The organism is Streptomyces desertarenae (assembly GCF_042681365.1).
In the GTDB taxonomy this organism is placed as follows: domain Bacteria; phylum Actinomycetota; class Actinomycetes; order Streptomycetales; family Streptomycetaceae; genus Streptomyces; species Streptomyces desertarenae.
Genome location: NZ_JBHUFU010000001.1, coordinates 861,087 through 915,381 on the forward strand (window position 1 = coordinate 861,087; position 54,295 = coordinate 915,381).

At 73.8% G+C, this 54,295-nt stretch carries 52 protein-coding genes, 1 rRNA gene and 5 pseudogenes (1 of these 58 running past the window's edge); 29 read left to right on the forward strand and 29 right to left on the reverse strand.

Features of this window, described 5'->3' with window-relative positions:
* The 4 genes from ACFSJS_RS03840 to ACFSJS_RS03855 all read right to left on the reverse strand — a co-directional run.
* Positions 1 to 94 carry the 5' end (the start) of an MMPL family transporter gene (locus ACFSJS_RS03840; RefSeq protein ID WP_380896617.1) on the reverse strand. 2,120 nt of this gene lie to the left of the window's left edge, so 94 of the gene's 2,214 nt are visible here — the first part of the coding sequence; the start codon lies at positions 92 to 94; its stop codon lies off the left edge, out of view.
* 211 nt (positions 95 to 305) lie between these two features.
* Positions 306 to 1,082 (reverse strand): cytochrome d ubiquinol oxidase subunit II, encoded by a 777-nt coding sequence (locus ACFSJS_RS03845; protein ID WP_380896619.1) that lies wholly within the window; start codon positions 1,080 to 1,082, stop codon positions 306 to 308.
* Between the two features lie 13 nt (positions 1,083 to 1,095).
* Positions 1,096 to 2,460 carry a cytochrome ubiquinol oxidase subunit I gene (locus ACFSJS_RS03850; protein ID WP_380896621.1) on the reverse strand — a complete coding sequence of 455 codons (1,365 nt, stop codon included), beginning with the start codon at positions 2,458 to 2,460 and terminating at the stop codon, positions 1,096 to 1,098.
* Between the two features lie 163 nt (positions 2,461 to 2,623).
* A complete protein-coding gene (locus ACFSJS_RS03855; RefSeq protein WP_380896623.1) occupies positions 2,624 to 3,340 on the reverse strand; it encodes a response regulator in 717 nt (238 codons plus the stop codon).
* Between the two features lie 346 nt (positions 3,341 to 3,686).
* Here ACFSJS_RS03855 and ACFSJS_RS03860 point away from each other — a divergent pair, with 346 nt between their 5' ends.
* On the forward strand, positions 3,687 to 4,952 hold the full coding sequence (locus ACFSJS_RS03860; RefSeq protein ID WP_380896625.1) for a PP2C family protein-serine/threonine phosphatase: 1,266 nt from the start codon (positions 3,687 to 3,689) through the stop codon (positions 4,950 to 4,952).
* A gap of 18 nt (positions 4,953 to 4,970) precedes the next feature.
* Here the strand turns inward: ACFSJS_RS03860 and ACFSJS_RS03865 are convergent, their stop codons facing one another.
* A complete protein-coding gene (locus ACFSJS_RS03865; protein WP_380896627.1) occupies positions 4,971 to 6,188 on the reverse strand; it encodes a sensor histidine kinase in 1,218 nt (405 codons plus the stop codon).
* Positions 6,189 to 6,362: 174 nt separating this feature from the next.
* On the opposite strand from ACFSJS_RS03865, the gene ACFSJS_RS03870 reads away from it, so the two are divergent.
* Positions 6,363 to 6,782 (forward strand): ankyrin repeat domain-containing protein, encoded by a 420-nt coding sequence (locus tag ACFSJS_RS03870; RefSeq protein WP_380896629.1) that lies wholly within the window; start codon positions 6,363 to 6,365, stop codon positions 6,780 to 6,782.
* A gap of 97 nt (positions 6,783 to 6,879) precedes the next feature.
* Here ACFSJS_RS03870 and ACFSJS_RS03875 read toward each other — a convergent pair whose 3' ends face one another.
* Complete coding sequence (locus ACFSJS_RS03875) at positions 6,880 to 7,458, reverse strand: NADPH-dependent FMN reductase (RefSeq protein ID WP_380896631.1); 579 nt, start codon at positions 7,456 to 7,458, stop codon at positions 6,880 to 6,882.
* 192 nt (positions 7,459 to 7,650) lie between these two features.
* Between ACFSJS_RS03875 and ACFSJS_RS03880 the strand changes: the two genes are divergently transcribed.
* Both ACFSJS_RS03880 and ACFSJS_RS03885 read left to right on the forward strand, forming a co-directional pair.
* Complete coding sequence (locus ACFSJS_RS03880; protein WP_380896632.1) at positions 7,651 to 8,343, forward strand: ABC transporter ATP-binding protein; 693 nt, start codon at positions 7,651 to 7,653, stop codon at positions 8,341 to 8,343.
* Complete coding sequence (locus ACFSJS_RS03885) at positions 8,333 to 10,024, forward strand: hypothetical protein (protein WP_380896633.1); 1,692 nt, start codon at positions 8,333 to 8,335, stop codon at positions 10,022 to 10,024. Before ACFSJS_RS03880 ends, ACFSJS_RS03885 begins: the two co-directional genes overlap by 11 nt.
* Positions 10,025 to 10,078: 54 nt before the next feature.
* Here the strand turns inward: ACFSJS_RS03885 and ACFSJS_RS03890 are convergent, their stop codons facing one another.
* The 4 genes from ACFSJS_RS03890 to hemC form a co-directional block, all read right to left on the reverse strand.
* The gene (locus tag ACFSJS_RS03890; RefSeq protein ID WP_380896635.1) at positions 10,079 to 10,489 is read right to left on the reverse strand and encodes a VOC family protein; all 411 of its coding nucleotides are present in this window, start codon (positions 10,487 to 10,489) and stop codon (positions 10,079 to 10,081) included.
* A 78-nt stretch (positions 10,490 to 10,567) separates the two neighbouring features.
* Positions 10,568 to 10,960, reverse strand: a complete 393-nt coding sequence (locus ACFSJS_RS03895; RefSeq protein ID WP_380896637.1) for a helix-turn-helix domain-containing protein — start codon at positions 10,958 to 10,960, stop codon at positions 10,568 to 10,570.
* Between the two features lie 91 nt (positions 10,961 to 11,051).
* Complete coding sequence (locus ACFSJS_RS03900; RefSeq protein ID WP_380896639.1) at positions 11,052 to 11,918, reverse strand: phosphotransferase enzyme family protein; 867 nt, start codon at positions 11,916 to 11,918, stop codon at positions 11,052 to 11,054.
* Positions 11,919 to 12,074: 156 nt separating this feature from the next.
* Positions 12,075 to 13,037 carry a hydroxymethylbilane synthase gene (hemC, locus tag ACFSJS_RS03905; protein ID WP_380896641.1) on the reverse strand — a complete coding sequence of 321 codons (963 nt, stop codon included), beginning with the start codon at positions 13,035 to 13,037 and terminating at the stop codon, positions 12,075 to 12,077.
* A 225-nt stretch (positions 13,038 to 13,262) separates the two neighbouring features.
* Between hemC and ACFSJS_RS03910 the strand changes: the two genes are divergently transcribed.
* From ACFSJS_RS03910 to ACFSJS_RS03920, 3 genes are all read left to right on the forward strand, one after another.
* Positions 13,263 to 13,505 carry a hypothetical protein gene (locus tag ACFSJS_RS03910; protein ID WP_380896643.1) on the forward strand — a complete coding sequence of 81 codons (243 nt, stop codon included), beginning with the start codon at positions 13,263 to 13,265 and terminating at the stop codon, positions 13,503 to 13,505.
* An 80-nt stretch (positions 13,506 to 13,585) separates the two neighbouring features.
* Entirely contained in the window at positions 13,586 to 13,780 is a 195-nt protein-coding gene (locus ACFSJS_RS03915) for a hypothetical protein (protein ID WP_380896645.1), read from the forward strand.
* 100 nt (positions 13,781 to 13,880) lie between these two features.
* A complete protein-coding gene (locus ACFSJS_RS03920; RefSeq protein ID WP_380896647.1) occupies positions 13,881 to 14,495 on the forward strand; it encodes a GNAT family N-acetyltransferase in 615 nt (204 codons plus the stop codon).
* A gap of 94 nt (positions 14,496 to 14,589) precedes the next feature.
* Here the strand turns inward: ACFSJS_RS03920 and ACFSJS_RS03925 are convergent, their stop codons facing one another.
* Positions 14,590 to 15,579 carry a CU044_5270 family protein gene (locus tag ACFSJS_RS03925; RefSeq protein ID WP_380896650.1) on the reverse strand — a complete coding sequence of 330 codons (990 nt, stop codon included), beginning with the start codon at positions 15,577 to 15,579 and terminating at the stop codon, positions 14,590 to 14,592.
* Positions 15,576 to 16,214 (reverse strand): RNA polymerase sigma factor, encoded by a 639-nt coding sequence (locus tag ACFSJS_RS03930; RefSeq protein ID WP_380896652.1) that lies wholly within the window; start codon positions 16,212 to 16,214, stop codon positions 15,576 to 15,578. The genes ACFSJS_RS03925 and ACFSJS_RS03930 overlap by 4 nt, the downstream gene beginning before the upstream one ends.
* A gap of 185 nt (positions 16,215 to 16,399) precedes the next feature.
* On the opposite strand from ACFSJS_RS03930, the gene ACFSJS_RS03935 reads away from it, so the two are divergent.
* Positions 16,400 to 17,278 carry an LLM class F420-dependent oxidoreductase gene (locus ACFSJS_RS03935; RefSeq protein WP_380896654.1) on the forward strand — a complete coding sequence of 293 codons (879 nt, stop codon included), beginning with the start codon at positions 16,400 to 16,402 and terminating at the stop codon, positions 17,276 to 17,278.
* A gap of 58 nt (positions 17,279 to 17,336) precedes the next feature.
* Here the strand turns inward: ACFSJS_RS03935 and ACFSJS_RS03940 are convergent, their stop codons facing one another.
* Entirely contained in the window at positions 17,337 to 18,254 is a 918-nt protein-coding gene (locus tag ACFSJS_RS03940) for a LysR family transcriptional regulator (RefSeq protein ID WP_380896656.1), read from the reverse strand.
* Between the two features lie 71 nt (positions 18,255 to 18,325).
* Between ACFSJS_RS03940 and ACFSJS_RS03945 the strand changes: the two genes are divergently transcribed.
* Positions 18,326 to 19,726: an FAD-binding oxidoreductase gene (locus ACFSJS_RS03945; RefSeq protein ID WP_380896658.1), complete on the forward strand. Its 1,401-nt coding sequence runs from the start codon at positions 18,326 to 18,328 to the stop codon at positions 19,724 to 19,726.
* Here the strand turns inward: ACFSJS_RS03945 and ACFSJS_RS03950 are convergent.
* Complete coding sequence (locus ACFSJS_RS03950; protein ID WP_380896661.1) at positions 19,680 to 20,237, reverse strand: GNAT family N-acetyltransferase; 558 nt, start codon at positions 20,235 to 20,237, stop codon at positions 19,680 to 19,682. The genes ACFSJS_RS03945 and ACFSJS_RS03950 overlap by 47 nt on opposite strands.
* Before the next feature lie 136 nt (positions 20,238 to 20,373).
* Here ACFSJS_RS03950 and ACFSJS_RS03955 point away from each other — a divergent pair, with 136 nt between their 5' ends.
* A complete protein-coding gene (locus tag ACFSJS_RS03955; RefSeq protein WP_380896662.1) occupies positions 20,374 to 22,407 on the forward strand; it encodes a flavin monoamine oxidase family protein in 2,034 nt (677 codons plus the stop codon).
* Between the two features lie 89 nt (positions 22,408 to 22,496).
* Here the strand turns inward: ACFSJS_RS03955 and wrbA are convergent, their stop codons facing one another.
* The 3 genes from wrbA to ACFSJS_RS03970 all read right to left on the reverse strand — a co-directional run bounded on the left by wrbA (position 22,497) and on the right by ACFSJS_RS03970 (position 25,029).
* Entirely contained in the window at positions 22,497 to 23,108 is a 612-nt protein-coding gene (wrbA, locus tag ACFSJS_RS03960) for an NAD(P)H:quinone oxidoreductase (RefSeq protein ID WP_380896664.1), read from the reverse strand.
* Positions 23,109 to 23,292: 184 nt separating this feature from the next.
* The gene (locus tag ACFSJS_RS03965) at positions 23,293 to 23,970 is read right to left on the reverse strand and encodes an HAD family hydrolase (RefSeq protein ID WP_380896804.1); all 678 of its coding nucleotides are present in this window, start codon (positions 23,968 to 23,970) and stop codon (positions 23,293 to 23,295) included.
* Positions 23,971 to 24,054: 84 nt separating this feature from the next.
* Positions 24,055 to 25,029 (reverse strand): helix-turn-helix transcriptional regulator, encoded by a 975-nt coding sequence (locus ACFSJS_RS03970; RefSeq protein ID WP_380896666.1) that lies wholly within the window; start codon positions 25,027 to 25,029, stop codon positions 24,055 to 24,057.
* 140 nt (positions 25,030 to 25,169) lie between these two features.
* Between ACFSJS_RS03970 and ACFSJS_RS03975 the strand changes: the two genes are divergently transcribed.
* Positions 25,170 to 25,565, forward strand: coding sequence for a RidA family protein (locus tag ACFSJS_RS03975; protein WP_380896668.1), 396 nt, complete (start codon positions 25,170 to 25,172; stop codon positions 25,563 to 25,565).
* A gap of 1,227 nt (positions 25,566 to 26,792) precedes the next feature.
* Here ACFSJS_RS03975 and ACFSJS_RS03980 read toward each other — a convergent pair.
* Both ACFSJS_RS03980 and ACFSJS_RS03985 read right to left on the reverse strand, forming a co-directional pair.
* Positions 26,793 to 26,981, reverse strand: a pseudogene (locus tag ACFSJS_RS03980) (TnsA-like heteromeric transposase endonuclease subunit); the annotation flags it as partial.
* 257 nt (positions 26,982 to 27,238) lie between these two features.
* Positions 27,239 to 27,892 (reverse strand): M15 family metallopeptidase, encoded by a 654-nt coding sequence (locus tag ACFSJS_RS03985; protein WP_380896670.1) that lies wholly within the window; start codon positions 27,890 to 27,892, stop codon positions 27,239 to 27,241.
* Positions 27,893 to 28,250: 358 nt separating this feature from the next.
* Between ACFSJS_RS03985 and ACFSJS_RS03990 the strand changes: the two are divergent.
* The 3 pseudogenes from ACFSJS_RS03990 to ACFSJS_RS27990 all read left to right on the forward strand — a co-directional run.
* Positions 28,251 to 28,712 (forward strand): annotated as a pseudogene (locus ACFSJS_RS03990) (helix-turn-helix domain-containing protein); the annotation flags it as partial.
* A 233-nt stretch (positions 28,713 to 28,945) separates the two neighbouring features.
* Positions 28,946 to 29,248 (forward strand): annotated as a pseudogene (locus ACFSJS_RS27985) (IS110 family transposase); the annotation flags it as partial.
* A 24-nt stretch (positions 29,249 to 29,272) separates the two neighbouring features.
* Positions 29,273 to 29,380, forward strand: a pseudogene (locus ACFSJS_RS27990) (IS5/IS1182 family transposase); the annotation flags it as partial.
* Positions 29,381 to 30,280: 900 nt separating this feature from the next.
* Here ACFSJS_RS27990 and ACFSJS_RS04000 read toward each other — a convergent pair.
* Positions 30,281 to 30,637: pseudogene (locus ACFSJS_RS04000) on the reverse strand (VOC family protein); the annotation flags it as partial.
* Positions 30,638 to 30,803: 166 nt separating this feature from the next.
* Between ACFSJS_RS04000 and ACFSJS_RS04005 the strand changes: the two are divergent.
* The 3 genes from ACFSJS_RS04005 (at position 30,804) to ACFSJS_RS04015 (ending at position 32,471) form a co-directional block, all read left to right on the forward strand.
* Positions 30,804 to 31,217, forward strand: coding sequence for a helix-turn-helix domain-containing protein (locus ACFSJS_RS04005; RefSeq protein ID WP_380896674.1), 414 nt, complete (start codon positions 30,804 to 30,806; stop codon positions 31,215 to 31,217).
* 15 nt (positions 31,218 to 31,232) lie between these two features.
* Positions 31,233 to 32,039, forward strand: a complete 807-nt coding sequence (locus tag ACFSJS_RS04010; RefSeq protein ID WP_380896676.1) for a hypothetical protein — start codon at positions 31,233 to 31,235, stop codon at positions 32,037 to 32,039.
* A 90-nt stretch (positions 32,040 to 32,129) separates the two neighbouring features.
* Entirely contained in the window at positions 32,130 to 32,471 is a 342-nt protein-coding gene (locus ACFSJS_RS04015) for a DUF2516 family protein (protein WP_380896678.1), read from the forward strand.
* Between the two features lie 72 nt (positions 32,472 to 32,543).
* Here ACFSJS_RS04015 and ACFSJS_RS04020 read toward each other — a convergent pair whose 3' ends face one another.
* Positions 32,544 to 33,959 (reverse strand): PP2C family protein-serine/threonine phosphatase, encoded by a 1,416-nt coding sequence (locus ACFSJS_RS04020; RefSeq protein ID WP_380896680.1) that lies wholly within the window; start codon positions 33,957 to 33,959, stop codon positions 32,544 to 32,546.
* 64 nt (positions 33,960 to 34,023) lie between these two features.
* Entirely contained in the window at positions 34,024 to 35,169 is a 1,146-nt protein-coding gene (locus ACFSJS_RS04025; protein WP_380896682.1) for a C40 family peptidase, read from the reverse strand.
* Between the two features lie 704 nt (positions 35,170 to 35,873).
* On the opposite strand from ACFSJS_RS04025, the gene pstS reads away from it, so the two are divergent.
* The 4 genes from pstS to pstB all read left to right on the forward strand — a co-directional run bounded on the left by pstS (position 35,874) and on the right by pstB (position 40,044).
* Complete coding sequence (pstS, locus tag ACFSJS_RS04030; RefSeq protein ID WP_380896684.1) at positions 35,874 to 37,001, forward strand: phosphate ABC transporter substrate-binding protein PstS; 1,128 nt, start codon at positions 35,874 to 35,876, stop codon at positions 36,999 to 37,001.
* A 153-nt stretch (positions 37,002 to 37,154) separates the two neighbouring features.
* Positions 37,155 to 38,156: a phosphate ABC transporter permease subunit PstC gene (gene pstC / locus ACFSJS_RS04035; protein WP_380896686.1), complete on the forward strand. Its 1,002-nt coding sequence runs from the start codon at positions 37,155 to 37,157 to the stop codon at positions 38,154 to 38,156.
* The gene (pstA, locus tag ACFSJS_RS04040) at positions 38,156 to 39,235 is read left to right on the forward strand and encodes a phosphate ABC transporter permease PstA (RefSeq protein ID WP_380896688.1); all 1,080 of its coding nucleotides are present in this window, start codon (positions 38,156 to 38,158) and stop codon (positions 39,233 to 39,235) included. The genes pstC and pstA overlap by 1 nt, the downstream gene beginning before the upstream one ends.
* A 32-nt stretch (positions 39,236 to 39,267) precedes the next feature.
* Positions 39,268 to 40,044, forward strand: a complete 777-nt coding sequence (pstB, locus tag ACFSJS_RS04045; protein WP_380896690.1) for a phosphate ABC transporter ATP-binding protein PstB — start codon at positions 39,268 to 39,270, stop codon at positions 40,042 to 40,044.
* Positions 40,045 to 40,199: 155 nt separating this feature from the next.
* Here pstB and ACFSJS_RS04050 read toward each other — a convergent pair whose 3' ends face one another.
* Together ACFSJS_RS04050 and ACFSJS_RS04055 are read right to left on the reverse strand one after the other, a co-directional pair.
* On the reverse strand, positions 40,200 to 41,195 hold the full coding sequence (locus tag ACFSJS_RS04050) for an inorganic phosphate transporter (protein ID WP_380896692.1): 996 nt from the start codon (positions 41,193 to 41,195) through the stop codon (positions 40,200 to 40,202).
* A 5-nt stretch (positions 41,196 to 41,200) separates the two neighbouring features.
* Positions 41,201 to 41,821, reverse strand: a complete 621-nt coding sequence (locus tag ACFSJS_RS04055) for a DUF47 family protein (protein ID WP_162466081.1) — start codon at positions 41,819 to 41,821, stop codon at positions 41,201 to 41,203.
* Positions 41,822 to 42,026: 205 nt separating this feature from the next.
* On the opposite strand from ACFSJS_RS04055, the gene ACFSJS_RS04060 reads away from it, so the two are divergent.
* Positions 42,027 to 42,359, forward strand: a complete 333-nt coding sequence (locus tag ACFSJS_RS04060) for a metal-sensitive transcriptional regulator (RefSeq protein ID WP_380896694.1) — start codon at positions 42,027 to 42,029, stop codon at positions 42,357 to 42,359.
* A gap of 68 nt (positions 42,360 to 42,427) precedes the next feature.
* Here the strand turns inward: ACFSJS_RS04060 and ACFSJS_RS04065 are convergent, their stop codons facing one another.
* Both ACFSJS_RS04065 and ACFSJS_RS04070 read right to left on the reverse strand, forming a co-directional pair.
* A complete protein-coding gene (locus tag ACFSJS_RS04065) occupies positions 42,428 to 42,613 on the reverse strand; it encodes a hypothetical protein (protein ID WP_380896806.1) in 186 nt (61 codons plus the stop codon).
* A 159-nt stretch (positions 42,614 to 42,772) separates the two neighbouring features.
* Entirely contained in the window at positions 42,773 to 43,663 is an 891-nt protein-coding gene (locus ACFSJS_RS04070) for an SCO4651 family lipoprotein (protein ID WP_465269789.1), read from the reverse strand.
* Positions 43,664 to 43,757: 94 nt separating this feature from the next.
* Here ACFSJS_RS04070 and ACFSJS_RS04075 point away from each other — a divergent pair, with 94 nt between their 5' ends.
* The gene (locus ACFSJS_RS04075) at positions 43,758 to 43,940 is read left to right on the forward strand and encodes a hypothetical protein (RefSeq protein WP_380896699.1); all 183 of its coding nucleotides are present in this window, start codon (positions 43,758 to 43,760) and stop codon (positions 43,938 to 43,940) included.
* 138 nt (positions 43,941 to 44,078) lie between these two features.
* Here the strand turns inward: ACFSJS_RS04075 and ACFSJS_RS04080 are convergent, their stop codons facing one another.
* Complete coding sequence (locus tag ACFSJS_RS04080; RefSeq protein WP_380896701.1) at positions 44,079 to 44,753, reverse strand: phosphatase PAP2 family protein; 675 nt, start codon at positions 44,751 to 44,753, stop codon at positions 44,079 to 44,081.
* A gap of 196 nt (positions 44,754 to 44,949) precedes the next feature.
* On the reverse strand, positions 44,950 to 45,915 hold the full coding sequence (locus tag ACFSJS_RS04085; RefSeq protein ID WP_380896703.1) for a C40 family peptidase: 966 nt from the start codon (positions 45,913 to 45,915) through the stop codon (positions 44,950 to 44,952).
* A 111-nt stretch (positions 45,916 to 46,026) separates the two neighbouring features.
* On the opposite strand from ACFSJS_RS04085, the gene ACFSJS_RS04090 reads away from it, so the two are divergent.
* The 6 genes from ACFSJS_RS04090 (at position 46,027) to ACFSJS_RS04115 (ending at position 53,661) form a co-directional block, all read left to right on the forward strand.
* Complete coding sequence (locus tag ACFSJS_RS04090; RefSeq protein ID WP_155071031.1) at positions 46,027 to 46,335, forward strand: hypothetical protein; 309 nt, start codon at positions 46,027 to 46,029, stop codon at positions 46,333 to 46,335.
* A gap of 554 nt (positions 46,336 to 46,889) precedes the next feature.
* Entirely contained in the window at positions 46,890 to 47,750 is an 861-nt protein-coding gene (locus ACFSJS_RS04095) for a DUF8175 domain-containg protein (RefSeq protein WP_380896705.1), read from the forward strand.
* A complete protein-coding gene (locus ACFSJS_RS04100) occupies positions 47,740 to 49,065 on the forward strand; it encodes a hypothetical protein (RefSeq protein ID WP_380896707.1) in 1,326 nt (441 codons plus the stop codon). The genes ACFSJS_RS04095 and ACFSJS_RS04100 overlap by 11 nt, the downstream gene beginning before the upstream one ends.
* 6 nt (positions 49,066 to 49,071) lie before the next feature.
* Positions 49,072 to 50,622 carry an SCO6880 family protein gene (locus ACFSJS_RS04105; RefSeq protein WP_380896709.1) on the forward strand — a complete coding sequence of 517 codons (1,551 nt, stop codon included), beginning with the start codon at positions 49,072 to 49,074 and terminating at the stop codon, positions 50,620 to 50,622.
* Between the two features lie 16 nt (positions 50,623 to 50,638).
* Positions 50,639 to 52,057, forward strand: a complete 1,419-nt coding sequence (locus tag ACFSJS_RS04110; protein ID WP_380896711.1) for an ATP-binding protein — start codon at positions 50,639 to 50,641, stop codon at positions 52,055 to 52,057.
* Positions 52,058 to 52,059: 2 nt separating this feature from the next.
* Positions 52,060 to 53,661, forward strand: a complete 1,602-nt coding sequence (locus ACFSJS_RS04115) for a type VI secretion protein (protein ID WP_380896713.1) — start codon at positions 52,060 to 52,062, stop codon at positions 53,659 to 53,661.
* A gap of 401 nt (positions 53,662 to 54,062) precedes the next feature.
* On the opposite strand, the gene rrf is transcribed toward ACFSJS_RS04115, so the two are convergent.
* A 5S ribosomal RNA gene (gene rrf / locus ACFSJS_RS04120) occupies positions 54,063 to 54,179 on the reverse strand.
* Between the last annotated feature and the right edge of the window lie 116 nt (positions 54,180 to 54,295).

Genomic DNA, 54,295 nt, shown 5'->3' on the forward strand with positions numbered 1-54,295 from the left:
GGGAGAAGGCCGCGATCCGCTCGAAGACGCTCGCCCGGTCGGCGGGGTCGGCGGCCGTCCGCGCGGCCGGGGTGCCGGCTTCCGCCCGGGTCATCGGGCACCTGCCCGCCGCCGGGGCCCGCGGTGGGCGGGCCGCGGGCCCGCGGTCGCGGCGGGCGGCTCGCCGGGAACGCCGCGGATGCTGCCGGGAACGCTGCCGCGGAGCGCGGCGGGAAGGGGTCGCACGGGATTCGTCTCCTTGTCGTTCGGCCCGCTCCGGTGCGTTCGGAGCGGGGTCGGGGCCGGTGGGACCGGGCGGCCGGCCCTCACAGGTGGGAGGGGCCGGTGACGCGGCCGCGGAAGGTCCACCACAGCCACGCCTGGACGGCCAGCAGCAGCGGCGTGACCGCCAGCAGCGCCGGCACCAGCAGGCCGAGCACCGCCCCCCGGGCGGCGTCGTCGGCCGGTGACAGCCGCACCCCGGCGGCGACCGGCAGCGCGGCCAGCACCAGGGAGGTCAGGACGAAGCCCTGGACACGGCCCGCACGTCCGGCGGACGGCAGGGCGCGCTCGTAGGGGCGGCCCGTCAGCCGCAGCGCGGCGAACGCCAGTCCGTGGACGGCCAGGAGCGCGGCGACGCCGAGGGCGGTGACCACGCCGGCCGGGCCCCCGGCCGGTTCCGCGGGATCCCCCGCGAGCAGCCCGGCCAGCAGCCACCCCCAGGACAGGGCGGCGGCCCAGCTTCCGGCGGTGACCATGCCGTCGCACACCGCCCGCCAGGCGCGGCGCGGCACGCGCCCGCGCCACCACAGGCCCGCGTCGCGCACCACCCAGCCGGCCAGCAGCGGGAGGAGGGCGGGGAACTGCCCGGTGAACACCTCGCCCTCCAGGTCCGGGAAGCAGCCGATGAACACTCCGGCGGCAGCGACCAGCCAGACCTCGTTGGCCAGGAAGAACGGCGCGATGGCGGCCAGCACGAGCCGCCGCTCGTCCGCGTCGCGCCCCAGGTGGGGCAGGAGCATGCCGACGCCGAGGTCGGCTCCGCCGAGCACCAGGTAGCCGGCGGTGAACAGGCCCAGCAGGGCCGCGGCGAGGATCTCCACGTCCGCCTCCGGTTCAGTAGGTGGGGACGAGGCCGTCGTCCCCGGGGCGCGGACTCCCGCCGTCCCCCGCGGGGGACGCGTCCGGTGCGTCTCCCGGCGGCCGCCCGCCGGGGTCCGGGGCGCCGAGCGCGACGGCCCCCGGGCCCCGGCGGGCGGTGCGCAGCAGCAGCCACCAGTTGACGGCCAGCAGCAGGGCGAAGAGCGTGCCGAAGACCGCCAGGGAGAGGCGCATCGCGCCGGCGGACACGTCCGAGAGCGCGTCCTCGGTCCTCAGCAGCCCGTACACCACCCACGGCTGCCGCCCCGCCTCGCGGAAGACCCAGCCCGCCGTCATCGCGACGTAGGGCAGCGGCACCATCGCCATCAGCAGCAGGTGCCAGAGCCGGAAGCGGTGCACGGCCCGGCGGAAGCACGCCAGCAGGGCCGAGGCGGCCGAAGCGTGGAGCATCAGCGCGAACGCCGCCAGCATCAGCACCGCGGCACCGCGCGTCAGCGCCTCGGAGGGCACGTAGTCGCCGGGGCCGAACCGCTCCACCAGCTCCGCCTGGAGCCGGGCGACCTCGGCGGCCTCCGCCTTCCACACGGCGTCCTTCATCGGCTGGTACGACGCGAGCGCGGCGAGCTGGACGCCGCCGAAGGCCGCCGTGGCCAGCAGCGCGGGCGGCGCCAGGAAGGCCCCGATCCGCAGCGAGCGCCGGAAGAGGCGGGCGTCCCGCTCGGGCAGGTCCCTGCGGCGCAGGTGGTACGCGCTGACTCCGGCCATGAAGAACGCCGCGGTCAGCAGGGCGCCGCCCGCGATGTGCCCGAAGGCGAGCAGGGCGCTGGGGTTGGTCAGGACGGCGGCGGCGTCGGTGAGTTCGATGCCGTGCCCGCCGGCCGTCGCGGCGTACCCCACCGGGTGGTTGAGGAAGCCGTTGGCGACCAGGATCCAGTAGGCCGACAGGTACGCGGTGCCGGTGACCACCCACAGCAGGGCGCAGTGCAGCCGGGGGCCGAAGCGGTCCCAGCCGAAGATCCACAGGCCGAGGAAGGTGGACTCCACGAAGAACGCGACGACCGTCTCCATCGCCAGCGAGGCGCCGAAGACGTCGCCCGCGTAGTGTCCGAGCCCGCTCCAGGCCAGCCCGAACTGGAACTCCATCACGATGCCGGTGACGATCCCGACCGCGTAGTTGACGACGTAGAGCTGCCCCCAGAAGCGCACCGCCCGCGCGTCCACGGCGGACCCGCGCGCGCTCCCCCCGCGCGCCACCGCCCACGTCTGGAGGACGGCCACGACGGTGGCCAGCCCCAGCGTCAGCGAGACGAACAGGAAGTGCGCGGCGGCGGTGAGGGCGAACTGCCACCGCGCCAGGTCGAGTGCTCCGGTTCCGTCCACGCCACCACCGTCGGCCGGTGGTGTGCCCCCGCGCGTCGGACCGTGGTGGGCGGTGGCGGTACCACGCCGGTCGCACCCGCGGACCGGGGCGTACCACCCCGGTTGCGTCCGGTGCCCCCGGTCCCCTAGGGGGGCGCGGCGGACTCCTCCGGGGCCCGGCGCGTCAGCCCAGCCAGCCGGGGGTGATCATCCCCGACTCGTAGGCGAGGATCACCAGCTGCGCCCGGTCCCGCACGCCCAGCTTGGTCATGATGCGGCTCACGTGCGTCTTGGCGGTGGCGGGGCTGAGCACCAGCCGGCCGGCGATCTCGTCGTTGGACAGCCCGGCGCCCACCAGCGCCATCACCTCCCGCTCGCGCTCGGTGAGCGCGTTCAGCCGGGGGGAGGGGTCGGGCCGCCTCACCCGGCCGGCGAACTCCGCGATCAGCCGGCGGGTCACCGCCGGGGCGATCAGGGCGTCGCCGCGCGCCACGACCCGCACCGCGTGCAGCAGCTCCATCGGCTCGGTGTCCTTGAGCAGGAAGCCCGAGGCGCCCGCGCGCAGCGCCCCGTAGACGTAGTCGTCGACGTCGAAGGTGGTCAGGATCACCACCCGGGCCGCCGAGAGCCGCTCGTCGGCGGCGATGCGGCGGGTGGCCTCCAGCCCGTCCAGCTCCGGCATCCTGATGTCCATCAGCACCACGTCGGGGCGGAGCCGGCGCGCCTGGTCGACGGCGCGCAGCCCGTCCCCGGCCTCCCCGACGACCTCGATGTCGTCCTCGTCGTCGAGGATGGAGCGGAAGCCCGCCCGCACCAGGGTCTGGTCGTCGGCGAGCAGGACGCGCACCCGCCGTCCCCCGCGGTCGGCGGACACCGGGTGGGAGGGTCGGTCGTCGGCCATGGCAGGAGCCTATGCCGCCCTCACCCCCCTCCGCAGGGGGCGGAGGGGGTGTGCGTCGCCTCACACCCCCGGTTCCCGGACGCCGCGCGGCCCGGTCGCGGTCCGGGCGGCGGACACCGGTCCGTTCGCAGGCGTACGCCCTCCGGGGGAGGGCGGAACCCGCCCGTCGCACCGGAGCGGCCCGTGCCGTCGCCGCGCCCCGTCGCGCGCCCCGCGCCTGCCGCGGTGCTCCGCCGAGGGCCCGCCAAGTGGCCGGATCGCAGGGTAGTGTTCGAGATTGACGGTGGACAGTGCCACCATGCCGGCGTCCGGACACCGGCCGGCACCGCACAGGAGGGGAGGGACCATGACGGAGACGAGTCGCGACATCGACTACGCGGCCCTTTTCGACGCCATCCCCACCCCCGTGTCCCTGCTCGACCCCGCCCTGGTCTTCGTGGACGCCAACCAGGCGTACCTGCACATGACCGGCCGCACCCGCGAGGAGCTCGTCGGCCGTTCCCTGTTCGAGGTGTTCCCGCCCAACTCGGACGACCCGCAGGGCGACGGGATGGAGAGCCTGCGCGCCTCGTTCCGGCGCGTCCTGGAGACGGGCAAGCCGGACACCATGGTCCTCCTGCGGTACGACCTTCCCGTGCGGGGCGGGGAGGGCGGCTACGAGGAGCGGTACTGGAGCCCGGTCAACACCCCGCTGCTCGGCGAGGACGGCTCGGTGGTGCTGATCATCAACCGCGTCGAGGACGCCACGTCCTACGTGCGCGACACCCTCGCCGGCCCCTCCGAACCGACGGGCAGGGGCGGCGACCTGCCGATGGTCGGCGGGAAGATCGCCGAATCCGAGCTCTACGCCCGCGCGCGCGAGCTGTACGAGCACAACGAGATACTGCGGCAGGCCCACGCCCGCGAGCACGAGGTGGCCCTCACCCTCCAGAAGGCCATGCTGCCCGTCCACATGCCGCTGGAGCGCCGCAGCGCGGCCGTGCGCTACCGGCCGGCCCAGGGCTCGCTCAACGTGTGCGGCGACTGGTACGACATGATCAACCTCAGCGACGACCGCTTCGCCGTCGCCGTGGGCGACGTCGTCGGCCGGGGGCTGGAGGCGGCCAGCGTCATGGGGCAGCTGCGCAGCGCGCTCAGCGCGGCCATGCGGGTCGCCGACGGCCCCGCTCAGGCGCTGTACGGGCTCGACCTGTACGCGCGGTCGCTCGACGGCGCCCTGGCCACCACCACCGTCAAGATCGACATCGACACCCACTCGCACACGCTCACCTACAGCAGCGCCGGCCACCTGCCGCCGATGCTGTGCCACCCGGACCAGTACGTGGAGCTGCTGGACCAGGCCACCGACGTGCCCCTGGCCGCCCGGAGCAGGCCCTCGCACCGGCCGCAGGCGATCACCTCCTACGTGCCCGGTTCGGTCCTCGTCCTCTACACCGACGGGCTGGTGGAGCGCCGCGACGAGTCCATCGACGTCGGGCTGAAGCGGCTGGCCGAGAGCCTGGCCCGGCACCGCGACCTGCACCAGGAGGAGATCGCCGACAACCTCCTGGAGGACCTCGGCATGAACAGCGGCACCGCCGACGACGCGGCCCTGGTGGTCATCAGGCTTTAAGGGCCCCGGGCCCCGGGCTCACCGGTCGTCCCCGAGCGGCAGCCGGGCCTCCACCCGGAACCCCCGCACGGGTGCTCCGCCCGCGGGCACGTTCCCCGCCGTCAGTCCGCCGCCCAGCGCCCTGGCCCGCTCGGCCATGCCCGCGATGCCGCTGCCCGCGTCCTCCCCGGCCGGCGGGCCCGCCCCCTCCGGTGCGCCGCGCCCGTCGTCCTCCACCCGCACCCGGACGTCGCCGCCCCCGTACCGCACCGTCACCACCGCCCGCCGCGCCCGCGCGTGCCGTACCGCGTTCGTCAGCGACTCCTGCACGATCCGGTACGCGGCCAGCCCCACCTGCGGCGGCACCGGCCGCTCGCGCCGCCCCTCGACCACCAGGCGCGCGTCCAGCCCGGCGGCCCGCGCCCGCTCCACCAGGGCGCCGACGTCCTCCAGGCCGGGCGCGGGCGCGGTGGGCACCGCCTCCTCGTCCGCCTGCCGCAGCACGCCCAGGGTGGCGCGCAGCTCGCGCAGCGCGTCGCCGCTGCTGGACCGCACCGCCTCCAGCGCCGCCACCAGCGCTCCGGTCTCCTCCGGCCGCTTGGCGTACCGGTGCAGCGCGGCACCGGACTGCACGTTGATCAGCGACAGGCTGTGTCCGATGACGTCGTGCAGTTCGCGGGCGATCCGCAGCCGCTCCTCGGTCGCCGACTGCCGGGCCCGCACCTCCTTCTCCCGTTCGGCCGCCACCGCCCGCTGCTCGACCTCCCGCAGGTAGGCCTGCCGGTTGCGCTGGGCGTGCCCGACGGCGACCACGCCGAATAGCCAGCCGGTGAGCAGCACCATCGCGGCGTCGTCGACGTGGCGCTCCTCGCCCGGGTCGGTCACCAGCTCGCCGTAGCCGACGGCCAGCATGGTGACCACGGCGAGGGTGACGGCCGCCCCCATGTGCCCCTCGGCGGCGACGGTGTAGAGGGCGACGACGTAGGCCAGCATCAGCAGCGGGCTGTCGTAGGGGTTGACCGGGTAGTACAGCCCCGCGCAGAGCAGGACGGCCAGCGCCACCGGGACGGGCCACCGCCGCCGCCAGTACAGCGCGCCGCAGCCGGCCGCGATCAGCGCCCAGTCCAGCGCCATCTTCGGCCAGGGCTGCCCGATCTCGGTCATCCGGTAGGCGTTGGAGGCGACCAGGACCGCCGCGACGGCGGCCGCCGGCCATCGGAACGGGCCGGCGGGGCGGCGGATCACGGGCAGCGGCATGGGAGGAAGCGTACGTACCGGGAGCACCCGGCGAGGGCCGGCGGAAGCCCGGCGGAGGACGAGGTGAACAGGAGCCGGTGCGAGGCGCGGCGGCACCGGCCGGGAAACGGGCATACGTAGGCTGACAGCGATCAACCCGTGAGACAGGTACGACGAACGACGAGGAGGCATCCGATGTCCGACGCCCCCACCCCCGCCGGTGACGAGCCCGCCCACGATCCGGAGGTGCTCCAGCTCGCGGCCAAGGTCTTCGACCTCGCCCGGGAGGGCGACACGGACACCCTCGCCGCCTACGTCGACGCGGGCGTCCCGGCCAACCTGACCAACGACAAGGGCGACTCGATCCTGATGCTCGCCGCCTACTACGGCCGCACCCCCACCGTGCGGGCCCTGATCGAGCGCGGCGCCGACCCCAACCGGGTCAACGACCGGGGCCAGACCCCCCTGGGAGGCGCGGTCTTCAAGGACGAGGAGGAGATGGTCCGGCTGCTGCTGGACGCCGGGGCCGACCCGGCCGCCGGGAACCCGTCGGCCATCGACACGGCGCGGATGTTCGGGCGGCACGAGCTGCTGAAGCTGCTCGGCGCCGAGTGAGCCGGCGTCCGGTGCCGCACCGGACGCCGGCGGGGCGGCGGGGTGCGCACCGGTGCGCACCCCGCCGCCCCGCGTCCGCCCGCCGCGGCGCCCGTGCTCACGCCGGGTAGGGGCTGTCCTCCCGCGCCCGCCGCAGGGCCAGCGCCCACCACGCGAGCTGGTCCAGCAGCGCACCGGCCGCCCGGGCGGCCTCGTCCGGGCGGCCGGGCTCCCCGTCCGGGCCGAACACCTGCCAGGCGTCGTGGAAGCTGACGACCTCGCGGACGGTGGTCGCGTGCAGCTCGGCGAAGACCAGCCTCAGCTGCTCCACCGCCCGCAGGCCGCCGCCCCGGCCCCCGTAGGAGACGAACCCGACCGGCTTGGCCGCCCACTCGGGCTTCAGCGAGTCGATCGCCGTCTTCAGCTCGCCGGGGAAGCTGTGGTTGTACTCGGGCACGACGACCACCACGGCGTCGGCCGCTCCGATCCGCTCCCCGAACCCGCGCCCGCCCTCCTCGGGGGCCGCCAGGTCGATCACGTCGAGCTTCACGTCGTCGCGCCGGGAGGCCTGGCGGGCGAACCACCCGCCCACGGTCGTCACGAAACGCCCCTCGCGCACGCTGCCGAGGACCACGGCGAGGCGGTACTGGTCCTGCTGTCGGTCCGGCCCGGCGGCCGCATCGGTCATGCCGGTCATGTCGGTCTCCTGTCCACTCGGTAACCAGGGCACGGCCGAGAACCTAGGAGTTCAAGCTCACTGGAGGTCAAGTGCCGGAGTGCCACCGGCGCGGCACCGCGCCGGTGGGGGCGGCGGGCGGCGGCTACCGTGGGACGCGGCGGCCGCCCCGCCGAGACGGCCTTGAGACGACGACGAAGGTGCCGAGGTGCCATGGTGAGCGACACGGCCGGTGTTCCGCTGCTCCGCGTGAGCGGGGTGGGCCACGGCTACGGGGACCGGGAGGTGCTGGGCCCGGTCTCCCTGGAGGTGCGGCCCGGCGAGTGCGTGGCCCTGGTGGGGCCCAACGGCTGCGGCAAATCCACGCTGCTGCGCCTGGCGGTGGGGGTCGAGGCGCCCGTCCGGGGCGAGGTGCTGTTCGACGGCGCGCCGGTCGACGCGGACTCCCCCGGCACGCGCGCCCGCATCTCCTCGGTGCTCCACGCCGCCGCCCACTACCCGGATCTGACCGTGCGCGAGCACCTGGTCTTCACGGCCCTGGCGCACGGGCTCGGGGACGCCGCGGACGCCGCGGTGGACAGGGCGCTGGAGGAGCACCACCTGGCGGGCCGCGCGCACGCCCTGCCCTCCTCGCTCTCCTCCGGCCAGGCCCAGCAGATGCTGCTCGCCGCGGCCTTCCTCAGACCCCACGACCTGCTGGTGCTCGACGAGCCCGAGCAGCGCCTGGACTCCCGGGCGCGCGCCGAACTGGCCGAACGGCTCCTGGCCCACAAGGCGTCCGGGCGGGCGTCCCTCATCGCCACCCACGACCACGGCATGGCGTCCCTGGTGGCCGACCGGACCGTCGCCCTGGAGCCGGCCGGGGCGGCGGACACCGAGCCGGCCGGAGCCTCCCGTGACCGCTGACGGCCCGGCCGCCGCACCCGCCCGGGAGCCCCGGGGGGCGCCGGGGGTCCCGCAGCCGCGGCAGAGCCGGGAGGAGTCGACCGCCGCCGCGCTCGCCCATCTGAGGGGCGCGCTGCGCGCGCACACCGCCCGGCGCCGCCGCAGCGCCGCGGCCGCCCTCTACGGCACGGCGGTGGTGGCGGCCGGGCTGGTCGTCCCGCACCTGGTGACCGCGGTCGGTTCGGCGCGGCCCGGCAGTGCGCTGGGCGCGGTCGCCGCGCACGCCCCGTCCGTCCTCCCCGTCGCCGCGCCCGCGGCCCTGGCGACCGCGGTCTTCCTCGCCGCGCGGGGTGCCCTGTGGCGCGGTCCGGTCCGGGTGGACCTGCCCACGGCCTGCTGGGCACTGCCCTCGCCCCTCCTCCGGCGGCGCCTGCTGCTCCCCCGCCTGGCGGCCGCCACCGCGTCCGGCGTCCTGGCCGGCGCGGTCTGCGGGGCGGTCGCGGGCTGGTTGTCGTCCGCCGGGGGAGACGGCGGCCAAAGCGCCGCCGCGACGGCCGCCGGCGCGTGGGCCGGCGTCGTGACGGCCCTGGTGGCCGTCGCCGCCGGCGTCCTGGTCCAGCGCCACGAACGGGCCGTGGAGCCGGTGGGCTGGAGGGCCGTCAGGCTGGGGTGGACGGGCGTGGTGCTCCTCGCCGCCCTCACCGCCACCGCCGCCGTCGCCGGGGTTCCGAACTGGTGCGGACACGTCCTGCTCTGGTCCGGCCCGTGGGGGTGGGCGGCCCAGCCGCTGGTCGCGGCGGTGGGCGGCCCGGCGCCCGGCTGGCTCCCGGCCTCGGTGGCGGCGGCGGCCGGGGCGGCGGTGGCGGCCGCCGCCGCCCGGCGGGCGGCCCCCCTGATCCCCGGCGAGTCCCTGCGCCGGCGTGCGGCGGTCGGGGAGCAGGCGCTCGCCTCCCTGTTCTCCCTGGAGCTGCGGCGCCTGAAGGAGCTGACCCGGCCCGGCCGCCCCGCCGTCCCCCGGCGCCTGGTGCGCCTGCCCGCCCCCCGCCGCCGGTGGCTGGTCGTGCCGTGGCGCGACGCCACCGCACTGCTCCGTGCGCCCGGCCGGCCCGCCTGGGCCGGTGTGTGGCTGGCCGCGGCGACGGCGTCGGCGGCGGCCGCCCCCTCCCTGCCGCCCCGGCCGCAGGCGGTCCTCGCGGCCGGGGCCCTGGCGGCCGGTTACCTGGCCGCGGCGCAGCTGACCGAGTCCGCCCGGCTGGACGGCGACGACATGCGCAGGTCCGCCGGGCTGCCCTACCCGGCGGGGACGCTCGCGCTCCTGCACGCCGCCGTCCCCGCCGTGCTGCTGCTGGCCGGCACCGCGGCCGGCGCGCTGGTCTGCGCCGCGGCGGGCGCGTGGCATCCGGTGCTGCTCCTGCCGCCCTGCGCCGTACCGGCGCTGGTGGGAGCGGCGCTGGTGAGCTCCTACCGGGGCGCCATGCCGGTCCACCTGGCGGTCGGCGCCGACACCCCGTTCGGCAACACCGCGCCCCTGCAGATGGCGGTCTGGTACCTGAGGGGGCCGCTGAGCGCCCTGGCCCTCACCGTCCCCGCCCTCGTCCTGGCGCTCGGCGGGGACGGTCCGGGGCCCGGGCACGCGCTGTGGCTCCTGGCCTCCGGCGCCGTGCAGCTGGTGTGGGCCCGCGCCGCCGCGCGGAACGCCTGACCCCGCGGCGGCCGGGCGGCCGGCGGACCGGTCCCCCGGCCGCCCGGCGCCGGGTCAGCCCTTCGGCTGGGTGAAGCGGATGCTGTTGCCGAAGGGGTCGCGGAGGCCGCAGTCGATCCCGTACGGACGCTCGGTGGGTTCCTGGGTGAACTCCACGCCCCGCTCCAGCAGCGTCTCGTACGTCGTGCGGCAGTCGTCCGTGGTGAAGATGAGCATGCCGCCCGTCGCGCCCTTGGTCACCAGTTCGCGGACCTGCCGCGCCGTCTCCTCGGACATCGCCGGGGGCCCCGGCTTCTCCAGCAGGACCTGGCGCTCCGGGTGGCCGGGGACGTTGACGGTCAGCCAGCGCATGAAGCCCATGTCGATGTCGGCGCCGACCTCCAGGCCGAGCTTGCCGACGTAGAAGTCGAGTGCCTCGTCCTGGTCGAGGACGTAGATCTGCGAGTGCGTGATGGCGGTGAACATGGGCATCACGCTACGGGGGCGGGCCGGGGGAGAACTTCTCCAAAACTGCTCGGCCGGCCGGCGGCCGGGGCGGGCCGGTCAGGTGCTCGGCCGTGTCCACGCCATCGTGAAGCACGTGGGCACGCCCGCGGCCACCGCCGCCCTGCGGTACTCCCTCGGCGACCGGCCGACGATGTCGCGGAACGTCCGGCTGAAGGTCCCCAGGCTGCCGAAGCCGACCTCGAAGCAGATGTCCGTCACACGGCGGTCGGTCTCCCGCAGCAGGAACATCGCCCGCTCGATGCGGCGGCGCTGGAGGTAGCGGTGCGGCGTCTCGCCGAAGGCGGCGCGGAAGGTGCGCGTGAAGTGCGCCGGGGAGACGTGGGCGATCCGGGCCAGGGCCGGGACGTCCAGCGGCTGCGCGTAGGCGCGGTCCATCGCGTCACGGGCCCGGAGCATGCGGCGGTTGGTCTCCTCTGCGGCGCGGCTCACGGCACCATCACACCACGTTCCTCCACCGCCCGCGTGCCGTCCGGGCGGCTCCGGGCACTCCGGACGGCACGCCCGGCCCGGGTCGGGGGGCTCATGGGGACGGCGGTCGGCCACAGGCGCCCGGACCGTCGCGACCGAGCGCTGCCCGGATCCCACCGAGCCACTCCGCGCCCAGCCGGCGCCCGTCCGGGAGCCGGTCGTCCCGGTCCCAGCGCCAGGTCGTGATCATCGCCAGCACGAGGATCCGGCACTCGCGCAGCAGGTCCCGGTCGATGCCCGGACAGTGCTCGCCGACCTCTTCGGGCGCATGGGCGAGGTCGAACTCGACGGGCCCGCGGCAACACGTCTCGAGGTCCGTGAGCAGCAGCCCGCCCTTCGTGGTGAGCACGTTGCCCGGGTGCGGCTCACCGTGCAGCAGCTGCTCGGCGGCGCCGCGCTCGCCGATCGCCCGTCCCAGGTCCCGCAGCGTGTCGCCGAGCAGCTCCCGGTCCGCCTCGGCGAGCGCCGGGGTGCGGTCGCGATCCGCCACGAGCCGCCGGGCCCGCTCGACCCGGTCCGTGAAGTGCGGCGCCGGGACGTCGAGCCGGCGCATGCCGGTGTGCAGCCGCGCGAGCACGTCGGCGTAATCGGCCGGCGGGATCCTCCGGGGCGCCACGGGCTCGTGGTAGGCCCACAGCGTGACCGCGAAGCCGTCACGTTCGTGGACGCGCGGCTCCACCCGGGGCTCCGGGGCGGCCACCGGGCACCCGGCTCCGACAAGCCGCCGGGCAAGCTCGACTTCGAACCGTGCGCCCTGGTGTGCCGCGGGCGCCACCCGGGCCAGGACGTCACAGGGCAGCAGACGCAGGGTCAGCCGGTTCGAGTCGTGGAGGACGACCGCCTCGTCGGCTGCCAGACCGAGCGCCGCGGCGGTCGACACGGCTGCGGCCACCGCACGCGGGACCTCCGGCACCTCCATCGCCACCCGCCTCCTCCCCCGAGCACTGCCGCGCCCCCCGGGCGGCACGGTCCGTCCACCGTACCGAGCGGCCGGGGGAGCCGCGCCGGCGCGGCGGGCGGGGCGCGGCCGGGTCGCCGGTCCGCCCCTTCGGCCGCCCGGCCGCCCGGCCCTCGGTCAGCGCGGACGGCTCCGGTCGCGGCTCTGGTGGGCGATGCCGTCGATCAGGTCGCGCGCTCCCTGGCGGAGCAGGGCGACGGCGACCGAGGTTCCCAGGGTGGCCGGATCGAGGCGGCCCGCCCACTCGTGCGCGTTGAGCACCGTCTTGCCGTCGGGGGTGAACACGCAGGCGCGGAGGGAGAGTTCGCCGTTCCGCTCCGTCCTGGCGTATCCGGCGATCGGGCTGTTGCAGTGCCCCTGGAGGACGTGGAGCAGCATCCGCTCGGCGGTGGCCTCGCGGTGGGTGGCCGGATCTCCCAGGCCGCTGACGGCGTCGATCAGATCGGCGTCGTCCTCCCGGCACTGGAGGACGAGGATCCCGGCGCCGACCGGCGGCACCATCACCTCGGTCGGCAGGACCTCGCTGATCACGTCCGCGCGGCCGATGCGCTGCAGGCCGGAGACCGCCAGCAGCAGGGCGTCCGCCTCCCCCGCCGCCATCTTCTCCATGCGCCGGTTGGCGTTGCCCCGGAACGGCACGCACTCCAGGTGGGGGTGCGATCCCGCGAGCTGCGCGATGCGCCGCACCGAGGAGGTGCCGATCCGGGTGCCGGGCGGCAGCTCGTCCAGGGTCAGCCCGCCGGGGTGGACCAGGGCGTCGCGGACGTCGTCCCGCTTGAGGAACGCCGCGAACACCGTGCCGGCCGGGAGCGGCCGGTCGGCGGGGACGTCCTTGAGGCAGTGCACCGCCAGGTCCGCCTCACCGGCCAGCAGCGCCGCGTCCACCTCCTTGGTGAACGCCCCCTTCCCCTCCACCTGCGACAGGTCGCCCAGCCACTTGTCGCCGGTGGTCTTCACCGGCACGACCTCGGTGCGGACACCGGGGTGGAGGGCGGCCAGTTCGGCCCGGACTCGCTCCACCTGCGCCAGCGCCATGGGCGAGTCGCGGGAGACGATGCGGATCAGTTCAGGGGCGGACATACCGTTCACGATAGACCCCCCGGCCCGCCCCCCGACGGGCACTTCGACCCGTCGGCCGCCCTCGCGGCACCGGTGTCCGGCCGGACCGCCGCCCCGCACGGCTCCCTCGCCGGACCGCCACCGGCCGCGACGAAAACCCCGTCGGTCCTGGCGTCGGAGAGCGACGATCGGGATACACAAAGTAATAGTCGCCCGTTAGAGGGCATCCACGGAGCACGGAGCGCGATGGAATCCCGAATTCAGCACTGCTCGGCGGTCTTCACCAACGGTGAGGACTTCGCCCGCGCCGCCAGGGAAGCGGGCGCGGACACGACGGCGGAGGTCCTGCTCGGCCTCCACGACGGAGGGTTCTGGTGGACGCCGGCACCCGTGGGCGCGGCGTCCGCGCCCGCGTTCGTTCCGGTCGCGTCGTCCGCCGAGCTGCCGGAGAGGGCCATGGCCGCCCTGCGGAGGTGGGCGGAGCGATGAGCGCGGCGGACGGGCGGGGGAGACGGAAGGAACGGAAGGGGCGGTCCGGGCGGCGGGGGTCCGCGCCGGCGGTCGGCGCGGTGGCGCGCGACCTGCGGGACGGGCGGGTGGGAGAGGTGATGGACGTCCATCCGGGGCGGGTCTGGCTGCGGCCGCTGGGAGGCGGACGGGAGTGGGACGCGGAGCCGCACGAGGTGGAACCGCTCACTCGGCGCGAGCAGCTCAGCGCCCGCCTCGCGGCCGCCAACGCGCGCAGCCGCCACCCGCTGCCGTGAGGGTCCGGCCCGGGGGTGCCGCGGGGGAAAACCGCTCGCCCGGCGCCGGGGCGGTGCCGATGATGGCCGGGTACCGACGAGCCTCCTCGGGGAGCCCCGCATGACCGACGACGCCCACCGGGTCCGCCCCGCGACACGGGACGACGTGCCCGCCGCCGCCCGCACCCTCGCACTCGCCTTCACCGACTACCCCTTCACCCGGCACGTGATCGCCGCCGACGGCCACGAGGAGCGGGTGGGACGCCTCCAGGAGCTCTTCCTCACCCGCGTCGGAATGCCGTACGGCCGGGTCTGGGTGGGCGGCGGCGGCCGGGCGGTGGCCGTCTGGACCACTCCCGAGCGGGATCCCTCCCCCGGGTTCGCCGAGGTCGGCCCGCTGGTGGGCGAGTTGGCCGGCGACCGTGCGGCGGCCTACGAGTCCGCCGAGCGGGCCCTGGAGGCGCACCGCCCCGGCGAGCCGGCGTGGTTCCTGGCGACGGTGGGGGTCGACCCGCGGGACCAGGGCCGGGGACTGGGCGGCGCGGTGCTCCGCCCCGGCCTGGACGCCGCCGAGCGCGCCGGCCTCCCCGTCTTCCTGGAGACCTCCAGCGAGCGGAACGTGGCGTTCTACGAGCGGCTGGGCTTCGCGGTCACGGCGGAGGTGGAGCTGCCCGGCGGCGGTCCGCGCACCTGGTGCATGCGCCGGGCGGCACGGCGGTCCGGGGCGGCCGGCTGACGCTCCGCGCCGCTCCCCGGACGGCCGGTGCCGTCCGGGGAGCGGCGCGGTGGAGCGCCCGCCGCGGGGCGGGCGCTCCCGGCCGCGGCCCGGGTCAGACGGCCCGGTCCCCGGCGGGGCGGGCGGGGGCGTCGCCCGGTTCGTCGACCACGGCGACGGCGAGCACCGCCGTCTCGTCCGAGCCGAGGTAGGCGAGGGTGGAGCGGTCGAAGACCCAGGTGGTGCGGTCCTCTCCGGCCGCCTCGAACGTCAGGCCCACGCCGGGCCGCCCGGCGGCGTCCTCGGCGTCCCGGTCCACGGTCACACCGGGGATCTTGGCGGCGGCCCGGTAGAGCGCGGCGTTCACCTCGGGCAGGAGCGTGGACTCCGGGAGCATGGCCTCGATCGCCTCGAAGACCGGCCCGTGGCGGTCGGAGCCCTGCCCCTCGGTGTCGGCGTACAGCTTCTCCAGCAGCGCGCCGGGGTCGGTGGGCAGCTTCTGCAGTTCGCGGTAGGTGGTCCGGTTCGGGTCGGCCTCCAGCTTCATGTCCCGGCCCGACGCGTCCGCCGGGCCGCCCTTCGAGGGGCCCGAGAGGACGTCCAGGCGGGCGAGGCCGTCGCGCTCGCCGTCCACCGCGTGCCAGTCCTCGCGCCGGATCCGGTCGGTGCCCTCCCCGGCGACCTCCCGGGTGCCCTGGGTGCGGAGGTAGACGTACTGGTCGTCGCGGACGGCGGCGGGGGTGCGGGCGGACGCGGCGGTGGCGATGCGGTCCAGCAGTTCCACGGCCTCCTGCCGTCCGGCGGCGGCGCCGGCGGAGGCGGTGGCGGTGGCGGCCGCCGGGGGGCCGCCGTCGGACGTGCCGCCCGCCGTCACGCCGGCGGCCACGGCGGCCGCGGCCAGGGCCGGTACGGCGACCAGCACCAGCCGGCGCCGTGCGCGCGGACGGGAGGCGGGGGCGGTGTCGCGGTCGATCTCTCGCATCAGGTGCTCCTTGAGGGCGTGGTGGCGGCCGGGCGGGAGGGCCGGGTCGCCGGGTGGCGGCAGCAACCGGGCCAGTTCCTCGCGCTCGTCCGGCTCGGAGTGCGTCCGCGGGTCGGCGTTCATCGGGTCCTCTCCTGTCTCGGCCGGGCCGCTGCGGTGCGGCTGCCCCGTACCTGTCCGTTGCCGGCGGGGGGTTCCGGTTCCCCGCGCGGGTGTTCCAGCTCCGCCTCCGTCAGCTTCCGCAGCCGCGCCCTGGCCCGGGAGAGCCGGGAGCGCACCGTCCCGATCCGCACGCCCAGCGCCTCGGCCGCCGCGGCGTAGTCCAGGCCCTGCCACACGCACAGGACGAAGACCTCGCGCTCCGCGCGCCGCAGCCTCCCCAGCGCCCGGTGGGCGGCGGCCAGCCGTTCGGAATCGGCCATCCGGCCGACCAGTTCTTCGGCGAAGTCGGGGATCGCCTCCTTCGGCGGGAGGCGGGAGAGCGCGTCCCGGTGCCGCCGGGCGGCCCGCGCGGTGTTGCGCATGACGTTCGTGGCGATGCCCAGCAGCCAGGGGCGCAGGCTCTCCCCGTCGGGCTCCACCTTCTCCCGCAGCCGCCAGGCCTCCAGGAACGTCAGCGACACCACGTCCTCGGCCGCGGCCCAGTCGCCCGTGGCGCGGACCGCGTAGCGGTGGACGACCGCCGCGTGTTCGTCGAACAGCTCGCCGTACGCCGCCGGATCACCGGCCCGTACGCGAGCTCGCAAGGAAAGTTCCACACCCGCACCTGTCCGCCCGCGCCCCTCGGTTCCCTCGCCGCGGCCCACGACACCTACCGGACCGAGACGGCGGGCCGGTGAACCGCGGTCCGCGGTGGAATACCGGTGCCGGCGGCGGCGGTTGGGCACATTCGTGACGAGCGGGCGCCCGCCCGCCGCGACCACCGACCCGGGGAGTCCGCACGATGGACGACACGACCACCACCTCCCTCGCGCGCGCCATCGGACGCTTCGGCGTCTTCGGAGGGACCTCCGGCCTGGAGCCGTCCGCGCGGAACGAGGCCGCGGCCGAACTGGAGGAACTGGGGTTCGGGGCCTTCTGGCTCGGCCACAGCACGGTGGAGGAGGCCGCGCCCGTCGTCGCGGCGACCCGGAGCATCACCGTGGGCACCGCCATCCAGAGCATCTGGCGGGCCGGGGCGGCGGACACCGCCGCGCGCTGCGCGGAGCTGGAGGCCGCCCACCCCGGGCGCTTCGTGCTGGGCCTGGGGGTCAGCCACCCCCAGATGGTCCAGGGCTACCGCAGTCCGCTCGCCTCGATGACCGGCTACCTCGACGACCTGGACGCCGCCCGGAACCCGGTGCCCGCACGCCGGCGCATCCTGGCGGCCCTCGGGCCGAGGATGCTGGGCCTGGCCCGGGAGCGCGCGGCGGGCGCCCTGCCCTACCTGGTGACGGCCGAGCAGGTCGCCTCGGTCCGGGAGGCGCTGGGCGCCGGCCCCGTCCTCGCCCCCGAGCTGGGGGTGGTGCTGGAGCCCGATCCCGGCCGGGCCCGCGCCCTGGCCCGCGAGGCGCTCTCGTTCTACCTGGGCCTGACGAACTACACCGGCAACTGGCTGCGCGGCGGCTTCACCGAGGAGGACCTCGCGGACGGGGGCAGCGACCGCCTCGTCGACGCCCTGTTCGCCTGGGGCGACGAGGACCGCGTCCGGGCCCGTGTCGAGGAGTTCCGGGCGGCGGGGGCCGACCACGTCGCCCTCCAGCTCGTCGGCTCCCCCGCACCCGACGGGCTGCCCCGCGAGGGCTGGCGCCGCCTCGCCGAGGCGGTGGGGGCCCGCGGGTAGGCCGCGCGGCGGCCGGAGCGGAGCGGGCACGCCGCGGGCCCGTGCGGCCGCGCGGCGGCTACCGGTCGGCCGCGGGGCCGGGCAGCGCCGTGCGCAGCCGGTCCAGGAACGCGCGGGCCGCCGGCCCCGAGGGCCCGTCCGTGCGCCAGGCCAGGGCGATCCGGCCGCGCAGCCGGGGCCGGACGATCTCCAGCACCCGCAGCCGGTCGCCCTCCCCGGCCGCCGAGGAGGCCGGCAGCACCGCGACGCCCAGGCCGCGCCGGGCGAGCTGGACCAGGACGTGGGGCGCGGCGGCCTCGAAGCCTACGCGGGGGCGCACCCCGGCCCCGGCGAACGCCCGGTCGAGGACGCCGCGCAGCCCGGTGCCGCGCGGAAGGCTGACCAGCGTCCGGTCGCGGAGGTCGGCCAGCGCCACGGTGGTGCGGTCCGCGCCGCCGGCCAGGGGGTCGTCCGGCGGGACGGCCGCGACCAGCGGCTCGTCGACCACCACCTGGAGCGAGACGCCCGGCGGCGGCTCCTCTCCCGTCAGGCCTACCACGGCGACGTCCAGTTCGCCGCGGTGCAGGGCGCCCAGCATCCGGTCCGACACGTCCTCGGTGAGGGTGATCTCGACGTGCGGGTGGTCGTCGTGGAAGTCGGCCATCAGGGGCACGACGTCCAGGTCGTACGTGGCCGCGGCGGAGAACAGGCCGACCGTGACGCGGCCGCGCAGCAGCCCCGTGTACTCCTCCACCACGTGCCGCACCGCGTCGGCGGCGGCGAGCGCGGCCCGTGCGTGGGGCAGGACGGCCTCGCCCGCCTCCGTGGGACGCACCGTGCGGCCGGAGCGGTCCAGCAGCGGCTGCCCCAACTCCTTCTCCAGATGGCGGATCTGCGCGCTCACCCCCGGCTGGGCGACGTGCAGACGCTCGGCGGCGCGGGTGAAACCGGCCTCCTCCACCACGGCGACCAGGTACTGCAACTGCCGGAGTTCCATAAGATCTGATTCTAGTGGCCATATGATCCAGATCTTGGACTTATGGACGGTCGGCGGCCACGCTGGAGGGCATGGAGCACACCGCACCCACTCCGCCCTCCTTCACCGGCCCGGTCCTCCGCCCCGGCGAGCCCGGCTACGCCGAGGAGGTCGCCGGCTTCCAGACCGCCGCCGCGCACCGCCCCTCCCTGGCCGTCGGCGCGGTGGACGCCGAGGACGTGCGGCTGGCCGTGGCGTACGCCGCCGAGCACGGGCTACCGGTGGCGGTGCAGGCCACCGGGCACGGGCTGTCGGTCGCCGCGGACGGCGGCGTCCTCGTCGGCACCCGGCGCATGGCGGACGTCGAGGTCGACGCGCCCGCCCGTACCGCGCGCGTCGCCGCCGGGGCGCGGTGGGGTGCGGTGGTCGAGGCGGCCGCGCGGCACGGCCTGGCCCCGCTCAACGGCTCGTCACCGACCGTCGGCGCCGTCGGCTACACCCTCGGCGGCGGCATCGGCCTGCTGGCCCGGCGGTACGGCTACGCCGCCGACCACGTCCGCGCGCTGGAGGCCGTCACCGCCGACGGGCGGCTGCGCCGGCTCGGCCCCGGCGACGAGCTGTTCGGCGCGCTGCTGGGCACCGGTGGCAACTTCGGCGTGGTGACGGCGGTGGAGCTGGAGCTGTTCCCCGTGCCCGCCGTCTACGGCGGGCAGCTCGTCTTCGACGCCCCGCTGGCGGAACGGGCCGTGGAGACCTGGCGGCGCTGGACGGCCGACGGGGTGCCCGAGGAGATGACCTCCTCCGCCGTCCTGCTCCGCTTCCCCGACGTCCCGGCCGTCCCCGCCCCCCTGCGCGGCCGGTACACCGCCTCCCTGCGGATCGTCTTCGCCGGCCCCGAGGAGGAGGGCGAGAAGCTGGTGGCGCCGCTGCGGGCGGCCGGCGAGCGGCTGGTGGACGACCTGCGGCCGATGCCGTACGGCGAGTCCGCCGCGATCCACCGCGAACCCACCACCCCGCACGCCTACACCGCCACCAACGCCCTGCTGCGCGAACTGCCGCCGGAGGCGCTGCGCGCCGTGCACGGCACGGTGGGGCCGGACTCCCCCGTCGACTGCGTGGTGGACGTCCGCCACCTGGGCGGGGCCCTGCGGCGGCGCGGCCCGGCCGGGGCGGCGGTGGACCACCGGGACGCGGAGTACGTCGTCCGCGTCCTCTCCTTCCCCGGTCCCCGCACCGGCCCCGACGCGATCCGCGAGCGCCACGCCCTGCTGCGCCGGGCCCTGGAGCCGTGGACCGCGGGGCACAGCCTCGCCTTCCTCTACGGGGACGGCGAGCGCGCCGGCGAGGCGCAGACGCGCGCCGGGTACGAACCGGGCACCTACGAGCGCCTGGCCGCCCTCAAGGCCGTCCACGACCCGCACAACCTCTTCCGCTTCAACCGCAACATCACTCCGGCCGCGGGACCGGCCGGCGCAGCGCCAGCCACGCCGTGACCGTCCCGTCGCCGTGCCGCTCCAGGTCGGCCCCCGCCGCCGTGAGCAGGCGGCGGGTGGCGGCGTTGGCCGCTGCCGTCCGGGCGAACAGCCGGGCGGCGCCGCCCTCGCGGGCCGTGCCGGCGAGGCGGGCGAAGACCGCCGTGCCCAGCCCCCGGCCCCGGTAGGAGCGCCCGAGCCACAGCCCCGCCTCGACCGCGTCCGGCTCCGGCCCCGGCGCCAGCCGGGCCGCGCCCGCCACCGACTCCTCCACCTGTCCGGTCTCGCCCGTCTCCGCCACGACGACGGCGTACACGTCCTCCGCCCGGTCCGCTCCCAGGGACCGCGACCGGTGGAAGCGCACGAAGGCGTCCCGCTGCTCGTCCGTCCACCCGGCGGGCCCGCCGTCCGCGCCGTCCGTCGGCATCACCTCGCGGGGGTCGGCCCCGGCGACGGCCGCGGCCAGCAGCGCGGGCAGCAGTTCCTCGTCCAGGGGGCGCAGGGTGACAGGAGAGGGGCTCGTAAGGGTCATGGGGGAACCATGCCCAACCCGTGCGCCGTCACCCAACGCCTTTTCACACCCGAAAGTCGTTCCCGTACGGGGGAATTCGGCGGGTCGGCCCGTGCGCCGCCTCCCCCCGGCGGCGGTGTGGCCGTAGTCAGGGGCCATGAGCCTCCACACAGACCATCACACCGGCGAGACCGGTTCCTCCCTGTCGCGCCGCCGGTTCGCCGCGGGCGCCGGTACGGCCGCCGCCGTCGCCGGACTCACCGCCGCCGCCCCCGCGGCCCCGGCGGCCGCCCCCGCCGCGCCGCTGCCCGGCACCCTGCCCGCCGCCGCACCGGCCGCCGACCGGGAACGCTGCCTGGCGGTGGCCCGCGCCATCCTCCTGCTCGACGAGCGGAACACCGAACTCGCCCCGCGCTACGCCGAGATCCTCCACGGCGGCGGGCTGCCCCGCGCCGGCGCGGGGGCACCGAAGAAGGTGCTGGTCGTCGGAGCGGGACCGGCCGGCCTCACCGCCGCGCTGCTGCTGCGGCGCGCCGGGCACCACGTCACCGTCATCGAGGCCAACGGCAACCGGGCCGGCGGCCGGATCAAGACCTTCCGCACCGGTGGCCACGAGGGCGCGGCCCAGCCCTTCGCCGACCCCCGGCAGTACGCGGAGGCCGGGGCCATGCGCATTCCCGGCAGCCATCCGCTGGTCATCGGGCTGATCGACAGACTGGGGCTCAAGCGCCGCCGCTTCCACCTGGTGGACGTCGACGACCAGGGCAGGCCCGCGTACCGCACCTGGATCGACGTCAACGGCGTCCGCGTCCGCCGCGCCGACTACGCCAAGGACCCGCGGGCGGTCAACCGGTCCTTCGGCGTGCCCGAGAAGTACTGGGACCTCCCCGCCGCGCGGATCCTCGGCCGGGTCCTGGACCCGGTGCGCGACGAGTACAGCACGGTCGGGCCGGACGGCAGGCGCGTCGACAAGCCGCTCCCCGAGCGCCTGGAGGGCTGGGCGCGGATCGTCGAGCGGTTCGGCGACTGGTCCATGCACCGCTTCCTGACCGAGCACGCGGGGTTCGACGAGCGCACCGTCGACCTGATCGGCACCCTGGAGAACCTCACCTCGCGCCTGCCCCTGTCCTTCCTGCACAGCTTCATCGGCTGGTCCCTGATCAGCCCGGACACCACCTTCTGGGAGCTGGAGGGCGGCACCGCCACCCTGGCCGACGCACTGCTGGAGCAGGTCCGCGGCGCGGTGCGCTTCGACCGCCGCGCCACCCGCATCGAGTACCGCGCGCAGGGCGGCGGGCGGAAGGGCCGCGACGACACCCCGCACATCGGCGCGGACGGCCCGGCGGTGTGGATCGACACCGTCTCCGAAGGGCGCGACGGCATGGTGGTGCGCGAGCAGTTCACCGGCGACTGCGCGGTCCTCACCGTGCCCTTCTCCGGGCTGCGGCAGGTGCAGATCGCCCCGCTCCCGTCCTACCGCAAGCGGCGGGCCCTGGCCGAGCTGCACTACGACAGCGCCACCAAGGTGCTGCTGGAGTTCAGCCGCCGCTGGTGGGAGTTCGACGAGGACGACTGGCGGCGCGAGCTGGAGGCCGTCCGCCCGGGCCTGTACGACGAGTACCGCACCGGGAGGGCCCCCGACGACGGCAGCCTGCTGGGCGCGCACCCGTCCGTGCCGGGCGGCCACATCAGCCCCGCCCAGCGCGTGCACTACACCGCGTGCCGCTGGATCTCCCGCGACCAGCCGGAGGCGGCGGGCGTGATCGGCGGCGGATCGGTGTGCGACAACCCCAACCGGTTCATGTTCAACCCCTCGCACCGCGTCGAGGGCAGCGAGGGCGGGGTGCTGCTGGCCTCCTACAGCTGGGCCGACGACGCGCGGCGCTGGGACTGCCTCGACGACGAGGCCCGCTACCCGTACGCCCTGCGCGGCGTGCAGCAGGTGTACGGGCAGCGGGTGGAGGTCTTCTACACCGGTGCGGGCCGCACCCAGAGCTGGCAGCGGGACCCGTACGCGTACGGCGAGGCGGCGGTGCTGCTGCCGGGCCAGCACACGGAGCTGCTGCCGGACCTGGGCACCCCCGAGGGTCCGCTGTTCTTCGCGGGTGACCACACCTCCATCAGGACGGCGTGGATCGAGGGGGCCCTGGAGTCGGCGGTGCGGGCGGCGCTGGAGGTCCACCGGGCGTAACGTCACGGGGCACGGGAGGGGGAGGGCGGTCCGTCACCCGCCCTCCCCCACCTCGCGGGCCTTCCGGGCCCCGGTCCGCCGCGCGTGCCTCAGCCCTCGCCCTTGAGCCGTCCCGCGATGCGCACCACGCGCTGCGCCATGTGGTCCAGGGCCGTGTACTCGGTGTCGGTCAGCGGCGCGTCGTTGTTCGGGCCGGTGACGTGGGAGACGCCGTAGGGGTTGCCGTCGGCGAACTTCAGCGGGTCGGTGTAGCCGGGGGCGACGACCAGCCCGCCGAAGTGGTGGATGGTGTTGTACAGGGCCAGCAGCGTCGACTCCTGGCCGCCGTGGTCGGTCTGGGTGGCGGTGAAGCCGGCGTACACCTTGTCGGCGAGCAGGCCCTGCTGCCACTGCGGCCCCAGGGTGTCGAGGAACTGCTTGAGCTGGCTGGCGACGTTCCCGTAGCGCGTGGGGGTGCCGAACAGCACGGCGTCGGCCCACACCACGTCGTCGGCGGTGGCGTTCGGCTCGTCCTTGGTGCGGTCGAAGTGCTGGCTCCAGGCGGCGTTGGAGGCGATGGCCTCCTGCGGGGCCAGTTCGGCGACCTGCCGCAGCCGCACCTCCGCTCCCGCCTGCTCCCCGGCCCGGGCCAGGTGTTTGGCCATGCCGTGGACGGTGCCGGTCGCCGAGTAGTAGACGACGGCCAGTTTGACGTTGCTCATGTGGTCTCCGACTCCTCGCTCGCGCCGGCGTCGCGGGCACCGGCGCGGTCTGTTCACCGTCTGACGTCGCCAGTACCTTATGCACCTTTTGCGCAAAAAGATGCTGTGCCCTGGCGTGGCGGACGCGCAGGTGCCCCGACACGGCACCGCGCGCCCCGACGACGGGTGCCGCGGAGAGAAGTAGTTAAACCTTGTACTTCTCGGCGGGTCCCGCGGGCAGGAAGGCGAGCGCCCCGCGGAGGTCGGCGGGAGCGCGGTAGTGCAGGGCCCCCATGCCGAGCGCGGCGGCGGCCTCCACGTTCTCCCGGCGGTCGTCCACGAACAGGCAGCGCCCGGCGGGAACGCCCGCCCGCTCCACCGCGATCCCGTAGATCTCCGGATCCGGCTTGGCGACCCCCACCAGGGCGCTGTTGACCACGTGGTGCGCGAGCCCCTCCAGCCCCATCGCGGCCAGGTCCTCCTCCAACCCCAGGGAGGCGTTCGTCACCAGCACCACCGGAAGGTGCTCCCGCGCCCGCCGCAGCAGGGACACGACCTCCCCGTCCGCCCGGAAGGGCGCTCCGGCCAGCGCCGCGCCCAGTTCGCGCGCCTGCTCGCACGGCACCCCCGGTCCGCCGGCCAGGGCCCGCGCCACCGACTCCGCCCACCGCTCGCGGGTGGTCCGGCCCAGCAGCAGCGGCAGGTCGACCTCGGGTGCGAAGGCCACCGAGGCGGTCGTTCCCACCGGCAGCCCGGCGGCGCGTTCCAGGGCCGCCAGCCGGGTGGTGTCGTAGAAGCGGATCACGTTGTCGAGGTCGCACAGCAACGCGTCGAAGGGCCGTGCCGGCGTGACGGCCGGCCGGCGGCTGCTCGCGGACCGCACCGCTTCCACCGCACTCCTCGCCGTCGTCGGGGCCGGGTGGCCGATGGGTGGAACAGTGCGGTCCGGAACGGGCCGTCGGGCCGCTCAGGACGGCGGACCATAGCGGGCGGTGATCGCGGCGGCGCGGTCGCGCAGGGAGGCGCGCAGCCACTGCGGGGCCAGGACTTCCGCGCGGGTGGCGTGCTGCCACAGGGCCCATTCGGCATGTCGCGCATCCTGGAAGACCACGTCCAACCGCAGCCGGCCGTCCGTGTCGGCGTCCTCGGCGCAGACGGCCAGAGCGGTGCCGACCAGGTGTTCCCGCTGCGCCGGGTCCACCCGTACCAGCACGGCGACCTTCTCACCGCCGGTCCGGAAGCGCGCGTTGCGCTCCTGCCAGGCCCGGTCCAGGTCGACGGTGTCCGGTCGCTGCGCGGGTTCGTCGAGCTCCTCGGCGGCCAGCACCCGGGACAGCCGGTAGGTGCGGTCCTCGCCGCCCCTCTTGGCCAACAGGTAACCCTGTTCGCGCACGGTCACCAGGCCGATCGGATCCACCGTGCGCCACCTCGGGGCCTGGCCCACCGCCGCGTAGTGGATGCGCAACCTGTGTCCGGCGAACACCGCGCGCCGGACCTCGGCCGCGATGGCGTCGGACACCTCCTCGACGGCGACGCGGCGAGAGAGGAGGTCGGTCTCCGGATCGACGAGTAATCGCCGCGCCGCATCGGCCGCGGTGTCCCGAAGGCCCTCGGGCAGCGCGTCGACCACCTTGAGCATGGCCGAGGCGAGCGCGGAACCCAGGCCGAACAGCTGCGCGCCGCGCCGTGATCCGGCCACGAGCAGGGCGAGCGCCTCGTCGTGGTTCAGGCCGGTGAGCGCCGTCTGGAAGTCGGGCAGCAGTGCGAAGCCGCCGTGCCGGCCGCGCTCGGCGTAGACCGGGACACCCGCCGCGGACAGCGCGTCCATGTCGCGCAGCACGGTGCGGACGGACACCTCCAGCTCGCGGGCCAGCGCCCCCGCGGTCATCCGACCGCGCTGGCGCAGCAGGAGCACCAGGGAAACCAGCCGGTCGGCGCGCATGCGAAAAACCCTACCCACATACATGACCGAGGGTGTCACGTTTTGCTGGAAGGCTCCTTTGCGCGTCGTCGGAAACCGGCGAGTGCCGCGTTGCCGAACGTGCGCAATTCAGCCAACCGAATGGATGGAGTGAGCCGGTGATGGAACGCACCGCGGTCAACCCGGTCACGTGGTCGGTCGAGATGGGCTTCAACCAGGGCGAGGTCGTCTCCGGGCACTCGCGGACCCTGTACATCTCGGGGCAGACCGCGATGAGCCGGGAGGGCAAGCCCGAGCACGACGGTGACATGGCCGCGCAGCTGGCACTGAGCATCGACAACATCGAGGCGGTGCTCGCCGAGGCCGGCATGTCCCTGTCGAACCTGGTCCGGCTCAACGTCTACACGACCGACGTCGACCTGCTCTTCCAGCACTACGGCGTGCTGGCGGGCCGCCTGGGCGCCGCCCGGGTCGCGCCGACCACCACCATGCTCGGCGTGACGCGCCTGGCGATCCCCGGCCAGCTGGTCGAACTCGAGGGCACTGCCGTCGCGTGATGCGGCCCCGCCTCCTCCGCTGCTCGTGCCCGTGAACCGGCACGGGCAGCGGGCACGTGGTGGATTCCGGACCCCCGCGGCGGTGACGTCCGCGCCGCGGGCCCCGGCCGCGGCCGGGGCCCCTGGGCACCGGCCCGGCTCAGCCGCGGACACGTCGACCGCCGTGCGGCCGACGCCGGACGCCCGGCAGGTCGGCTGGAACCGGACGGGATCCGAGGCACCGCAACGGGACGGGAACCGCTGGGGAATCCTCCGGCGGGCCGTCATCACGAAGAAGGACCCGTCGATTTCCAAGCAGGGACCGACATCGTCCGGCCGGTATCCGCTCCGCAGCCCGCCGGCGAACTCCTTCCCGGAACCGGATTCGCGGGGGCGCTGACCGTTCGACGGGGACGTACTCAGGCGGGCTGCGTCGCCGTCTCGACCCGGCTGCGAGCCTGGTCGGCCTCGACCTGTCGACGCAGTCGGCCGCGGTGCCGGTGGACTCTTCCGTCTTCGCGGCCAAGACCTCAGCGATTGCCGGCACCACCCGGTCGTCAGCCCGTCCCGTTGGGGAGGACAGCCGGGTCTTGCGGTGATCGACCAACCCCCACAGACCCTGTTCGCGGTGGCGCCGTCGCATCCGCTGAACGGTCGCTGCACTCGTCTGCCAGCCACTACCCGCAACTCCGCCGCCTTGACCGCCACCCGCTCCTCCACCGTGTGGCGGACCGGGCCGTATTCAGGACGGGACCGGGCAGTGGGATCAGCGTCCGGCGGCTTGCCGAACTCCACTTCGGTCACGTGCCGTTCCCAGGAAGCCGCCTTCTCGGCTTCCGGCTCCGGCAAGATGTCCGACAACGCGAACGGCGGAACGCGGCCTTGGCCGACATCCTGGCCGATCAGCTCGAAGTCCTCCGCGGCCAGCAGGTGAGAGAACAGAAGCAGGCTCACCGTCCCGGCTCGTCGACGAGCCGCACCGTCGTCCCGGACAGGCCGACGACCGTGCGCAGCCGACCGCCCAGTTGGACTCGGTCCCCGACCCTCAACGCTGCCCGTGGCTCCGGGCGCCCGCTCACCGGACCTCCGGCCGCGAGGCCAGTGTGGCATCCGGCAAAGGCCGTGACAGATCCGCTGTGAGCCGTCCCTGCCAGAGCAGATGGAAGACCACCGGCAGTACCGCGATCGGATCGCCGAACGTGCGTTGCTCCGATGCAGCGGCCGGCAGTCCACCACCAGACCTCGCCCGTCCCTGAACCGCACGAAGTAATCCGGTGCGCGCGAGACCCGCTTGCCACGCTCGTCCGTCCAGAACAGCCACAACGGCTGCGACAGCAGCCCCGTCACATCAGGTGTGAAGTCGAGCAGCATCGCGTGATCCCGCTCCAGCCAGGAATCGAACCCCACATGTCCGCCGGTCGTCGCCGACCAGCACAAACCAGGAAATGCCGCTGACCGCGATATGACGGAAACCCCGCGCGGGCAGACCCGCCTCGAACTCCGCGCTTGCTGCCTTCGCCAACGGCAGCCCGGACTCGCCCGCGGAGTCCTGCCACCCGACCTCGACCCCGTGCACCGTCTCCGGTGCTATCCCTGCCTGCCCACACACACCCGTGGAGGCCACTGTGCAGATTCGTGCGTCTTCTCAGTCAGAACGGGACGAAACCACTCTCGCAGGTGGCAGCCCTCGAACCTCAGTCGAGTTCCAATGGCCCGTAGATGGCGTGACTGGCGCCGGTAGCAAGCGCCCAGTAGCGATCGCCGTAGGACCAGTGCCACCACTCGGTCGGGTAGTTCACCAGGCCAACCCTCATAAGGGCCTCGGTGAGGATCTTCCTGTTGGCTCGCGCCTCCGGGCCGATGTTCTGGGCTGCGGTGTAGCAGGCGCCCTCACTCGCTTCCGGGCTGGCATCCACCGGCGTTCCCATGTCGAGTTCCTGGCCCTCGGCATTGACGAGAGTCAAATCAACAGCAGCACCAGCGCTGTGCGGCGCGATCTCCGGAGGAGACACGAACCGGCTTGCAGCAGCACGGACCTGCTCTGAGGACCAGCTGGGGTTATCGTTCCGGAGCCCTTCGGCGTACCTCTCGAAGTAGAAACGCTGCAGCCCAGGTGGCCGATACCCTTCGACGAACAGCAAACCGATGCCCTCTGGCAGAAGATGCCCCGCCTCAATGAGGCGGTTCAAGACCCCTTCACGCAGGTGCGCAAAGGCCCCGGAATCGCCCTGCTCGCGAGTGTCGACGGGGAAGGGGCCGTGACGCCGGACATCAAGGAGCGGTTCGCCGCAGTCCTTCACCGGTATGGCTGCGATCTTCGGATCTGACATCAAGACGATCTCGGTCATGGACCGATCATTGCGTACCGACCCCGACGGCATCCGCTCATTCGTCTGATCAGAACCACTGGGGCTGCGCATACCGCCCCGCACGTTTGGCGAGACTCCGCAGGTCCGCTGGGAGCGGACACCCATCGTGCTCGGGCTCACCCGCTGCGACTTCCAGCGTTAGCCGTCGCCTGGACGGTCCCCGACCTGGGGCGTTCCCTCGTGATTCCAGCTCTTTCTGTCATCAGATTCACACGGCAGTTGTCACTGAGCGTTTCCCAACTTGCCATCAAGGGCCGGCGCTTGGGCTGACAGGCAGGCGAAGCCCCTGGTAGATGGGTTTTCGACCAAGAAGAACCACCTCCACCAGAGGCTTCGTGTGCTTGTCTGCCCGTGCGGCACCGACGTGTCCAGCTCCGCCCTGCGCTTCCTGTCCTCCCCTCTCCGTCAACGGCGTCGGGAGCTCGGTACCAGGTGGCGGCGCCTGAGCCCAGGCCGGCAGGCCCTGCTCACGCTCGCCCATCTCCGCAACGGCCATCCGTATGCCCGGCTCGCGGCCGGGTTCGGCACCGGGACCACGGCCGCCTACCGGTACATCACCGAGGCGGTCGAACTCTTGGCCGCGCTTGCCCCTACCCTCGCGGAGGCGGCCCGGACGGCATCGTCGAAGGCGTTCGTACTGCTCGATGGCACCCTGCTGCCGATCGACTGGGGGCACCTCCCGGCCGGCTACTTGTGGGCCGCACCGGCTCTGCCCGGTGCCGTCCACGACGTCCGGGCCGCCCGCGAGCACGACATCGTCGACGCCCTCGCCGAGGTCGGCATTACCTGCCGGGCGGACAGTGATGATGGGTGATGGTGTCGCCGACAGGTCCGACGCCTGGGCTGACTGACCGGGCCTCCCGTGTCCTTCCCTTGATCTGTCGGCCTGATCGGCGACGCCGTCGCACGCGGCCGGAAGGGCGTCGTGACTTCATAGGAGCTTGTGCGAGAAGCCCCGTCGCTGTCGTGTCCGCCCGGTCCCGACCGGGCGCGTGCTGCTCTGTCCGTACGATGAGAAGGCAGCAGCCCGGCATGACCGATCAGCACCCCGAGAGCGAAGTCTTCGCCGGGGTCGACACCCACACCGACACCCACCACGCCGTGGTGGCCGACCCGCTGGGGCGGCCTGTGGCCGACCGGGAGTTTCCCACCACCACGCAGGGTTACCGCGCCCTGCTGGCGTGGCTCGGCTCGTTCGGTGTCGTGCGGACGATAGGCGTGGAGTGCACTGGTTCCCACGGGGCCGGGCTGACCAGCGTGCTGACCGCGGCCGGCCTGATGGTGGTCGAGGTCAACGTCCCCGACCGTGGCACTCGCCACGCTCGCGGCAAGTACGACGCGATCGACGGTCGAGCAGGCCGCGTCACCCTCAAGTCCTGGCGGCTCCTCCGCAAACTGCGGTGCTCGACCATCCGCACCACCAGCCTCGTCCGAGCCGTCCCCTGCCTGCATCTGACCAGCTCAGACCGAGGATGGAAAACGCTCACTGCCACCATTGCGGAGAACTGGTCCAGAACCGTCACAGCAACGCTCTCATCGCCCGTCCCCGGGACAGCGAGTTGCATCCCCTCCGGTGCAGAGGGACCCCGAGGCAGGGAAAGCTACGGGCAGCGAGCCCGGCCTGCGGAGCCGATCTCACCCCGGCTTCCCGGGACACAGATCCGATACCCAAGGGTCCCGATCGCGGCATGCCCTCTTCGCGCTGCAAAGAAGGCTCCTGTCGTTCCTCTCCCCGGACGATCCCAAACAGGTCAGCAGCGCCGGACGGATCATCCCCACTGCGCAGTACCTCCAGGGCCTCCGCGGCGTCGTCGCTCTGATCTTCATGACCTGGCCACAAGCCCGGTCCCACGCAGCTACTCCTGAACCGGCACGGGTGATCGACGCTGAGGCCGCACGGCGCCACGGGCTGTTCCACCGTCGCGGCGCGGAGCCACGGAAGAACCTGCGGTCGACCGCATACACCGACCCTCCAGACGCCCCCGTCGCCACGGGTGCCGTCCTCGAAATCGCGGGCCGCCTGCTCCGCTCACCCGATGAAGATGCCGCAGCCGAACTCCTCCCCCTCGTCGAGGAGGCCGAACGGATCCACCAGTCGATCAGCTACCCCCTCCGCAGCCCTTGCGGTGCTTCGATTCCGCTCCTGGTCGTCCTCGCCCACCACCCCGAGGCAGCCGAAGCCGCCGCGACCACATCCAGCGCATCGCGGAAGGACACTCCATCCGCGCGACGAGCAGTTGTGACTCGAGTTGAGCGGCGTGGTCGGCGAGCACGCCGAACGCGCCCCGGCGCAGAAGCTCTCGGCGCCCCGGATCGACCGGGACACCGAACCCCCACGGGGGGGAAGGTTTGCTGTCAGGACCGGGCGAGGATGCAGAACTTGTTGCCCTCCGGGGCAGCGGGGACCGTCCACGGCACGTCCCCCTGGCCCACATGGGCGGGCGTCGCACCGAGAGCTTTGAGACGCGCGACCAACTCCGCCTGGTGGACCGCAGAGGTGGTGGCGAAATCGACGTGCACACGATTCTTCGCTGCCGTCTTGGGTTCCGGGACGGCGATGACGTCGATGCACACGCCGACCGGGTCCAGCCAGTCGAAGCCGACGGGTTTGGCGGCGGTCGCGCCCGATCCCTCGCCGGTGACACTCCAGCCGAGCGCCTCCGCCCAGAACCGGCCGACCGCCGAGTCATCAAGGGCCTTCACGTCCACCGGGACAGGTCGCATGTCACGCCGGCGATCCCATGCACCCGCTCTGCACGCCACAGCCGTGACAACAAGCGGTGGAATGTGACAGCCAACGCTGGAAGTCACACCCGCGGGAACCACCCGATGGAGCAACTCCAGCAAGCACATGCTTGCAAAAGTTAGCGGAACAGGGCACGGTGGAGGCATGGCTTCACTGCATGTCGGCAACCTCGGCGAGTTCCTGCGGGAGCAGCGGCGCAGCGCGCAGCTCTCCCTGCGGCAGCTCGCCGACGCCGCCGGGGTGTCGAATCCGTATCTCAGCCAGATCGAGCGCGGACTGCGGAAACCCAGCGCCGAGATCCTCCAGCAGCTCGCCCGGGCGCTGCGGATCTCCGCCGAGACGCTCTACGTCCGGGCCGGAATCCTCGACGAGAGGGAGCAGGCCGGCCTGGAGGTGCGCAGCGCGATCCTGGCCGACACGTCGATCAACGAGCAGCAGAAGCAGGTGCTGCTCCAGATCTACGGGTCGTTCCGCAAGGAGAACGGACACGCCGAGGACGCCTCCGCCGCAGAGGCCGAGGACGCCCCCTCCACCGACGCGAAGCCCCGAGAACCGTAACCAGGAGGGACCCTCATGCCCGACAAGAGCACCGGCGCCGCCGGTACCGCGACCAAGGCCACCAACAAGGCCGGCGACCTGCGCAAGGCGCTGGCCGACCCCACGCCCCTGTACTTCGCCGCCGGGGTGATCGACAAGATCCGCGAGGTGGCCCCCGAGCGCCTCGCCGCCGTCAAGGACAAGACCGCCGACCCCAAGGCCGTGCAGGAGCGCCTCGCCCAGCAGGCCAAGCAGACCCAGTCGCGGCTCACCTCCGCCCTCTCCGGGCTCGACACCGACCTGAGGAAGCTGCGCGAGCAGGCCCAGCACCTGGCGTTCCAGGGCATCGGGCTCGCCGCCGAGTACGCCGTGAAGGCCCGCGAGGGGTACGGCGAGCTGGCCGAGCGCGGCCGGGGCGCGGTGCGGACCTGGCGCGGCGGGGAGGAGAACGGCGGCAAGGCCGTCGTCAGGACCGCCCCGGCCTCGTCCCGGCGCGGCGAGGCCGTCGTCGTCGAGGCGGGCGGGGAGGAGGGGAGGCCGCGCTCCGCGCGGAGCGGCACCCGCCAGGGCACCGCGCAGAAGACCGCCGCCCAGAAGACCTCGGCGCAGAAGACCGCGGCCCAGAGGACCGCCACCCGGAAGACCGCGGCGGAGAAGAGCACGGCCCGCAGGGATGCCGCCGGCACCGCCGGGGGGACCGGCGCCGAGGAGCCGACCCCCAAGACCGTCGCGAAGAAGGCCACCGCGAAGAAGGCCACCGCGAAGAAGACCGCCGACGGGTCCGCCCCGGGGTCCTCCGCGCGGACGGCCGGCGGGACGGACGCGGGCACGAGCCGGTCGTGATCCCCCCGGGACCGGGCACGCCCTTCGTGTCCGGTCCCGGTACCGGTAGCGTGGGGACCGACGACCGGCTACGGACGGGATGGTGCCAGAGTGCTTCTGGAGGGTTTCTACGGGCTGATGTCCTGGGTGTTCCTGGGGCTGCTCGTGTTCAGCATCTTCTGCTTCGTCGACGCGGCCCTGCGCCGCGAGGACGCCTACCGGGCCGCGGACAAGAAGACCAAGGGCTTCTGGCTGATCATCCTCGGTGTGACCGTGGCGGTGAACCTGTTCCTGAGCATGATCTTCCTGGTCGTCGCCGGTCTGATCGCCAACATCGTGTACATGGTGGACGTGCGGCCCGCGCTCATCCAGGTCGGCGGGGGCGGCCGGGGCGGCTTCCGCCGCGGCAGCAGCAGCGACGGCCCCTACGGCCCGTACAACGGCGGCCGCTGAGCGTCCGCGCTCCCGCCCCCGGCGGCGTCCCCCGGTCGCGGGGCGCCGCCCCCGGGCCCGTTCCCGGCCGGCTCAGCCGCGGTCGAGCAGCATGACCGCCACGTCGTCCGTCAGCTCGTCGCCGTTCAGCTCCCGCGCCTCGGTCAGCACGGCGTCCAGCAGCGCCTCGCCGCGCAGCCCGGCGGCCATCCGCTGCCCGACGATCCCGAGCATGCCCTCCTGGCCCAGCCGCGCCCGCCCCTGGCCGACCCGGCCCTCGATCAGCCCGTCGGTGTACATCATCAGGCTCCACGAGCCGCCCAGCTGCACCTGGGTGCGGGGCCAGCGGGCACCCGGCAGCACCCCCAGCGCCGGACCGCCGCCCTCGCCGTAGGGCAGCAGCCGCGGACCGCGCCCGCCGCCCGCCACCAGCGGCGCGGGGTGGCCCGCCAGGCACAGCCCGGCCCGCCGCCCGTCGGGCGCGATGTCGACGGTGCAGATCGTGGCGAAGATCTCGTCGCTGGAGCGCTCGTGCTCCAGCACCCGCTGGAGCGTCCCCAGCAGCTGGTCGCCGCAGAGCCCGGCGAAGGTCAGCGCCCGCCAGGCGATCCGCAGCTCCACCCCGAGCGCCGCCTCGTCCGGGCCGTGCCCGCACACATCGCCGATCATGGCGTGGACGGTCCCGTCGGCGGTGCGCACCGTGTCGTAGAAGTCGCCGCCCAGCAGGGCCCGGGAGCGGCCGGGCCGGTAGCGGGCGGCGAACCGCAGTTCGGAGCCGTCCAGCAGCGGCGTGGGCAGCAGACCGCGCTCCAGCCGGGCGTTCTCCTGGGCCCGCAGCCGGGACTCCGTGAGCTGCCGCTGCGCCAGGTCCGCCCGCTTGCGCTCGACGGCGTAGCGGATGGCCCGGTTCAGCACCCGGCCGTCCAGCTCGCCGCGGAAGAGGAAGTCCTGCGCGCCGACCCGTACGGCCTCGGCCGCGCGCTCGGCGTCGTCCTCAGCGGTGAGGGCCAGGACGGCGTGCCGGGGGGCCATCCGCAGTACCCGGCGCAGGATCTCCAGCTCGTCCCTCTCCCCCTCCTCCGGGACCGCCCCCTCCCCGCCGCGCGCGGCGGGGAAGGCGGCCGCCGGGGCACCCGGGACGGCCGGTCCGTCGGTGAGGGCCAGGTCGAGCAGGATGCAGTGGACGTCGTCGGTGAGCAGCCGCTCGGCCTCGGTGAGGTTGCGGGCGGTGCGGACCCTCAGGCGGCCCCCCGAGGCGTCGAGCATCTCGGGCACGGCCAGCGAGCCCGCCGGGTCGTCCTCGATGACGAGCAGCGTCAGGCTGCCGGCGGACGGGGCCTTCGTCCCGTCCGCCGACCGCGGCAGTACCGCGGCCTCCGCTTCGTTGCCCATCGATACGGGCATGCCTGTCGTCCTCTTCCCTCCCCCCGAGGGCACTTCGGGCGCCGGGTGGAGGCGCCCCGGGTGACCATAGCGGCCCGGAGGGCTGCACGGAATGCCTTGTGGCATATGCCAAACGGCTGGCGGTCGCCGGTGCGGGACGGCCGGAGCGCCGCCCCGGCGCACCCGCCCCCTACCGGTCGGGGCGCACCACCCCCAGGATGGGCAGCGACCCCGCCCCGGCCGTGGTGATCTGCCGGCCGGTCCGCGGCGCGTGGACCATCACGCCGTCGCCCACGTACATCCCCACATGGCTGGCGTCGCCCTTGTAGACGATCAGGTCGCCGGGGCGCATGTCGGTGACCTCCACCCTCGCCAGCCGCCTCCACTGCTCCTGCGACGTGCGCGGGATCCGCAGGCCCGCCGCCTCCCAGGCGCGCATCGTCAGCCCCGAGCAGTCGTAGGTGAGCGGCCCCTCGGCGCCCCACTCGTAGTCCTTGCCGATCTGGGCCATCGCGTAGGCGATCGCCTTCCTGCCGCGCTCGGAGGCCCTGTCGTCGATCTCCTCCAGCACCCCCGACTCCAGCCACCTCGCCTGCCGCGCCCAGGCCGCCTCGTCCTCCAGGCTCCGCAGCCGCTCCAGCTCGTCGGCCCCCAGCTCCGACTCCAGCTTCTCGGCCTTCGCCAGCTCCGCCTCGATGCTCCTCTTGGCGTCCGCCTTCCTCCTGCGGTCCGCCTTGAGCCTGGCCCAGCGGCCGGTGGCCTCCTCGGCGTAGTCGTCCAGGTCCTGCCGGGCCGTCTCCAGCTTCGCGATCAGGCCCCTGGTGGCCCGCTCGCCCTTGCGGAGCAGCCCGAGGTCGCGCAGGAAGTCCTCCGGGTCGTCCTCCAGGACGAGCTGCGCCCCCGGCGGCAGCCCGCTGCCGCGGTACTGGGCCCGCGCCATCGCCCCGGCCCGGTCCTCCAGATCGTCCAGCTGCCCCCGGGTCCGCACGATCAGCCCGGCCAGCCGGACGATCTCGCGCTGCTGCTCCTCGGCCCGCTCGTCGGCCGCGTTGTACTTCTCCGTGGCCGACTCCACCCGGTCGTGCAGCTTCTCGATCTTCCTGCGGAGCTTCTCCAGCTCGTCCGCGGCGGCCTCGTCCTCGTCCCCACCGGACTCCGGCGCCCCGGTGCTCCCCGCCCCGCCCCCCGTACCGGGCTGCGGCGTCCCGGCGGGCGCCTGCACGCCGCTCCCGCCGGCACCGGGCCCGCCCGGTGCCGCGTACGCGGTCCCCGCCGGGACCAGCAGCCCGAGCTGCGCGCACACCAGCGCGCACGCGACCACCAGCCCCCTGGGCACGGCCCCCGCCGGCCTCCCCGGCCGCGTTCCGCGGACCCTGTCGGCGCCACCGCCCTGCCGTCCCACGCCTCTCCCCTCCCGCATCCGTGCGCCCATCGCGCCGCACGTCACGCCTACCGGTGCACAACGAGTCACCGTCGCGGATGGTGCCACGTCGGGCCGGAGAACGACAGGGCGGCGGGCCGGCGGGCCGGCGGCGCCGGACGCACGCCTCGGGCAGGCCGCCGGCAGGGTGCGGGACGGGTCCCGGCCGCGTGCGGGACGCGGTGCCTCCCGGCCGCCTCCGCCCCCGGGCCGGGAGGCGTCCGGGCGTCGGTTTTCGGCCGCGTCCTCCGTCCGCGCCGCCCGGGGAGCGATCGGATCCGGCCGGACCCGGGCCGGAGCAGCCGGGCGGACGGAGGCGTTCCGGACGGCCGCCCCCCACCGGGAGGCACCGCCCGGCGCGCCGCCGCAGGAGTCCCACCCGGCCGAATCGCCCTCCGCCCGCCCAGAGGCCCACGATGAAACTGCACCGTCCGCCGAGGTTCACCTCTCGTTCACTCTCGGCCGCCGGGCGCTTCACCTGTCCTGCCTAATTTCGGCCTTACGGGGGGCGCGCCCGGTCGCCGGCGGACGTGGACCGCCCCGGATGCTGAACGACGATTCCCGGTCACACCTCACCGCTTGCCGCCCCACCGGCGGGCCCCAGGAAGGAACTGAACGAAGTGAAGCTTCAGCCCACCAACCGGCTTCGAGCGATCGCCGTCGGCGCCGCCGTGGTGTCCGGCGCCCTGGTCCTGACCGCCTGCGGTTCGGACGACAACACCGGGGGCGACAACGGGGGCGGCAGCTCCAAGGCCGCGAGCAACATCGCGTGCGAGGGCGAGGGCAACCTCCTCGCCTCCGGCTCCAGCGCCCAGAAGAACGCCATGGACATCTGGGTCAAGAACTACCAGGCCGCCTGCGAGGGCGTCGAGATCAACTACAAGCCCACCGGCTCCGGTGCGGGCATCCAGGAGTTCCTCCAGGGCAAGACCGGCTTCGCCGGCTCCGACTCGGCCCTGAAGGAGGACGAGGTCGAGCAGTCCCGGCAGGTCTGCAAGAGCGGCCAGGGCATCAACCTGCCGATGGTCGGCGGCCCGGTGGCCGTCGGCTACAACCTGTCCGGCGTGGACGACCTGGTCCTGGACGCGGACACCATCGCCAAGATCTTCGACTCGAAGATCACCAAGTGGGACGACCCGGCGATCAAGAAGCTGAACCCGGGCGCCGACCTGCCGTCCACCAAGATCCAGGCCTTCCACCGCTCGGACGAGTCCGGCACCACGGACAACTTCACGGAGTACCTGCACGCCGCCGCGCCCGAGTCCTGGAAGTACGAGCCCGCCAAGGCGTGGGCCGGCGAGGGCGGCCAGTCGGCCGACGGCTCCTCCGGCGTGGCCACCAACGTCAAGAACAACGACGGCGCCATCGGCTACTTCGAGCTGTCCTACGCGACCGGCAACAACATCCCGACCGTGAAGCTGGACACCGGCGCCGCCGAGCCCGTCGAGGCCACCGTGGAGAACGCCACCAAGGCCATCGCCGCGGGCAAGGTCGTCGGGCAGGGCAACGACCTGGCCATGGAGCTGGACTACGCCACCAAGGCCGACGGCGCCTACCCGATCGTCCTGGTGACCTACGAGATCGTCTGCGACAAGGGCAACAAGAAGGAGACCCTGGAGCTGACGAAGTCCTTCCTGAACTACACGGCCAGCGAGGACGGCCAGAACGCCCTCGCGGACGCGGGGTACGCCCCGATCCCCGACGAGATCATCACCAAGGTCCGCAGCACCATCGACTCCCTCTCCTGACGCACCGGCGGCCGGCCCCCGACGGGGGCCGGCCGTCCGTCCGCGTCCGCATGCGACGCCCGCCACCCCCCGCACTGTCCCCATCACCGCACGCGCAAACCATCCGGTGCACCGCCGCCAGGGGATGACACCCCTCACCAGACCGGAGAGAACATGGACATAGCACCTACCGCATCAGTCACCCCGACGAAGTCACCACCGGGGGGACCGGAGAACAACCAAGGGGGATCGGTCAACCGCCCGGGGGACCGGATATTCCTCGGCCTCTCCAGGGGCTCGGGCATCATCCTGCTGGTGGTCATGGCCGCCATCGCGGTCTTCCTCACCTGGCGGGCCGTGATCGCCCTCGCCGAGAACGAGGGCAACTTCCTCACCACCTTCGAGTGGAACGCCAACGCCGACCCGCCGGTGTTCGGCATCGCGGTCCTGGCCTACGGCACGATCGTCACCTCGATCATCGCGATGGTCCTCGCCGTGCCCGTGGCCGTCGGCATCGCGCTGTTCATCTCGCACTACGCGCCGCGCAGGCTCGCCACCCCGCTGGCGTACGTCGTCGACCTGCTCGCCGCCGTCCCGAGCATCGTCTACGGCCTGTGGGGCGCCCTGTTCCTGGTGCCGCACCTGACCGGCCTGTACGAGTGGCTCGACGACTACCTGGGCTGGACGGGCGTCTTCGCCTACGACAGCGGCGCCCCGCGCTCGCTGTTCACCGTCGGCATCCTGCTGGCGATCATGATCCTGCCGATCGTCACCAACGTCAGCCGCGAGGTCTTCAAGCAGTCCCCGAAGATGCAGGAGGAGGCCGCGCTCGCGCTCGGCGCCACCCGGTGGGAGGTCATCAAGATGGCCGTCCTGCCGTTCGGCCGCTCCGGCGTGATCAGCGCCTCGATGCTCGGCCTGGGCCGCGCGCTCGGCGAGACGATGGCGGTCGCCACCGTCCTCTCCCCGAACTTCCTGATCAACGCCAGCCTCCTCAACCACGGCGGCGGCACCTTCGCGCAGAACATCGCCGTGGCCTTCAAGGAGGCCGGCGACATCGGGCGTGACGCCCTGGTCGCCTCCGGCCTGGTCCTGTTCCTCATCACCCTGCTGGTGAACGGCGCGGCACGGCTGATCATCGCCCGCCGCAAGGAGTACTCGGGGGCGAACGCCTGATGAGCAACGCAGTCATGGACAAGCCCCCGGTCGCCGCGCCGTCCCCCGGCAGCGGCGCCCTCAAGCAGCCCCGCCTGCCGCGCTGGGCCCCGATCGGCATGGCCGTGCTCTCGATCGCCGTGGGCGTCGGCACCGGCCTCGCCGCCGGGCTGGCCAGCCGCATCCAGTGGGGACTGATCGCCGCCGCCTTCTTCGTCCTGGCCACCTACACCCTCACCACGGTCGTCGAGGGCAAGCGCCAGGCCAAGGACCGGCTCGTGACGAGCCTGGTCTGGGTCAGCTTCCTGCTGGCCGCGCTCCCGCTCGCCTCCCTGGCCTGGGAGACGGTCGCCCGCGGTGTGAAGGTGCTGGACGGCTACTTCCTCACCCACTCGATGAACGGCGTGATCACCCTCCAGCCGGGCGGTGGCATCTACCACGCCCTCATCGGCACCCTGGAGCAGGTCGCCATCGCCACGCTGCTGGCGGCGCCCATCGGCCTGCTGACCGCGATCTACCTCGTCGAGTACGGGCGCGGCAGACTCGCCAAGGCCGTCACCTTCTTCGTCGACGTCATGACCGGCATCCCCTCCATCGTCGCCGGTCTGTTCATCCTCTCGTTCTGGATCATCATCCTGGACTTCGGGTACTCCGGTTTCGCCGGCGCCATGGCCCTGGCCATCCTGATGATGCCGATCGTCGTGCGCTCCACCGAGGAGATGCTCAAGCTCGTCCCCAACGAGCTGCGCGAGGCGTCCCTGGCCCTGGGCGTGCCGAAGTGGCGCACCATCCTCAAGGTCGTGCTGCCCACCTCGATCGGCGGCATCACCACGGGCGTGATGCTCGCCGTCGCCCGCATCGCCGGTGAGAGCGCACCGATCCTGCTGCTGGTGTTCGGCTCCCAGTCCATCAACACCAACCCCTTCGAAGGCGCCCAGTCCTCACTGCCGTACTACGTCTACGAGCAGTGGCAGCTCGGCAACGAGGCCTCCTACGACCGCGCCTGGGCCGCGGCCCTCGTGCTGATCGCCTTCGTGATGATCCTCAACCTGGTGGCCCGCGGCATAGCCCGCTGGAAGGCCCCGAAGACCGGCCGCTGACCCGGCCTCGTAGCAGAAGAGAAGTGATTCCCATGGCCAAGCGCATCGACGTCAGCGGCCTCACCGCGTACTACGGCACCCACAAGGCCATCGAGGACATCTCGATGTCCGTCGAGCCCTGCTCCGTGACCGCGTTCATCGGTCCCTCCGGCTGCGGCAAGTCCACCTTCCTGCGCACCCTCAACCGCATGCACGAGGTCACCCCCGGCGGGCGCGTCGAGGGCAAGGTGATGCTCGACCACGAGGACCTGTACGGCAGCGGTGTCGACCCCGTCTCCGTGCGCCGCACCATCGGCATGGTCTTCCAGCGGCCCAACCCCTTCCCCACCATGTCGATCTACGACAACGTGGCGGCGGGCCTGCGGCTCAACGGCTCCTACAAGAAGTCCGAGCTGGACGACGTCGTCGAGCGGTCGCTGAAGGGCGCCAACCTCTGGAACGAGGTCAAGGACCGCCTGAACAAGCCGGGCTCCGGCCTCTCCGGCGGCCAGCAGCAGCGGCTGTGCATCGCCCGCGCCATCGCGGTCGAGCCGCAGGTGCTGCTGATGGACGAGCCGTGCTCCGCGCTCGACCCGATCTCCACCCTCGCCATCGAGGACCTGATCTGCGAGCTGAAGGAGCGCTTCACGATCGTCATCGTCACCCACAACATGCAGCAGGCCGCGCGCGTCTCGGACCGCACCGCGTTCTTCAACCTGTCCGCGGTCGGCCAGCCCGGCAGGCTCATCGAGATCGACGACACCGAGCGCATCTTCTCCAACCCCTCGGTGCAGGCCACCGAGGACTACATCTCGGGCCGCTTCGGCTGATCCGGCCGGACGCCCGCCGAGGCCGTCTGCGGTGCTGCATGGCGGTGCCACCGCAAGACGAACGCCCGCCCCCCGGCTCCCGGGGGGCGGGCGCCCCTCACCCCGTCCGCACCGTCCGCCCGCTCCGCACTCCGAGGCGCGCCGCGGGCACGCGGTCACCCGGCGACCAGCTTCACCACCCAGTAGCTCAGCGCCGCCACCAGGGCGGCGGCCGGCATCGTGATGAACCAGCCCAGCACGATGTTCTTGGCCACACCCCAACGCACCGCGCTCACCCGCTTGGTGGCGCCCACGCCCATGATCGCGGAGGTGATCACGTGGGTGGTGGAGATCGGCGCGTGGAACATGAACGACGCGGTGTACATCACCGACGCCGCCGTCGTCTCGGCGGCGAAGCCCTGCGGCGGATCCAGTTCGATGATCCGGCGGCCCAGCGTCCGCATGATGCGCCAGCCGCCCGCGTAGGTGCCCAGCGACAGCATCATCGCGCAGGCGACCTTGACCCAGACCGGGATCTGGCCGTGGTCCTGGACGTCCGCGATGACCAGGGCCATCACCACGATGCCCATCGTCTTCTGCGCGTCCTGGAGGCCGTGGCCGAGCGCCATGCCGGCGGCCGAGACCGTCTGCGCGATGCGGAAGCCCCGCTTCGCCTTGTGCGGGTTGGACCTGCGGAACAGCCACATGATGACCACCATCACCAGGTAGCCGAGCAGCAGCCCGACCACCGGCGAGACGAACATCGGGATGACGACCTTCTCGAAGACCCCGGACCAGTACACCGCGATGCCGCCGGCCAGCGCCGCGCCCACCATGCCGCCGAACAGGGCGTGGGAGGACGAGGAGGGCAGGCCGAAGTACCAGGTGACCATGTTCCAGGTGATCGCCCCGACCAGCGCGGCGAACAGGATCGCCATGCCGCTCTGGCCCTGCGGGGTCTCGATCAGCCCCTCACTGACGGTCTTGGCGACGCCGCTGCCCAGGAAGGCGCCCGCCAGGTTCATCACCGCGGCCATCAGCAGCGCCACCCGGGGAGTGAGCGCCCGGGTGGAGACGGAGGTGGCGATGGCGTTCGCCGAGTCGTGGAATCCGTTGGTGTAGGTGAAGAAGAGCGCGACCCCGACGGTCAGTACGAGCGCGAAGGTGTCCACGTGCTTCAGGACTCCTTGACGGCGATGGTCTCCACCGTGTTCGCCACGTGCTCGAAGGCGTCGGCCGCCTCCTCCAGGACATCCACGATCTGCTTGAGCTTGAGGACCTCGATCGCGTCGTACTTGCCGTTGAACAGATGGGCGAGCAGCTTGCGGTGGATCTGGTCCGCCTGGTTCTCCAGCCGGTTGACCTCGATCCAGTACTCGGTGAGGTTGTCCATCGTTCTCAGGTGCGGCATCGCCTCGGCGGTCAGCTCGGCCGCCCGCGCCAGGACCTCGATCTGCTGCTCCACCCCCTTGGGCAGCTCCTCGATCTGGTAGAGGACGACCAGGTCGACGGCCTCCTCCATGAAGTCCATGATGTCGTCGAGGGACGAGGCGAGCCGGTAGATGTCCTCGCGGTCGAACGGGGTGATGAAGGAGGAGTTCAGCTGGTGGAAGATCGCGTGGGTGGCATCGTCACCGGCGTGCTCGGCCGCACGCATGCGCTCCGAGATCTCGGCCCGTGCCGAGGGTTCCGCCCCGAGCAGTTCCATCAGGAGCTTCGAGCCGGTGACGATGTTGTCCGCGGAGGCGGCGAACATGTCGTAGAAGCTCGTCTCCCTGGGGGTCAGACGAAAGCGCACTGGGATTCCTCGAGGTGCATCGTTGTCGGTTCCGATGATGCTAGGCGCATCAGCCGGTCGCAGTGAACCGGCGTCCTTCAGTGTCACCCATCGGACCACACGCTCCCTACCCGGGGATCCTCCGTCTCATCACCCCAGATCGGAACATTCTGTATCATATACCCCGTGGGGGTATTCATCCTCACGAGGACCACGGGAGGACCGTATGACGACCGCCGACGCCCGTCCAGAGACCGCTCACGGTCCGCACGGATACGCCAAGGAGAAGGACGCGCACCTCAAGCGGCTGCGGCGGATCGAAGGACAGATCCGCGGCCTCCAGCGCATGGTCGAGGAGGACGTCTACTGCATCGACATACTCACCCAGGTCTCGGCCTCCACCAAGGCGCTGCAGTCCTTCGCGCTCCAGCTCCTGGAGGAGCACCTGCGCCACTGCGTGGCCCACGCGGCCGCCGAGGGCGGCCCCGAGAACGGAGCCGCGGTGGACGCCAAGGTGGAGGAGGCCACGGCCGCCATCGCCCGGCTGCTGCGCACCTAGCGCACGCGCCCGGCGTCCCGCACCGGATCCCCCGCCCCCGAACCCCGGGTGCGGGTCCGCGCCGGGCCTCAGGCCGCGCCCTGCGGCCCCCGCCGGGCCGGCCGGCCCGGTCCCGCCTGGCCGCGCGCCCCGCGCTCCGGCTCGCGCCCGACCCGGAGCACCTCGTCGATGCGGGCGGGGCTGAGCCGCTCCTCGACCGCGGCCGACGCCGCGATCATCAGCTCCCCGTAGAGCTCGATCTCGTCGAGAGCCACGCGGTCCTGGACCTGCCGACCGGCGCACCTGCCGGTTCCGGGCACACGCACCACCTCCTCCGGCTCCCTCCCACGCGACCCGGGCACCAGGGTAGAGAGGGACGCTCCCCCGGCGCATGACACGTCCGGACCATTTGCCGCCACCCCGCCGACCGCCCCCTACGGCACGGCGACCCTGCCGGTGTAGATGTCCTCCGGCTCGGGGAGCTCGACCTCCACCGGCGTCCCGAAACCGTGCAGCACCGTCGTGGAGACCACCGAGACCTCTCCACCGCGGTGGCCGCTCCCCGGTGCTCCCGGCGTACCGCCCGGAGCGCCGGCCGCCGGCGGGAAGACGAAGCGGTGCCGCACCTTCCGCAGCCGCCCCCGCTCGTCGACGTACGCGTCGAAGGCCACGGTGCGCCCCGAGAGCCCGTCCGCCGCCGAGGCCAGCTGCTCCCGCCAGCGCCGGTCCGCCGACCGGGCCGCCGCCGCCAGATCCACGGTGCCCCGGTAGTGCAGCACCGTCTCGCCCCGGAACCGCTCCTCGCCCAGGAACGACACCGACCGCGCACCGCGCAGCAGCTCCGCGGCGCTGACCGGGTCCGTCGCGCCCCCCGTGACCAGGTTCCCGTCCGGCAGGGCGGCCGTGTCCACGCGCACCCACTTGCCGTCGGGCACGCCCGCGCCCCGGTTCCTCATGTACAACGCTCCCGGAGTGACCAGTTCCACGATCGGCCGGCGCTCGTCCTCACCGGTCGCCTCCCTCGGCAGGACCACCCTCAACCGCCCGGTGCACCTCCCGTAGTCGAAGGCGCCCGTGCCCCTGATGGTGATCCGGGTGCCGCCGCTGTTCATCTCCACCGTCGTGCGCACCCGCGACGTACCGGCCCGCGCCAGCGCCCCGGCCGCCTCCCGCACCGCGGCGCGTGCCTCCGCCTCGCTCGGATCCGCGGCGGCCACGGTCCCCAGGCCGGAACACCCGGTGGCGGCCAGGGTCGCCAGCACCAGACCGGCGCAGACCGCACCGACCGCGGCGGCCCCGCTGCTGCGCCCGCGCTCCACCACCATCGTCTGCCGACCCCCAGACACCCAGGACACGTCTCGGAACTCGATCCGAATAACGACGTCCCGCGCCCCCCGTCACGGCCGGTACCGTGGTGGTGTGCAGGAGGAGAACCGCGCAGGGGTGCCGCCGCAGCGCACCGCGCCACCGGAGGAACACCGGACCTCGACGACGGAGAAGGGCTCGTTCTGCAGCGCGGCCTGCACCTGCGGGTGGCGCGGCCCCGCCCGCCGGGCCCGCTCCCAGGCGCGGCGCGACGCCGCCGTCCACCAGGAGGCGTGAGGCCCGCACCGGGCGGAGCGGACCGGGAAAGCCCGGGGAGCGGGAAGCCCGGGAAGGCGAACGGCCGCCGGGGCGCTCCCCGACGGCCGCTGCCGCATCCGCTTCCTCAGGGCCTCCCCCGGGCGCGCCGCGAGCCCCTCAGGCCGCCAGGCCCCGGTCGCCGCACGGCTGCCGCTCCGACTCCGGCTCCTCGGTCCGCTCCGCGGCCCGCGGGGCCCGCACCAGCCGGCCGGCCCGCCGCGAGGAGGCCACCGCGCGCAGCAGCGGCGTCAGCAGCGCCAGCGCGGCGGGCGCCAGCAGCAGCGCCACGGCCGTGCCCAGCGCCAGGCCGCCGATCACGTCGGTGGGGTAGTGCACGCCCATGTAGACGCGGCAGAAACCCGCGAACACCGCCACCAGGATGCCGACGAGGCCCAGTCTGCGGTTCACCATGAAGATCCCCACGGCGAGCGCCATCGCCAGCGTCGCGTGGTCGCTGACGAACGAGAAGTCCCTCTTCCCGTCCACCAGCACCTCCAGCCCGTCGTGCGTCAGGAAGGGTCTGGGCCTCTCCACGAACCCCCGGATCGGCACGTTCACCAGCAGCGCCACCCCGGCCGCCAGCGGCGCCCACACCAGTCCGGCCACCGCCGTCACCGCGTCGGCGCGCCGCCGGGCCGTCCACCAGGCCCACACGCCCAGCAGCGCCAGCGCCACGACGGTGCCGTACTCGCCGACGTACTCCATGAGGTGGTCGGCCCAGCCGGGAGCCTCCCTGGCCAACCCGTTGATGTCGTAGAGCAGCTCGACGTCGGGGTTCTCCCATTCAGCCATCGCGATGCTGCCCTTCACTCTTCGCTGCCGGCCCCCGTGGTAGCGGAATGCCCGTTCCGGACGAGACAACGCCCCGTCCCGGCCCCGCGTTCCAACCTCCACCGAACGATCACGCGGACGTTATCGGAGGGTGACCCGCGCCGGGCCCGACGCCGCGTCGCGCACGCCGCCCACCGGAGCGTCCGCGCCTCGGGCGTCACGACGCCGTCGGCCTCGTCGCCCCGAAGTAGTCGGGGGTGTCGATCGGATCGAAACGGATCTCCGCGCCCGTGTACGGCGCGTCGATCATATAGCCACCCCCGACGTAGATCCCCACGTGGTGGATGGACCGCGCATCGTTCAGATCGTGCGCGAAGAAGACCAGGTCACCAGGGAGCAACTCATTCCGCTTCGGGTGCGGCCCGGTGTTCCACTGGTCGTTCGCCACGCGCGGCAGCTCGATCCCCACGCTCGCGTAAGCCGCCTTCGTCAGACCCGAGCAGTCGAACCGCCCGCCGTCCTCCGGAGTGCCGTCACCGCCCCACAGGTACGGCGTGCCCAGCTTCTTCTGCGCGAAGTCGATCGCCCCGGCCGCCTGCCGCGACGGCGACAGGCGGGCACGCGGCTCCGCGAAGCTCTTCTCCATCGCCCGGATGACCTTGACGTAGTTCTGCGTCTCCCGGTACGGGGGCACCCCGTCGTACTTCATCACCGCGTACGCGCCCGCGTTGTAGGCGGCCAGCATGTTGTCCGTCGGATCCCCGGGCACCTCCTCGACGTACCGGGCGAGCGTGCAGTCGTACTTCGCCGCCGACGGGATGGCGTCCTCGGGGTCCCACACGTCCCGGTCGCCGTCGCCGTCGCCGTCGATGCCGTGCGCCGCCCAGGTGCCCGGGATGAACTGCGCGATCCCCTGCGCGGCGGCCGGGCTCTGCGCCCTCGGGTTCCAGCCGCTCTCCTGGTGGAGCTGGGCCGCCAGCAGCGCCGGGTTGAGCGCCGGGCAGAGGTTGCCCCACTTCTGCACCAGGTCGCGGTAGGCCATCGGCACCGACCCCTTCGCCAGCGTCACCGCCCCGCCGCCGAAGAGGTTCGACGCGGCCGTGTACGTACCGACCACGAGCAGCGCCATGAAGCACGCGACCAGCCCGAACCCGAGCCCGACGGCCACCCATGCCTTCCGCACCCCTCAACCCTCCCGCATCAGGACGGAGTTCACTGCCGATTCGGCCGCAACCGTGTCAGAATCCAAGGGAAGCGCATCTTCTGACAACCCACCTGGGGCGGTGAGCACCTCATGTTCCTGGCAGCCGACAAGGGCGACATCAACACCATCATCGGCGGAATCGCCCCCGACTGGGGCCCGTTCGGATCCCTCGGCAACGAGGCCCGCGTGATGATCGAGGTCGTGATGGCCGTGGCCATCCTCCTCTGCCTCGGCATCGCCATCTGGGGCGCGGCCAAGCAGCGCATCGGCGCCACGGCCCTGCGCGACACCTTCAGCGCCGAGCAGGGCAAGGGCCTGATCGTGGCGGGCCTGACGGGCGTCTTCATCATCGGGTCGCTCGGCACCCTCTTCACCATCGTCTACGGCATGGCCGTGTAGCCCCCCGCACCGCCGGGCCGTACCCGGCACCCCGCCTCCTCCCGCAACCACCCCCCACCGACCCGCCGGCCCCGGCACGGCGGCGGCCGGCGCCCCGACGACCGGCACGGCCGCCGAACCCCCGGACGTCCCGACCCGCACCACCGGCCTCCGCCGCCACGGACACGGCGGCGCGGGCGGCCGCGGACCGGCCCCGGCGCCCTGCCGAGGCCCCGTCCCCACCGGACGGACGGCAGGGCGCCGACACGTGCCGCACCGGCCCCGCACCCCGCGCGGAACGCCGTCGCGGCCCCACACACCAGGAAAAAGAACCTCCGCGATGCACCAGCCCGAGAACCGCCCCCCGCGTCCGCCCGGCCCCGGCGCACCACGGCCGGCCGGACGCGGCGCCGGTGCGCGGGCGCACGCGGCGTACCACCGGTCACCGAGCGGAAGCGATCCCGCACACACCGGACCCACAACCGCCGCTACGGCGTTAACGTCAAGGAGAGGGCACGACGGCACCCCGGCCAACCTGGCCGCGACGAGCGGGCGACGAGAGGGCGGCGCGCACCATGAGCATCGGCGGTGAAGGCGGATACGGCGACGACCGGAACCTCGCCGCACCCGGAACGTACGGCCGCGGCCGCACGTCCACACGCCTTCCGGACGACGAGGCCGTCGTCGACGCCTACGACGCGCCCCGGCGGCAACCCCCGCGCCCGGGGCGGAGCATGGTGACGGTGATGGGCGTCGTCGTCCTGCTGATCGCCGCCATCGCCTTCGCCAACCGGGGCGGCGGCGACGGCACGCCGGACGCCGGCGGCGAAAGGGCGCAGAACAGCGCCCAGCCCACCGCGCCCACCGGCGAACGCCCCGTCACCGGACGCACCAACGGCATCCCCTCCGGCTTCGCCCACTCCGAGCAGGGCGCCCAGAGCGCCGCCGCCAACTACGCGGTGGCCCTGGGCGGAACGGGCATGTTCGAGACCGAGCACCGGCACCTGCTCGTCGACACCCTGTACACCCCCGAGGCCGCCGCGCGCATCAAGGGCCCCCAGGACAGGGCGTACTCGGAGGAGTTCTTCACCCGGCTCGGCCTCACCCCGCAGGGCGAGGCCCCCGAGGGCACCACCTTCGTCTCGCGCACCGTCCCGGTGGGCACCAAGGTGACGGAGTACCGGGGGGACAGCGCCACCGTCGAGGTCTGGTACACGGGCCTGATCGGCCTGGCGGGCGAGGGATCCACCATCCCCGTCACCACCACCTGGAAGACGTGGGTCTTCGAGCTGCGGTGGACGGGCTCCGACTGGAAGATCACCGACGACTCCCAGAAGGACGGCCCCGCCCCCGTGCCGGGGGACCTCCGGGCCTCCACAGCCGAGGAGATCAGCAAGGCCGTCGAGGAGTACGGAGGACTGACCTATGCCCGCTGACCGCCGCCGCCACCGAGTCCTGTCGCTCGCCGCGGCGTTCGCGGGCGTCCAGGCCGCCGGACTCTGGCTGGCCGCGCACGCGGCCGCCGACCCGACGCCGCCGCCCTCGTCGGAGCCGAGCGAGGATCCCTGCAAGTTCGTCGAGGGAACTGCCAAGGAGTACTGCGAGCGGGGCAGGGAGGACAGCGGCGGAACTTCCGGCAGCACCGACTCCGACGGTGCCCTCTCCTCCCTCGACCCCCTCGCCTCCCTCGCCCGGGGCTGCGCCGAAGCCGCCGCCTGGATCGTCGACAAGCTCTCCGAGGCCGTCGCCTCCACCGCCACCGTCGACTTCACCAATCCCACCTTCCTGCGCCAGTACGCCGTCGTCTTCGCCGCCTCCACGATCCTCACCCTGGTCCTGTGGCTGCTGGCCGTCGCCAAGCGGGCCGTGCGCGGCATCCCCCTCACCGAGGCGCTCACCGAAGCCATCGGCTTCCTGTGGCTGACGGTCCTGGCCTCCGCCTTCACCCCCCTGATCCTCTACACCCTGGTCACCGCCACCGACGCCGTCACCGACGTCATCGCCGCGGGCGCCGGCTCCGACACCGACAAGTTCTTCGGCTCCTTCTCCGAGGCGCTGAAGAAGGGCGACGACATCGGCGGCGGACCGATCATGCTGATCGTCGTCTCCCTCGTCTCCGTCCTCGCCGCCGGCGTCCTGTGGCTCGAACTCGTCATCCGCGCCGCCCTGCTGTACGTCGGCGCGCTGCTGGGGACGGTCGTCTACTCCGGCCTCGTCGACAAGAACCTGTGGGGCCACGTGCGCCGCTGGGCGGGCATCATGATCGCGGTGATCCTCGTCAAGCCGGTCATCGTCATCGTCCTGGGGCTCGCCGGGGCGCTCGCCTCCGACGAGGGACCCAACGCCTTCTCCGCGATCGTCTCCGGCCTGGCCATCATCCTGCTCGCCATCTTCGCCAGCGCGATGATCTACCGCTTCGTGCCCGGCTTCGGCGACGAGATCGTCCGCCAGCGCAACGTCGGCGCCGACCCCGCCTCCCGGGCCGCCGCCGCGGTGGTCTCCTCCCCCGCCGCCATGCTGCGGCAGGGCATCACCACCCACAGCGCCCGCGGCGGGGCGGAGGGAGGCGGCGGACCGGACCGGACCGGCGCCGCCCCGCGCCCCGCCAACCCGCTCTCCGGCGGCGTGGCCGCCCACGCCTCGCGCGGATCCGGCACCGGCGCCGGCGCCGCGGCCTCCCAGCCCGCCGCACCGCCCCCGCCCCGCACGGGCAGCGGCGGCAGCACCAACCAGCCACCGCACCGGAGGTGATCGCGGGTGACGACCCCGTCCCACACCGTCGCACCGCGCCGCACGTACATGATCGGGCGCGCCCGTCCCAATGCCGTCATCGGCAGGAACCGCGAGACGGGCGAGATCGCGCTGATCATCGCGGGCGCCTTCCTCGGCATGATGAGCGGCCTGCTGATCCCCGTGCTGTCCCTGCGCATCGTCGCCCTGGTCGGCTTCCCGGTGCTCGCCCTGGCCGCGGTGTACGTCCCCTACAACGGGCGGACGTACTACAAGTGGTTCGAGATCAACCGAAGTTACCGCCGCCTGCTGCGCCGCGGCACCACCTACCGCTCGACCGCCGCCGAGGCCGGCATCCGGCTGGACGGGACCGAGGTGGACATCCCGCCCCCGCCCGGGGTGGGCCGCGTCAACTGGCTCTCCGCCCCCTTCGGGCCCGACGAGATCGCCGTCCTCCTCCACGCCGACCGGCGCACCGTCACCGCCGCCATAGAGATCGAGGGGCCCGGTGTGGGCCTGCGCGACAGCGAGGACCAGGAGGCCCTCGTCGACCGCTTCGGCACCCTGCTCAAGCACGTGGCCAACGGCGACGGCTTCGTCACCCGCCTCCAGATGCTCGCCCGCACCCTCCCCGCCGACCCCGACGCCCACGCCAAGGACGTCGCGCAGCGCGGCGACGAGCGGGCCGCCCCCTGGCTGCGGGACTCCTACGACCAGCTGCTCTCCATGGTCTCCACCTCCAGCGAGCAGCACCGCGCCTACCTCGTGGCCTGCATGCACTACACCCGCGAGCTGGCCGCCGAGGCGACCGCGATCGCCAAGGCCGGCCGCGCCTCCACCGGGCGCCGCCTCACCCGCGACGAGGGCCTGGCCGTCGTCATGGCCCGGGAGCTCACCGACATCTGCGCCCGCCTCACCGAGGCCGACATCCGGGTGCGGCAGCCGCTGGGCCAGGCCCGCATGGCCTCCCTGATCCACTCCATGTACGACCCGGACCACCCCATCGACCACATCCAGGCCATGACCCGGCGCAACGCCTGGCCCGCCGAGCTGGACGCGGCCGAGCCGACCTACCTGCAGGCCAAGACCCGCGAGTCGGCCACCCGCGAGCCCTGGTGCCACGCCACCGCCTGGGTCAAGGAGTGGCCGATGACGCCGGTGGGGGTCAACTTCCTGGCTCCGCTGCTGGTCCACACCCCGGACGTGATCCGCACCGTGGCCGTCTGCATGGACCTGGAGCCCACCGAGGTCGCCATCGAGCGGATGCTGACGGAGAAGACCAACGACGAGGCCGAGGCCAGCCGCGCCGCCAAGATGAACCGCACCGTCGACCCGCGCGACGTGGCCGCCCACAGCCGCGTCGACCAGCGCGGCCAGGACCTCGCCTCCGGGGCCGCGGGCGTCAACCTCGTCGGCTACATCACCGTCTCCTCCCGCAACCCCGACGCCCTGGCACGTGACAAGCGCACGATCCGCGCCTCGGCCGGGAAGAGCTACCTGAAGCTGGAGTGGTGCGACCGCGAGCACCACCGTGCGTTCGTGAACACCCTGCCGTTCGCGACCGGCATCCGCCGCTGAGGAGGCGCAACCCACCATGGCCGCGTTCGATCCGCTGACCGCCGTCACCGACGCCTTCACCAGCTTCGTCTTCGGCAAGACGGAGACCACCCGCATGCCCGTGCGGACCTCCACCGGCCAGGCGCAGGCCGTCTACCTGCCCACCGCCGCGCCCGGTCTGGGGGACTCCGGCGTGATCATCGGCCGCGAGGTCTACAGCGGCAAGGGCTACATCTACGACCCCTTCCAGCTCTACGGCCAGCAGCTCCCGGCCCCCCACTGGCTGGTGCTGGGCGAGTCCGGCAACGGCAAGTCGGCCCTGGAGAAGACGTACGTCCTGCGCCAGCTCCGGTTCCGCGACCGCCAGGTCGTCGTCCTGGACGCCCAGGGCGAGGACGGCGTCGGCGAGTGGAACCTGATCGCCGAGCAGATGGGCATCACCCCCATCCGCCTGGACCCGATGGCCGCCCTCGACCAGGGCATCCGCCTCAATCCGCTGGACCCGTCCATCACCACCACCGGCCAGCTCGCCCTGCTGCGCACCATCATCGAGGTCGCCATGGGCCACGGCCTGGACGAGCGCGCCGGCTTCGCCCTGAAGGTGGCCCACTCCTACGTCACCGAGACGGTCACCGGCCGCCAGCCCGTCCTGACCGACATCGTCGAGCAACTGCGCCACCCCGAGCCGGAGTCGGCCGAGGCGATGAACGTCGCCCTGGAGGACGTGCGCGCCTGGGGCCTGGACGTGGCCCTCGTCCTCGACCGGCTCGTCGACGGCGACCTGCGCGGCATGTTCGACGGCCCGACGACCGTGGGCATCGACCTCGACGCCCCGCTGATCGTGTTCGACCTCTCCCACATCGACCGCAACTCCATCGCCATGCCGATCCTGATGGCCATCGTCGGCGTCTGGCTGGAGCACACCTGGATCCGCCCCGACCGCAGGAAGCGCATCTTCCTGGTCGAGGAGGCCTGGCACATCATCAACAGCCCGTTCGTCGCGCAGCTCTTCCAGCGCCTGCTGAAGTTCGGCCGGCGGCTCGGCCTGTCGTTCGTGGCGGTCGTCCACCACCTGTCCGACGTGGTGGACGGCGCCGCGGCCAAGGAGGCGGCCGCCATCCTGAAGATGGCCTCGACCCGCACCATCTACGCCCAGAAGGCCGACGAGGCGCGCGCCACCGGGCAGGTGCTCGGGCTGCCCCGCTGGGCCGTGGAGATCATCCCCACGCTCTCCCCCGGCATCGCGGTCTGGGACGTCAACGGCAATGTGCAGGTCGTCAAGCACCTGGTCACCGAGGCGGAACGCCCGCTGGTCTTCACCGACCGCGCCATGACCGAGTCCGCCTCCCCCCCGGCGCCCCTGGAGGACACCGTGGCCGACGAGTTCGAGGCCGAGACCGCCTCCCGCGCCGCCGCCATGGAACGCCTCGCGCGCGCCGACGAGACGGTGGCCTGACGGTGCCGGCACCGTACGACGGCCGCGGGGGGAGCGGGGGGTCCGGCGGGGGCGGTGCTTCCGGACGCGGCATCCCCGACGGCCTCCTCCTCGGCCTGCTGGGCTTCCTCCTCGGCGTCACCGCCCTGTGCTGGACGGCCGTCGGGCTGGCCGGCCTCCTCGCGCACGGGGCCTGGCCGCGGGGCGTCGCCTTCACGCGCACCCCCATGGCGATGCGCTCCCTGGTCTCCGAACCGGCCGACCTGGCCGCCGCCTGGCCGGCCGCCGAGGCCGGCACTCTGCCGGGCCCCGGCCTGTTCTGGGGCATCCTCATCGGCCAGTGCATGGTCCTGGCGGTCCTGGGCGTGTTCGCCGCGGGCACGGTGGCCCGCCTGCGCGCCCTGCGCGCCGCCCGGCGCGGGAACCCGCGGCAGGGGGGCGGCGAGGGGCCGTACGCGCCGCCTCCCGCTCCCGCGTCTCCGCCCGGCCGGCGCGGCACCGCGGCGCCACCGCACTCCGTCCCCGCCGGGACGGCTCCCGCGGCGCCCGTCCCCTTCCAGGAGGCACCCGCCGAGCGCGGGCCCGACCACGTGCGGCCGCCGGCAGCCTCCCCCGTCCCCCCGCCGGGCCCTGCCGCGCCCTGGGCGTCCTCCGCACCGCCCACGGGCGTCGAGTACGGGCCCGACCACGGCAGCCGTGCCGCCGACGCGCTCAGGGCCGCTCCCGGCCCCGCCCTGGTCGTCACCTCCGATCCCGCCCTGTGGAGGGAGACCGAGGGAGCCCGGGCCAAGCTGGGCCCCGTCCACCTCTACGACCCCGGCCTGCTCACCGGCGCCCCGGCCCTGCTGCGCTGGGCGCCCCACCACGGCTGCGAGGACCGCCGCACCGCCGCCGCACGGGCGGCCGCCCTCCTCGCGCCGGTGAAGAGCCCCGCGCGCTCGGAGGAGACCACCCACCACGCCGCCGAGACGCTGCTGGGCTGCTGGCTCCACGCCGCCGCCGTCGCCGGCGAGCCGTTCCGCCAGGTCCACCGCTGGGCCACCGCCGGCGCCGGCTCGGCGGCCGAGGCCGTCCGCATCCTGCGCACCGACCCGCGGGCGGCCGCCGGGGCCGCGGGTGAACTCGAGGCCACCCTCATCGCCCATCCCGAACGCCGCGACGCCGCGACCCGCCTCGTGCGCGGTGCCCTCTCCGCCCTCTCCCAACTCCACGTCCGCAACGCCTGTACGGCGACCCGCGCGGATTCGGCCGCGTTGGAATCCTTTGCGGCCGAGGGGGGAACGCTCTATGTTGTGGGCGAGGCCATCGAGGATCCACGCCGTGCTCCCGGCACGATGCCGTTCCTCACCGCCCTCACCGCAGACGTGGTCGAGCACGGCCGCCGCATGGCCGCAGGGTCATCCGACGGTCGGCTCGACCCACCAATCACTCTCGTCCTCGACGACATCGCGGCCGTGGCGCCCATCCCGCAGCTCCCCGTACTCCTGGCCACGGGCCACGACTCCGGCATGCCCACCCTGGCGCTGATGCGTTCCGAGGCGCAGGCGCGCGTGTGGTGGCCGCAGCTCGCGGGAACGGGCACGGGGCCGACGGGGCCGGGCGCCCCCTTCCGACCCGTACCGTGAACCCCGCCTGAGACGCCCCTTCGACAGCGGGCGCGCCGCCGTCTCCGCCCTCGGGCCGCCCCGTCCGCGACGGGGGCTGGAACGGCCCCCTCCCCCAAGTCCTGCGCCCCGCCTCGGCCCTGTACCCGGCGCCCTGCACCGGCGCCGGCGTCGACCACCACTTCCGGTGCGCGTTCGGGGCCGGCTCGACCGGAGTCACCGCCCCGCGCGGCGCAACAAGCTCCCACCATGCAAAAAGGAGAGGGGGGTGGGGCCCGGTTCCCGGGCCTCCACCCCCCTCTCTCCTGCACCACACCCCGCAGCCGCCCCACGGGACACCTCCCGCCCGGGCAGCCCGCGGACATGGCAGAAGCCCTGTTCCCGGTATCACTACCCGGAACAGGGCTCCCACTCAACAAATCGTTCGGCGGCGTCCTACTCTCCCACACGGTCCCCCATGCAGTACCATCGGCGCTGAAAGGCTTAGCTTCCGGGTTCGGAATGTAACCGGGCGTTTCCCTCTCGCTGTGACCACCGAAACACTATGAAACACATCAAACCAGCCGGCAACAGCCCTGGTCGTGGTCTCAGAACCCACACAGTGGACGCGAGCGTCTATGGTCAAGCCCTCGGCCTATTAGTACCAGTCAACTCC

What these genes read in the sequence shown, in the direction of transcription:
- ACFSJS_RS04010 (WP_380896676.1), top strand. Translation starts at nt 31,233, where the DNA reads ATGCCCGACAAGAGCACCGGCGCCGCCGGTACCGCGACCAAGGCCACC.
- ACFSJS_RS03945 (WP_380896658.1), top strand. Translation starts at nt 18,326, where the DNA reads ATGGAGCACACCGCACCCACTCCGCCCTCCTTCACCGGCCCGGTCCTC.
- ACFSJS_RS04110 (WP_380896711.1), top strand. Translation starts at nt 50,639, where the DNA reads ATGGCCGCGTTCGATCCGCTGACCGCCGTCACCGACGCCTTCACCAGC.
- pstA (WP_380896688.1), top strand. Translation starts at nt 38,156, where the DNA reads ATGAGCAACGCAGTCATGGACAAGCCCCCGGTCGCCGCGCCGTCCCCC.
- ACFSJS_RS03925 (WP_380896650.1), bottom strand. Translation starts at nt 15,579, where the DNA reads ATGAACGCCGACCCGCGGACGCACTCCGAGCCGGACGAGCGCGAGGAA.
- ACFSJS_RS03920 (WP_380896647.1), top strand. Translation starts at nt 13,881, where the DNA reads ATGACCGACGACGCCCACCGGGTCCGCCCCGCGACACGGGACGACGTG.
- ACFSJS_RS04090 (WP_155071031.1), top strand. Translation starts at nt 46,027, where the DNA reads ATGTTCCTGGCAGCCGACAAGGGCGACATCAACACCATCATCGGCGGA.
- ACFSJS_RS03970 (WP_380896666.1), bottom strand. Translation starts at nt 25,029, where the DNA reads ATGCGCGCCGACCGGCTGGTTTCCCTGGTGCTCCTGCTGCGCCAGCGC.
- ACFSJS_RS03900 (WP_380896639.1), bottom strand. Translation starts at nt 11,918, where the DNA reads ATGGAGGTGCCGGAGGTCCCGCGTGCGGTGGCCGCAGCCGTGTCGACC.
- pstC (WP_380896686.1), top strand. Translation starts at nt 37,155, where the DNA reads ATGGACATAGCACCTACCGCATCAGTCACCCCGACGAAGTCACCACCG.
- ACFSJS_RS03975 (WP_380896668.1), top strand. Translation starts at nt 25,170, where the DNA reads ATGGAACGCACCGCGGTCAACCCGGTCACGTGGTCGGTCGAGATGGGC.
- ACFSJS_RS03860 (WP_380896625.1), top strand. Translation starts at nt 3,687, where the DNA reads ATGACGGAGACGAGTCGCGACATCGACTACGCGGCCCTTTTCGACGCC.
- ACFSJS_RS03880 (WP_380896632.1), top strand. Translation starts at nt 7,651, where the DNA reads ATGGTGAGCGACACGGCCGGTGTTCCGCTGCTCCGCGTGAGCGGGGTG.
- wrbA (WP_380896664.1), bottom strand. Translation starts at nt 23,108, where the DNA reads ATGAGCAACGTCAAACTGGCCGTCGTCTACTACTCGGCGACCGGCACC.
- ACFSJS_RS03875 (WP_380896631.1), bottom strand. Translation starts at nt 7,458, where the DNA reads ATGACCGGCATGACCGATGCGGCCGCCGGGCCGGACCGACAGCAGGAC.
- ACFSJS_RS03890 (WP_380896635.1), bottom strand. Translation starts at nt 10,489, where the DNA reads ATGTTCACCGCCATCACGCACTCGCAGATCTACGTCCTCGACCAGGAC.
- ACFSJS_RS03950 (WP_380896661.1), bottom strand. Translation starts at nt 20,237, where the DNA reads ATGACCCTTACGAGCCCCTCTCCTGTCACCCTGCGCCCCCTGGACGAG.
- ACFSJS_RS03865 (WP_380896627.1), bottom strand. Translation starts at nt 6,188, where the DNA reads ATGCCGCTGCCCGTGATCCGCCGCCCCGCCGGCCCGTTCCGATGGCCG.
- ACFSJS_RS04060 (WP_380896694.1), top strand. Translation starts at nt 42,027, where the DNA reads ATGACGACCGCCGACGCCCGTCCAGAGACCGCTCACGGTCCGCACGGA.
- ACFSJS_RS03855 (WP_380896623.1), bottom strand. Translation starts at nt 3,340, where the DNA reads ATGGCCGACGACCGACCCTCCCACCCGGTGTCCGCCGACCGCGGGGGA.
- ACFSJS_RS04095 (WP_380896705.1), top strand. Translation starts at nt 46,890, where the DNA reads ATGAGCATCGGCGGTGAAGGCGGATACGGCGACGACCGGAACCTCGCC.
- ACFSJS_RS03940 (WP_380896656.1), bottom strand. Translation starts at nt 18,254, where the DNA reads ATGGAACTCCGGCAGTTGCAGTACCTGGTCGCCGTGGTGGAGGAGGCC.
- ACFSJS_RS04070 (WP_465269789.1), bottom strand. Translation starts at nt 43,663, where the DNA reads ATGGTGGTGGAGCGCGGGCGCAGCAGCGGGGCCGCCGCGGTCGGTGCG.
- ACFSJS_RS03910 (WP_380896643.1), top strand. Translation starts at nt 13,263, where the DNA reads ATGGAATCCCGAATTCAGCACTGCTCGGCGGTCTTCACCAACGGTGAG.
- ACFSJS_RS04020 (WP_380896680.1), bottom strand. Translation starts at nt 33,959, where the DNA reads ATGCCACAAGGCATTCCGTGCAGCCCTCCGGGCCGCTATGGTCACCCG.
- ACFSJS_RS03870 (WP_380896629.1), top strand. Translation starts at nt 6,363, where the DNA reads ATGTCCGACGCCCCCACCCCCGCCGGTGACGAGCCCGCCCACGATCCG.
- ACFSJS_RS04100 (WP_380896707.1), top strand. Translation starts at nt 47,740, where the DNA reads ATGCCCGCTGACCGCCGCCGCCACCGAGTCCTGTCGCTCGCCGCGGCG.
- pstB (WP_380896690.1), top strand. Translation starts at nt 39,268, where the DNA reads ATGGCCAAGCGCATCGACGTCAGCGGCCTCACCGCGTACTACGGCACC.
- hemC (WP_380896641.1), bottom strand. Translation starts at nt 13,037, where the DNA reads ATGTCCGCCCCTGAACTGATCCGCATCGTCTCCCGCGACTCGCCCATG.
- ACFSJS_RS04005 (WP_380896674.1), top strand. Translation starts at nt 30,804, where the DNA reads ATGGCTTCACTGCATGTCGGCAACCTCGGCGAGTTCCTGCGGGAGCAG.
- ACFSJS_RS04080 (WP_380896701.1), bottom strand. Translation starts at nt 44,753, where the DNA reads ATGGCTGAATGGGAGAACCCCGACGTCGAGCTGCTCTACGACATCAAC.
- ACFSJS_RS03935 (WP_380896654.1), top strand. Translation starts at nt 16,400, where the DNA reads ATGGACGACACGACCACCACCTCCCTCGCGCGCGCCATCGGACGCTTC.
- ACFSJS_RS03955 (WP_380896662.1), top strand. Translation starts at nt 20,374, where the DNA reads ATGAGCCTCCACACAGACCATCACACCGGCGAGACCGGTTCCTCCCTG.
- ACFSJS_RS03985 (WP_380896670.1), bottom strand. Translation starts at nt 27,892, where the DNA reads ATGACCGAGATCGTCTTGATGTCAGATCCGAAGATCGCAGCCATACCG.